This is a genomic window from Streptococcus cameli (genome assembly GCF_053207365.1).
This window is the reverse complement of sequence record NZ_JBRUIM010000001.1, coordinates 572,996-630,666: the sequence shown is the minus strand read 5'-3', so window position 1 is coordinate 630,666 and position 57,671 is coordinate 572,996. Positions and strand designations below refer to the sequence as shown.

Genomic DNA, 57,671 nt, shown 5'->3' with positions numbered 1-57,671 from the left:
TTGAATATAATTTCTACACCCAGCTTTTCCATCAGGTGATAAAAATATTCTGCTGTAAATCGTTTAAAAAAGGTGTCAGTCGTACGTTTTTTACGGACTCCATAAACAACTTCTGCACCATTTTGATAAGCAATTACCATATCATTCATGCAATTTATATCATCCTGTCCATCACAATCGATTGTAATAACAATATCAGCATGTTCTTTAGCTTCCATCATTCCAGCAAGAACACTGCTTTGATGTCCTCTGTTACGAGATTGTGCAATCCCAATAATATGAGTATGTTGAGAGTACTCTTCAATAAGATTCCATGTGTTATCATCGCTTCCATCGTCGACATACATAATTCGACTGTTTTCTGATACCAATCCCTGAGAAATCAATTCTTGTAATTTTGCTAAAAACATTGGATTCGTCTCAGGTAATACAGTTTCTTCATTGTAACATGGAATGACGATGTATAAAATTGGCATTTCCAATCTAATTTCCTCCTAATTTTTTGGATATTTTTTCTACTTGGAAGCTAAAAGAAAATGCCACTACCGGGATTAACATGTATATGTAAGGGTATACATATCTGGCCTTTGCTTCCCAAAGTACGTGAAACAAGAACCCTCCAAGTAGATATAATAGTGGAACAAGATACAGGAAATTTCTCTTTTCAAGCGGTTGAAGAAATTGTATCAAAGCATATATAAGGGTTAACAAATAAATCATTCCTAAGAATACACTCATATATTTATTATAAATATGATAGTACGAACCTTCCATATATAAATTTTTTAATGTATCCGTATGTACAAACTGTTCACGTGTATGTAACGGTCCTGCATATATTGATTGGAAAGTCGGTTCATTCCAAATAGCTGACAGTTTTTTTGAGAAGAAGTTTATCGCGTATTCTCTGTCTGTTGAGAGTATCCTCACCCTGTCTTTCAAATCCTTGGCAACAACTTGTTCAACCTTTTCATCATCATAATTATTCCAAACTCGAATTAAGGTTGTATAAGCATCAAAATATCCTGGTGTTGCTGCTTTATCATTTAGCCCCATGACTACCCAAGCTGTCTGAGGAGGGAAGGTAATATTTTCTTGAATCTTCTCTTCGTAATAATGTTGAATTTTTCTATTTACAAAAAGATATAAAAATATTAAGAGCACCGGAAAAATAACTTTTCTTAGTTTAAATTTTTGAATGATTGAAAGAAATTGTAAAATGAGCAGGAGAACAAAAAATATCAAGTAGTTACTACGAAAAATACAGGCAGCAATCATAAACAAAATTGACATCATTGCAAATAGCAAATTCTCTTTCTTTCTATACTTTATGTACGCATAAAAAGCAAGCAACAAGCATAGCAAGCCTGGAATATCTCCATATAACCACAAAATTAAAAACAATGATGGTAAAAACAGATAAGATAATAAAATTGTAAGATTGTTTATTGTTTTGTTTTGAAATAGTAAATTTGCTATTCTCCAAAGCAGGAAGTGCGAACAATTAACCATCAATAACTGTAAATAAAATAAATATTTAGGATTAGTCGTAAAAGAGGCATAAACCCTAAACAAACTTAATAATCCCATCTGTGTAGGGAAAGTGGACATATATTTTGTTGCATCTATTTTATCAAAAGAAGAAAAATCCCCAGCATTCATTTCTAATGCAGCTTTAAACAAATAGTGTGGATCTGCTCTCATCAATGAATCAACATTTAAGATTAAATATGTTCCCAATCCTAAATAAACTCCAGCTAAAATACTAAACAGCGCCACAGAAGAAATTCTCTCAATTCCTTTTGTAATCAGCAGCAGTACAAATAGCAGTGTAAGCAAAGCAGTATAGAATTCCCAGCCATTTTGAAAAAAAACGACATGTTCCGCATTGTTCATATGGATATATCCACGCTCTTTTAAATTAAAAAAAGTGAGCAATAAAATAACTATTGAACTTAATAGAAGAATCGTTTTAAATGAAAATGCTAAAAAAATAGTTTGAATTTTTTTCATATTTATTAAAATAAGCCAGCACATCTATTCAGAAGTGCCGACTTCTAACCTATTTAATCACTTCTTGTGTCTTAGCGTATTTCGCTTCAACAGCTTCTTTTTCAGCCTTCCACCAGTCTTGGTTGTCTGTGTACCACTTGATGGTATCTTCGATACCTGCTTCAAAGTTGGTAAATTCTGGTGTCCAGCCTAACTCATCACGGAGCTTGCTAGCATCAATAGCATAGCGCAAATCGTGACCAGCTCGGTCTGTGACATGGTCATAGGCGTCTTTTGGCTGACCCATTTTTTCCAAGATCAATTCCAAAACTTCCTTGTTGTTCTTCTCGCCATCAGCACCAATCAAGTAGGTTTCACCCATTTGTCCCTTGGTCAAGATCGCCCAAACACCGGTTGAGTGGTCGTTGGTATGGATCCAGTCACGGACGTTTTTCCCTTCACCATAGAGTTTTGGCTTGATCCCTGCCAAGATATTGGTGATTTGGCGTGGAATGAACTTCTCAATGTGCTGGTAAGGTCCATAGTTGTTTGAACAGTTGGAAATCGTAGCTTTAACGCCAAATGAGCGTACCCATGCTTTTACAATCAAGTCAGATGCTGCCTTGGTTGAAGAGTATGGTGAACTTGGATTATAGTTGGTTTCCGCAGTGAATTTTTCACCTGGTCCTTCGCCATGACCTGGTAAATCTTCCCGAAGGGGAAGGTCTCCATATACCTCATCCGTTGACACATGGTGGAAACGAATGTCGTATTTACGAGCCGCTTCTAAAAGCGTATAGGTCCCAATGAAGTTAGTATGGATAAAGGGACTTGGGTCATTAAGGGAGTTATCGTTGTGGCTTTCTGCTGCATAGTGAACGATGGCGTCAGCCTTGGCTGCCAACTTGTCCACTAATGCTGCATCAGCAATATCTCCCACAACCAATTCAACACGGTCCCCGAGAATCTCTTCTAGGTTCGCACGGTTACCAGCGTAGGTCAATTTGTCCAGAACGGTCACATGAACGTCTGGATGGTTGTTGTATACGTAATGCACAAAGTTCGAGCCGATAAAGCCAGCTCCACCTGTGACGATAATGTTTTTAAAGGTTGTCATGATTTCTCCGAAAAATTGTATTTCTTTGTTCGTTTCTTTATAATGTCAAAAACAGTAAAGATTGACTTTATAGCGAAAGGTTTAAGAGTCCGACTAAGTGGACTAATCACTGATAGCTCGCTTCTTTCCCTAATGCTGTTTTAAGATAAGCCATTTTGACAAAATCTTTGCCATTGTTATTGTCTGTACTGTAGCTGTCTTTGGAGGAGGCCTCGTAGATGTTCAGGTATTGTTCTAGATTAGGCAAATAATAACGAACACCTTCATCTTCTATTTCTTCTAAGTCTTCCAGTTCTACACCAGCAAAACTCGGCAGAGAATGCAGGCCGCCAAATTCAACCGAACAGCCGTCCTTTTGGAATTCATGCTCATGGCGGTCAACCAAGTGATAGCCCAACTTTTCCATGAGGACATTGATTTCCTCAAAACGGTAAATACGCTCGTCATCTGGGGCATCCCAACCGCGAGGGTCACTTGGCACATGAATATCCAAGTCACCTGCTTGCCAATCACGTTTCGTTCTAACTTCAAGGCCAACGGATCCCATTAACAAGGGGGTAATGCCAATGTTATTCAGTTCACGCGCAATAGTCAAAAAGGCTTGATACATTCTTATAAATCCTCTTTTTTCAAGGGTTTCACATCTTTAAGCAAGGGGTGGTTTTTATCTGCTTCTGACACTTCAGCTTCTGCGAGGTTCTCCCATTCAATACCAAGACTTGGATCTGCATAGTTGACAAAGGCATATTTTGGTTTTAATTCCAAGGCCCAGTAATCATTGACCAGATAGGTGTAGGCTGCTTTTTCAGACAGAACTTGGAAGCCGTTGGCAACGCCGCGTGGTACGAAAATCCCTTTTGATGCATCGATAATCGTTTGGTAGGTGTTCCCGAAAGTCTCTCCCTCACGAAGGTCCACCCATGAACCGATAACAACACCTTCATCAGCGATAGACACGTACTTATCCCAAGGCTCAGCGTGCAAGCCACGCAAGGTGTTTTTCTTGTTAAAGGAAATGTTGTTTTGCAACTTGCCTTCGGCAAAGAAACTTTCTGGAAAGCCTAATGGCACCATCTTTTCTTTTTGGAAGTTCTCTTTGAACCAGCCACGATTATCCCCACGGACTGGAATATCAAATTCCAAGAGGCCAGGGATGGCATCAATCTTGCGGCAGGCTAATTCTTTATCAAAAAATTGTTCTGACATTAGGCTTCTCCAATCAAACGGAGCAAGTATTGCCCGTATTCATTTTTCTTCAGGGGTTGTGCCAATTCATGGACTTGCTCAGCTGTGATGTAACCCATGCGGTAGGCAATTTCTTCCAAGTTGGCCACTTGGACGTTTTGCAAACGTTGAACGGTTTCAATGTATTGCGCCGCTTCCAGTAAGCTCTCATGTGTACCCGTATCCAACCAGGCAAAGCCACGTCCCATGAGCTCCACAGAGAGATCTCCGCGGTCAAGGTAGGCCTTGTTGACATCTGTAATCTCCAATTCCCCACGAGGACTTGGTTTGATGTTTTTGGCAATCTCCACTACATCATTGTCATAGAAATAGAGACCAGTAACCGCAAAATTGGATTTTGGCTCTTCCGGTTTTTCTTCGATCGAGATGGCGTTCATGTTCTTATCAAACTCAACCACACCAAAGCGTTCTGGATCTTTGACTTGGTAGCCAAAGACAGTTGCGCCTTTGTCTTTTGACGCTGCCCGTTGGAGCATCTTGGTCAAGCCATTGCCATGGTAGATATTGTCTCCCAAAATCAAGCAGACACTGTCCTCACCAATAAAGTCCGCTCCGATAATAAAGGCCTGTGCCAATCCGTCTGGACTTGGCTGAACAGCATAAGAGAGGGAAATGCCCAATTCAGAACCATCTCCCAACATGTCCTCAAAACGTGGGAGGTCTTGCGGTGTTGAGATAATCAAAATTTCTGTAATCCCAGCCAACATCAAGGTAGACAGCGGATAATAAATCATGGGCTTGTCATAGATGGGCATGAGTTGTTTTGAAGCAGCACGGGTCAATGGATACAAACGTGTTCCAGAGCCACCTGCTAAAATAATACCTTTCATAGTTAATACCTTCCAAAAAAATAATCACTTCATTATACCATACTTCAGGAAGACTGTCATTTACAAGAAAGTGATTTCATCCGTAAAAAAAGAGGACAACTCCTCTTTTTATAGATGACGAAATGGATTGGTGGAAACAGTTGATGCAAGAACGTCTATGTCCCAACCTTCTTCTGCTTTCCACTGGCTTAATTTCTTGGCAATTTCTTTCACGAATAGAACTTCAATATGGTGTCCTGGATCAATACCAAGCAGCCCCTGCGTCAGCATTTCTTGACCGGTATGGTAATAAATATCACCAGTAACCAAGACATCGGCTTCTTTGGCAAGAGCATCTTTGTAAAAACTATCCCCACTACCGCCACAGATGGCAACTTTTTGAATGTATTGGTCTTTTTGGTGGGCATAGGTCACCAATCGAACACTATCAAGCGAAAAAATCTCTTTGATTTTTAGTGCAAATTCTTCCAAGGTTTGTTCTTCAATTGTTCCTACCCGGCCAATCCCATAACCAGGTTGCGTTTCATGTAAAATTTCCCGGTTTGTAATCTCCAAGGCATCACAGAACCAATCGTTCAATCCACCTTCTACTACGTCGATATCCGTATGGGAGACATAGACAGCAATATCATGCTTAACCAATTGCAGGTAAATCTGTGTCTGCAAATCATCAGAAACGAGGTTTTTCAATGGTCGAAAAATCGGTGCATGCTTGACAATGATCAAATCCACCTGTTTTTCAATGGCTTCTTGGACCGTTGTCTCACGTATATCCAAGGCCACCATAACCCGTGAAATCTCCTTATTAAGAGTTCCAATTTGAAGACCAGACACATCCCCTTCCATAGACAATTCTGGCGGACAGAATGCTTGGTACCGTTGAATCAATTGACTAGCTAACATGGAGGACCTCCTTAATCATGTTGATTTTTTCTTGAAGAGCTGCCCGGTCATCCGCATGACTCGTAGGAATACTCTTGAGGGCAACTTCTAGTTTGAACAATTCTTTTTGCCATTTGGCCACAAAGACAGGCGACTGCTCCTTGATTAAGAAGGGGCCAAAACGTTTTTCTTTTTCTGACAAGAACATTTCCCCTGGCTCAACCACTAAGATTTCATAGTTTTTTTGGTTTTCAGTCAAAATGGCTTCATGCACAATGGCAAAGCCATTTTCTTGCAACCAAACCCGCAATTCATCTTCTCGGTTATTGGGTTGTAAAATCAAGCGTTGCACCCCAACACGATTTTCCACATCAGTAGCCAATATCGTAGCAATCAAGCGCCCTCCCATCCCACAAATGGTGATGGTATCAATCTGGTCCTCTTTTTGGATAGCCGCTAACCCGCTGGCTAAACGAACGGCCACCTGATCAGAAAAACCTTCTTGGGCCACATTTCGCAAGGCAGATTGATAAGGGCCATCAACCACTTCACCTGCAACAGCGAAATCTATCTGATTTTTTTTCAGTAAAAAAAGAGGGAGGTAAGCATGGTCACTCCCTATATCTGCCAACCGTGCACCTTTTGGTACAAAGTCTGCTACCGTTTCAAGACGGCGTGAAATTTTATATTCCATCATATCAATTCGTCTTTCCAAAGATTCATGGCGTCCATCAAATCTTGCGATACGGCCACGTTTCTTGTCTGTTGGGCTTCTCTTTCAGCTTGCTTGGCTTCTACTTGATTAGGGCTGGTGATACCTTCACGACGCCAATTTCGTAAAATAGCTTGGATATAGCGCCAATTGGTTTTATTGCTAAAGACCGCTTCTCGTAAGGCCATGCGAATCAGATCAATAGAAGTATTTTCCTGGATCGTTTTTTGTAGGTCTTCAATCTCAAAAGGCGAGAGAAATCTGCCCAATTCCCGCTCAAAATCCGCCACCAATTCTTTCAGTTGGTTGGTTGGCTTTTCAGGAACTGCTACTTCCTTTGGTTGCATGAGCTGGTCCAGCTTTTCAAAAGCTGGCATGGCGTCCCAAATCATTTCAATCTCACCAGCTAATTCAATCGTTTTAAACTCCAAAAGCCCTGCTTCTTGCAAACTTTCGATAGACCGATTGACCTCTGCTGTGCTTTTCCCAATAGCCTGTGAAATATGGCTCGGTGCAATGTCGTCCAATTTACTGGTATTTTGAAAATAGAAAAATTGCCAGACCAAAAAATCATCGGCTGATGCAAATAAATCCTTAAAATGATACAAGAAGGCACTTGGGAGTACCAAGTGACCTGATTGGTATTGTTGTGAAATCGTCATAATTCCTCTTACAAACTAGCTGATAGCGAAGAAAGTTCCACCATATTCCAGTCATATGGTGTCTCTTGGTATACAGCGTAGTTAATCCAATTGTTGATAAATTGTGCTGCGGGTAAATTCCAAGTGAGAGCTGGACGTGTCGTCGGATCATCCTGTTTGAAATAATTTTCAGGAACATGAGGATTCTTACCGGCATCCAAGTCTCGTTGGTACTCTCTTGCAAGTGTATCCCGATCATACTCAAGGTGACCAAAGCTATAGACTTCTCGCAGATCCTTACTGGCAATAATCGACAAGCCCACATCTTCACCACTAGAAATAATTTCAATGTCCGCTAAATCTACAATATCCGATGCACAAACTTCTGTATAACGCGAATGAGGTGCCGAAAAGGCATCGTCAAATCCACGCATCAAAAGGCTATCTGTCTTGACGACATCCTGCCAATAAACACCAGAGAGCTTGCGAGACATAGACGTTTTGTTTACACCATGACGGGCATACAAGCCTGCTTGAGCGCCCCAGCAAATGTGCAAGGTAGAATAAACATGTTCCTTAGACCATTCAAACACTTGGAGCAATTCTGGCCAGTAATCCACTTCCTCAAAAGGCAGATTCTCCACTGGCGCACCTGTCACAATCAAGCCATCAAAGAAACGCTCTTTGACTTGGTCGAAGGTCTTATAAAATTCTTCAAGATGGGCTTCATGGGTATTTTTCGACCGGTGACTGGCCATATGTAAAAACTCAACTTCCAGCTGAAGTGGGGTATTGGCTAGCAAACGCAGCAACTGGGTCTCTGTCACAATCTTTTGAGGCATGAGGTTCAGTATCAGGATATTTAGCGGGCGAATATCTTGGTGTTGGGCTCGATTATCGTCCATGACAAAGATATTCTCGGTCCGCAATACCTCAACAGCTGGCAAAGATTTTTCAATTTTTATTGGCATGCATTTCTCCTAATTCACGTATCTCTCCGTCCGCTTACAGGGAGGAAAATCTGTCAATAGTCCGTTTGAATTAACCTGGGAAGTTCATTAAAACTTTCATGTCGTAATCGCCAACAGCTTCACGGCCACCAAGACCATCCAATTCAATCAAGAAGGCGCAGCCTGCAACGACACCACCTAATTTTTCAATCATTTCAACGGTTGCTTTTACGGTTCCACCGGTTGCCAACAAGTCATCGACAATCAAGACACGTTGTCCTGGTTGAATGGCATCCGAATGCATGCACAGAGTATCGACACCATACTCCTTTTCATAATCCGCAGAAATCACTTCACGCGGTAATTTCCCTGGCTTGCGAACTGGAGCAAATCCAATTCCCAATTCAAATGCCACAGGACAACCGACAATAAAGCCACGCGCTTCTGGGCCAACAATCATATCAATCTCTTTGTCTTGAGCGTATTGCACAATCTCACGAATGGCATAACTATAAGCATTTCCATTGGCCATCAATGGGGAAATATCACGGAAGGTAATGCCTTCTTTTGGATAATTTTCGATCGATGCAATATAATCTTCTAACTTCATGTTTTCACTCTCTTTATTTTTTGTTTTACTTCTCATTATAGCATGTTTTGAAGAGAATGTACAAACTGGACCAATCAAAAAAGCACCATACGGTACTTTTTACAAATCATTATCTGGCATGGCGTTTGGATCAATCTTCATTACTTTTCGATACAAGAAATACATAACCAATGCGTGTTGAGAGATGAGGCAAAAGACCAACAGGATAAGAGAAGAGATTTCAATCGGAAACCAAGTCATGGTTTTCTAAATGATAGAGAAGCGGTCACATCTAATACAGCTATGTAAAAAATCTGTTTCTTGATGTATTTTCTCCGTTCAGGAGAAACACTGATTGGCATGTTCTATCTCCTCTTCCTTTCCATCGTTAATCTAGCAAATCTCTACTACTGGTTCAACCAATGATAAATTTCCTCTGGTGTGCCAAGCGCCATTAGCTCTTGGAATTTGACAATTTGTACCAGGTCTTGGTAAATCTGGCTCTCTGCAATCTCACGTTTCTTAGTGTCTTTGTTCACTGTCATGACCCCATCAGTGATGGTCACAAATTCCAACTCTTGGAAAATTTGAACCATCTTGACAACTAAAATATAGGGTATCCGAAGATAATCGGCCAGTTCTTTTAACTTATAACGCACATCAAATTCAGGAAACTGATAGATGGTCTTGTAAAACTTAGCAAATTGTTCTCTTGTGCCATATCCGGAAAGGTAGTACTCTTTTTCAATTTGATTTTTAAAATAGACAACAGAAAACGATTTGTTGGCAAACAAGGCTTTCAAATCCGCTGGATTTTCTGGAATTTTATCGAGGACAACAGCTTCTGCTTTTGTATCCAAATCTAGAATCGGCACACCGTTTGGCAAGGCAGCATTTTTAGACCGAATATCAAAGAGTTGAACTCCATCGACACGGGCATCTACTAGCATGAGTTGCAGGGTTGTCGCCCCGTTCCATTGGTTGACGGATAATTGAACCGCCAACTCTAAACCTTTGACCTGACTAAATTCTGTTGCTAGACTTCCCATGTTAAAAGCAACTACATCAATACTGGTATCAGCTTTCTTGATTCGTAGCTTCAAATGGGCATTGTTTTGTCCCATGGTTCGTGCTGACTCAACCACAAAATCCTTGAGATAAAAGCTTGGCTTACTATTGTCCATGCCAAAAGGAGCTATTTTCTGTAAGGATTTGACGGTATCAAGAGTTAAGGTTTGCAAGTCCAACTCTTCATCTAATACCAGAGGTGTCTTGCCAGCCATATCAATCGCATTGTCATGGATAAAAGCAGCAAGGACGCTAACCAAATCCTCCAGATGTTCAACAGGTAAAGTCATCCCCGCTGCTCCACTATGGCCACCAAAAGCAACAAACAAGTCTCTATGAGGATTAAGGGCTTCAAAAATATCAACAGCTTCAATGGATCGTGCTGATCCTTTTGCTAGACCATCTTGGATAGTCAAGACGATAACCGGTTGGTGCAATTCTTCCAACAAGCGGCTCGCCACAATACCCAAGACACCTGGATTCCACCCTTCTTTCGCTAAGACTTGAACAGGCAAATCCTTACGAATCATGGTTTTGGCTTCCTCATAGATGGCCTGTACAATCTCTTTTCGTTGAGTGTTTTTCTCGTCGACAAGCTGCGCAACTTCCCTGATTTCGTCCTCATCAAACCCGGTTAAGAGTTCAATGGCTGAATTGGGATCGTCCAAACGCCCCAAGGCGTTCAAGCGCGGTGCCATTTGAAATCCAATCGTCTCTTCGTCCAGCGTAGTAGCGTCAATCCCAGCTATGTGAAACAATTCTTGTAAGCCGACACGTTCTGTCTGTTTCATCAAGGAAAGACCATATTGGACCATGACCCGGTTTTCATCCGTCAGGGAAACCATATCGGCAATGGTTCCAATGGCTACCAAATCAAGTAGCTCTACTTGGACAGTTTCCAAAAGGGCACAAGCCAATTTAAAGGCAACGCCACATCCCGCTAAGTGTTGAAAAGGGTAATCGGCTTCTGGGTGTTCTGGGTGAACAATGGCATAGGCCTCCGGCAAGGTTTCGGGGAGAGAATGGTGGTCTGTCACCACTACATCCACTCCCATTTCTTGGGCATAGGAAATAGCTTCGTGTCCTGCCACTCCATTGTCAACCGTGACAATCAAGGACACCCCTTCTTGCTCAATAAAATATTTATAGACCGATTGGTTTGGGCCATAGCCATCTGTAAAGCGGTTTGGCAAATAGACCTGGCATTCGGCCCCCATTTCTTCTAATGTCTCTTTTAAAATGGAAGCAGAGGTCATCCCGTCAGCATCATAATCCCCATAAATCAAAATTTGTTCATAGTCTTCAATTGCCCGACGGATCCGCTCGACGGCCTTATCCATATCATGCAAGAGATAAGGATCATGTAGCTGGTCCAAACTGGGATTTAAAAAGGTTTCAAGGTCTTCTTTCGTTTGAACGCCACGCTCATAGAGCAATTGGGCCGCTAGAGTGTCTAATCCTTGTTTTTTAGCTATTTTTAGGTATTCTTGGTCTGATATAGTGGGCTTTATTTCCCAATCAAATTTTGAGGTAATCACATTTTTACTCCTTCAATTATCCTATCCATTATAACACGAAATCAGCCGTGGTGTTCAGTCAAAGGGTTTAGCGCATCGCTTTTTTACTGGAAACCATGCCTTGTCAAAGCTTCCAGCAAAATATAAAACAGCCTAGAAATTCTAGACTGCAAAATGTTATAACAAGGGATTAAAAATCGTAATCACAGCACCTGCCAAGCGTTTGTACCAAGGATAGGTCGCTTGAAAACTTGAGAGCGTCACCTGCATGGATTCCGCTATGGAATCATCAAAATCCTTGGCAATCGCCTCTAGAACAGGTTTATGGTTGTAGATATACAAGCCGCATTCGAAATTCAGGTAGAAACTTCTAAAGTCCAAATTAACGGTTCCAACAGAAGCTTTTTTATCATCGACTAACACGACTTTTGAATGGACAAATCCTGGCGTGTATTCATAGATTTCAATCCCAGCTTTTAGATAAGTTTCAAAATCCGTTCGAGCCGCCAAATAAGCAATCTGTTTGTCATAAATATGAGGAAGTAAAATCCGAACACGAACGCCACGCTTTGCCGCATAAACCAAGTTTTCCAAGGTCTCATCATCTAAGACCAAGTAAGGTGTCATAATGGAAATGGAATAACGAGCGGATTGGAACATATCTAGATAAACCCGCTTAGCCACCGCATCACCATCAAAGGGACTTTCTCCATAGCCAATAAAATAGGAGTCCGTTTCAATTTCGTCTTTTTCCAATGCTTTTAAATCACTAAGGTAGTGGGCATCCTCATTGCTATTTTTCTCATCATAGTTCCACATCTGTAAAAACATCATCAGAAAATTAGAAACAGCTTCCCCTTGAATCATAACAGCTGCATCTTTCCAATAACCAAACCGTTCAATCTTATTGATGTATTCATCGGCAATATTGACACCACCAGTATAGGCAACTTTCCCATCAATAATGGTAATTTTACGGTGATCTCGATTGTTTTGAACTGTGGATAAGGCTGGAATAATTTGTGAAAACACTTTGGCCTTAATACCGTATTCTTGTAGTGTCTTGTAATAATGATAAGGAAGGGTACTAAGAGAATTCATACCATCATACATAAAGCGCACTTCCACCCCCTGCGCAGCTTTTTCCTTCAAGACATCAAGGATTGAGTCCCACATATAGCCCAAGTCAACAATATAGTATTCCATAAAGATATACTGCTCTGCTTTTCTCAATTCCTCAAGAAGGCTTCTAAACCAAGCCTCTCCAGATGAAAAATAGTGAGCATCGCTATTGGTATGCAAAGGGTAGCCAATGTATTCACTCATATAATGAGCTAGTTTTAATTGATCTCGATCTTGTTCCGCCAGTCCATTCATTACTTTGGCAGGCGTATGACCATAATAACTTAATGCTTGCGCTTGTTTTTTAAAAGTTTTTCGGTACCGCCGTGTTTCAAAATTGGATTGGAGAATGAAATAGAAGAGAGCACCAAAAAAAGGTAGACCCACTACAAAAATAATCCAAGTTAATTTGAAACTGGTATTCATTGGGCGATTGATGATCCGAATCCCAACGATAATAGAGAAGATTTCCAAGACGATCAAAAAAGCAGGAAGAAGATTTGCAATAGATCCAACCACCCAAAAAATTGTAAAAATCGTAATCAAAAGCAGGAGCAAGACAATAATGGTTCGACTATATAAAATCCTAAAAACCTTTTTCATAATCCCTCACTAGTTTCTCAGTGTATTTGTAGTATTATACCAAAAAATGATGGGAAATAAAAGAAGAAACTACATCAGGAAATCCCCTCTGAGAGAGACACACAGATAAAAAAATAAAGTGCCTACACACTTTATTTTTTTATTTGATCGATGATTGAAATGACTTGGTATAAATCTGGTTCCGAAATCTGATAGGCGGCTTGCTCCCTTACGATTGGTTTGGCACAAAAGGCAATACCTACACCTGCCGCATGGATCATCGGCAAATCATTGGCCCCATCTCCCATCGCAATGGTCTGAGAGAGCTCCAAATGATTCTCAGCTGCCCATTTTTTTAATTGCTGAACTTTTACCTCTTTTGTCACAATCGTGCCAATAGCACGACCTGTTAAAAAGCCATCAACTACCTCCAAGCGATTGGCTTTGACATAATCAATTCCGATTTCTTGTGCTAAAGCGTCAACTGTTTCATGAAAGCCACCAGAGACTAACCCAACCTTATATCCCCGGTTATGGAGCTCATCAACTAACTCCTTAGCCCCCTTGTTGAAATGGATTTTTTCCAAAACTTTTTGAAAAATCGCCTCCGGCAAGCCTTTCAAAGTAGCCACACGTTCTGCCAAAGCTTCCTCGAAATCCAATTCACCTCGCATCGCTCGTTCCGTAATAGCGGCCACTTTCTCCCCGACACCAGCTTCTTCTCCTAAGAGATCAATGACCTCTTCTTGAACTAAGGTCGAGTCCACATCCATGACCAATAGACCTGTAATTTGTTTCATCTTCCACCATCCTAATCTGTCACTCTAACGATTTCAGTTTTTTTATCTTTTTTCTTCTTTAAAGCTGAAGGCAGTTTTATTTTATTGGACAAATCAATGCCAAATATTAGCTTAATAAACCACAGTAAAAATGCAAACACCAGTAATGGAATAATACAGGTCGTTACAATCAAGACTGCAATGGCATCAATCATATTGCTAAACTGAGCTTGCATCTCCTCCATTTTATCTGATAGAAATGCCTGCATAGAAGCCGTCATATTGGACCATGCGTTTTTTACTTCTCCTAACAATCCCTCTTTTGAGTTCACCTTTTTTTGAACAGCCTTATTTGACGACTCCAATTCTTTTATCGTCTGTTCAACAGTATTGGCATGAGTTCGCTCGATTTGCCGAGAAAGCGCAATACTAGACGGAATCGTTAAGAAGAAAAGGGCCGCAAAAACCAGTAATTTCAGCGCTAATTTTTTAATGGCTTCTTTTTTTAAAAAGACATTTGCTCCCAAACCCACCAGTGCTAGCGGAATTAACAGTTTAAAAGTCACCAATCCAGTTATACCAATCAGGTATTTTTGAATCCAGATGGCTGCAAAAACAATTAAGAAATACTTGGATAAGTCCGCTACTGTTTCAGAAAAAGCATCTCCTCCTGGTATCATCCCAACGCCAAAAGAAGTCGCTGCACTCGCAGCTGTTAATCCTGTCACAATTGTTTTCTTATCATCCAGATACTGGGCAGTATCCTGACCGATCTGTTTCACTAACGATGAATCTGCCACAACAAAGAAAGAAAATAAGGCTATCAGCAGAAACGAACCTAATAAAATCCATTCTCTGTATTCATCATAAACTTTTTTCATAGACTCTCTCCTAAAAATATGAAATAAAAGGTCTTCTGCAAACAGAAGACCTTCCTGATTAATAACGAATCGTTTCCCGGGTTTTTTCATAAGAATGAACAAAACGTTCTGTCACTCCAGGTTCAACCGTCTCTAAGGCAAATGAAATTTCTTCAAAAGCTGCCTCATAATCAAACTCTTTTTCAAAAATAGCTAGCGAACGATTAAAGGCCTTCTGAATACTTTCATCAAATGAACGGTAACGATTAGAGTATTGCAATAACTGTTCTGTCAATGTTGCATTTTGAACAATCTTATAGGCAACCTCTTCTAGTTCATGCATATCAAAAGTTGCACTTTCTAACAAGCGGTTTACAATTTCAATATTAATGCGATTGTAATCTAATTCTGATAACAAGGCTTCTACGTGGTCACTTGCTCTAAAGAAGGTATTGAGGAATTCATCAGGAATACCTGGCAAATTCCGTTTTTCCATATAGCGCTTTAAGGTATGGAGTTGATTGATGTATTGCGATGCTTTCTTACGTGCATTAGTTTCTGAGATTTCTTGTGACTTCAAGTATTCAGCTAAAACCAATTGCTCTTCTTCCATATCTTTTAACGTTGAATACGCATGTTCTAAGCGTTCTTTCAAAATAGAATAAGCAACTTGTGGCGTATCTAAATCCGCTAAACTTTCTGAAACAGTTTCATCTATTGAAGTAACACGATTTGTAAGTTGTTGAATACGAGATAATTTACTTTCAGCCAAGTGATAGGTTTTGTTCAAACGTTCTGCTTCTTGGCTTAAATTTTGTGTATTTCCAGCAATATGCGCCACAAACTTTGGTAAGGTATTACTAATCTTTACTGTTGCTTTGTGGGAATCAATTTCATTCGTAAAGACTTGATACAAATGATCAATTTCTTCTTGAATCTCTGCATTGGCTGCTGCTGCGGCGTCCAAATCAAAGGAAACAATCAAGGCTGTGTTTTCACGAATTGCAACACGAATATCTTGGAATTTCGATTCAATATTTTGTTCTGTAAAGAGATAGTTTTGTTCAACCAATTTGCGGTAACCAGATTCCAAATCTTCCAATTGATCTGGGAAAGACTGGTCAACTTTTTCAATCAATTCTGGAACACGGTCCATAATTTGATTAAGGGCAATCATATGCTCTTCAGTCTTGTCCAAGATTTCGGATGCCTCAATCGGGTCTCCTGAAGAATTGAGCATGACAAACTCTGAAAATTCAACTTCGATATTCTTGAGTTGCTTTTCCAATTCTGGAAGTGTGTCTCCAAATTTATCTGCATTTTCACGAACGGTATCCTGAAGATTATCAAACAAATCAAGTGCGTGTTTCACACGGCCTGAATTTTTTTCTTCTTGCGATTTTAATTCTTCTAAGCCATGGCGAATCGCTTGAATATCTTCTTCCACCAAATCAATCTGGCTTTCAATACTTTCGATCGCATTTTGTGCACTCACAAAACGAAATGTATTATTAAAAGCTTCTGCTTCAAAAATATGGTTCTCAATATCAGCAAATGAATTCAAAGATAAATCAACCCATTTTTGATTCCATTCACGGAAACTAACTTGACTCTGACCGATTAAATGAAGGTTTTTCACAGCCTCCACTTCTTCATTCACAGGAAGATTGAATAATTCTTCTTTTCGCTCTTCTAGAGCATCTAATCGATTGTCGTTTCGTTTGCGGACAATCAACCCCGCTATATAAATGATCACTAAAATAATCACGATTGCGACAATTAAAATAATTGTTCCTTTAGGCATGTAAGTCTCCTTGAATAATGTATTCTACTAGAAAATATCGTCTTATTATACCATAAACATTCAAAAAAGTACATATTTTGGTTAAAACTGTTTTATTGTTTTCAAAATCATTTCCCTTCGTCTCTATCCTATAAAAAAGGAAAAATAAGAAAATAAAAAAATGCGAAAGATTCATTTCGCATTTTCGATGTGATCTACACATCTAATGTTGAATAAACAGCGTTCTCTTCAATAAATTCGCGACGTGGCTCAACTTTATCCCCCATCAGCATATCAAAAATCTTGTCTGCTTCTGCGGCATCATCAACAGATACTCGTGCCATGAGACGATTTTCAGGATTCATTGTTGTTTCCCATAGTTGGTGATCATCCATTTCCCCCAACCCTTTGTAGCGCTGAATTGTTGGTTTTGAACGTCCTTCGCTGTATTTGGCAAGAGCTGCTTTCAATTCTTCTTCTTGGTTCACTCCTGGTTGGATATATTGTTTAATATCACTGCCGACTTTTACTCCGTAAATCGGTGGTTGAGCAATGTAGACATAGCCTGCCTCTACAATCGGACGCATGTAGCGATAGAATAGAGTTAAGAGAAGTGTGCGGATATGAGCTCCGTCAACATCGGCATCGGTCATGATAACCAATTTTTGGTAGCGTGCTTTTTCTACATCAAAGTCTGCACCAAAGCCTGTTCCCATAGCTGTAAAGAGACTGCGAATTTCTTCATTGGCCAAAATCTTATCCATGCTGGCTTTTTCAACGTTCAAAATCTTACCACGAATTGGCAAAATCGCTTGAAACTCACGATCACGACCTGATTTGGCTGATCCACCAGCTGAGTCTCCCTCAACGATAAAGAGTTCTGTTTGTTTTGGATCGTTGGACGAACAATCTGCTAATTTACCAGGCAAATTGGAAATCTCTAAGCCAGATTTCTTACGGGTTACCTCACGCGCACGCTTAGCCGCAATCCGAGCCTTGCTGGCTAAAATCCCTTTTTCCACAATGCGACGTGCCACTTGCGGATTTTCCAAAAGGAAATCAGAAAAGGCTTCTGAAAAGAGACGATTGGTAATTTTAACGACTTCACTGTTTCCGAGTTTGGTTTTTGTTTGTCCCTCAAACTGCGGATTCGGGTGTTTGACAGAGATAACAGCTGTCAATCCTTCACGGACATCTTCACCTGTTAAATTGTCTTCGTTTTCCTTAAGAATTTTATTTTTCTTTGCGTAATCATTGATAACACGGGTCAAAGCTGTGCGGAAGCCCTGCTCATGTGTTCCACCCTCATGGGTATGGATATTGTTGGCAAAACTCACCACATTTTCATGATAGGCAGTCGTATACTGCATGGCTACTTCAACCGTAATGTCATCCATCTCGCCATCTGTATAGATTGGCGTGTCGAAAATTGGATCCTTGTTTTCATTCAGGTATTCAACATACGAAGCGATACCTCCCTCGTAATGGTAAGCCTTTTCTTGCTCCTTGCCTTCGCGCTTATCAATGATAGACAATTTCAAACCACGATTTAAGAAAGCTAACTCTTGGATACGTTTGTTAAGCTTTTCAAAATCAAATTCGGTCGTCTCTGTAAAAATTTCAGGATCTGGCGTAAAATGAACGGTTGTACCAGTTTGATCTGTCTCACCAATGACTTCCAAATCCGCTACAACTTCACCACGACGGTACTCTTGGTAGTAAATTTGACCATTCTTATGAACACGGACATCCAATTGCGTCGACAACGCATTTACAACAGACGATCCAACACCATGCAGCCCCCCTGAAACCTTGTATCCGCCACCGCCAAATTTTCCTCCAGCATGAAGCACCGTAAAGACCGTCTCAACCGCAGGGCGTCCTGTCTTTTCTTGAATATCAACAGGGATTCCACGGCCATTGTCTACAACCGTAATGGAGTCATCTTTTTCAATGTAAACTTTAATATCTGAAGCAAAACCTGCTAGCGCCTCGTCAATGGAGTTGTCAACAATTTCCCATACCAAGTGGTGCAAGCCTTCTTTTGAAGTTGAACCAATATACATGCCAGGACGCAAACGAACCGCTTCAAGACCTTCTAAAACTTGAATCTGACTAGCATCATATTCTTGAGCTTTCTCTTGCATTTCTTTCATTTCTTCTGTCATTTTAGTTTCCCTATATTTCTATAAACGTAACATCACAATTACCCTTTATTATACCACATTTTTTCATGATTTTCTAGAAAAATGAAAAGGAGAAGAAATAATCCATTCTTCTCCTTGATAGCAATTATGTAAACAACTGATCATAAACCATTGTGGCTGCCAACTGCTGGCCATCACCACCTAAAATATCCACCAATTGATAGGAGAATGCTAGTGCTGTACCAGCTCCTCGGCTTGTAATAAGATTGTCGTCTACTACCACAATCTCTGTCTGATGATTGCCCGTGGCAATCTCTTTTTCTTTTCCTGGGAAGCAGGTATAGTTTTTTCCTTCCAACAACCCTGCCTTTTCTAAAACAATTGGCGCTGCGCATATGGCTGCTATTTTTTGATGAGAGAGAGAAGCTTTTTGAAGTGCTTTGATCACTCCATCATGGTCCCGTAGATGAGCGGACCCTGGCATCCCACCAGGCAAGACAATCAAGTCATACTCTGATAAATTACCATCAAACACCTTATCTGCCTTTACAGTAATCCCATGAGATCCTGTTACCTCCAAAGAAGATAACCCAATTGTCTCACAAGTTATTTCTGCTCGACGCAAGACATCAACTGGTGTCAAAGCTTCAATTTCTTCAAAGCCTTCTGCTAATAGTACTGCTACTTGTGCCATCATTTTACCTAACTTTCTACCCGTTTAATGGTTATTTTTTTATATGCTCGTGATTTATTGCGTCTTCTATCTTCTGTTAAATTGTGCTGGTAACTCATTGATAAGACTAAGCCAACACCAATTAGATTGGCAATCATAGAAGATCCCCCTTGCGAAATAAAGGGTAAGGGAATACCTGTCAGCGGTAAAACTCCTGTTGCTGCACCGATATTTTCAAACACGTGGAATAACAACATCATGATATAACCAGTTGAAATATAGGTATAAAAACGATTATTAGATACAACCGTTACCCGTAACATACGGTAAATCAACAAGGTGTACAATCCAATTAAGACTGTCCCTCCGATAAAGCCAAAATTTTCTGCAATAACGGTGAAAATCATATCACTTTCTCGAACAGGAATCAGCAAGTTCGTCGTATTAAATCCCAAACCGTACATGCCACCACTACCAATTGCAATCAGGCTCTGTGCCTGTTGATAGGTTGTTGTCTGTGCATATTTAAAGGGATCCAACCATGCCGTAATTCGGTTGATTTTATAGGTATCCATGCCCAAATTATGTAAAATAGCAGTACCATCTGGGGATAGAAATAGGATTAGAAAAGCCGCAATTCCCACGATACCAACAAGCGTCGTCGGCAGAAGAATTTTCCATGAAACCCCTGATAACAAGACCATTCCACAAAATATCGCAATAAAAACCAAGGCCGTTCCCAAATCGCTCTGCATTCCCAATAGAACAAGAACAGGTAGTGTAACCAAAAACAAGAGCGCAATAAGTTTAAAATCTTCTTTTAGATTTCGCTTTGGGTATCTTTTATGAAAGGCTACGATAACCCTAGACATCATGATGATGTAGGAAATCTTCATAAATTCAGACGGCTGAAACAGCGTAACGCCATTAATGGTCACCCAGTTTTGTGCACCTGTTGAAGCCACAAGAGCTGGACTATAAAAATAAAGCGGTAAGACCATTAACCCTAGCCCTAATACATATAAAAACGGAGTCGTCATCCATAAAAATTTGGTGCTAAAAAACATCACCAAGAAAGCCAAGGCAATGCCTAAAACCATCCACATTAATTGTTGCCGTAGCATCGTCACTAACTGCCCTGGATAGTCCTGACTTAAGGCAATATAAACAGCAACAACACCAATGACCAATAAAAAAAATACTGGCAAAATCACCGTATAATCAATCCGACTCGCAATCGAACCTTGGTTTTTCTTCATTCTATCATTCCTTCTATCTCTTCCAAATCATTACTTCATTATAACAGAAAGACGAATGTTTTTCATGGTAAAAACAACTCTTTTATGTCAGTTAGACAAACAAGCAAAATAAAAATCCTCCAGTGGAGGATTTTTGATTATTTGATACCGTATTTTTTGTTGAAACGATCCACACGACCATCTGCTTGAGTGAACTTTTGACGTCCAGTATAGAATGGGTGTGAGTCTGATGAAATTTCCACACGAATCAATGGGTATGTTTCACCTTCGAATTCTACAGTTTCGTTAGAATTTTTTGTAGAACCACTAAGGAACTTGTAACCAGTAGTTGTGTCCATGAAGACAACAGTGCGATATTCAGGATGAATGTCTTTTCTCATCTTTAAAAATTTCCTTTCTGCCATAGTCCCTTTAGCGAGACCATAGATATGTTTCTTATTTTATCAAATTTTCACAAGCAATGCAAGTGATTTTTCTTATTTGTATGTGTCTAAATTTTTGGGAAATCATCAAATCCCTTGATTTCATGCAGAAAAGGCTCTAAAAAAAGACTGGAATTTAATTTCTCAGTCTTGACTTTTCTTGCATTTTTGGTAAGATAGTCTTAATGACTGAGTAATCAAAGGCCTAATTTGTTTACTCGGTTTGGGGATATGTTACTGCATATCCCTTTTTTGTTTTTTTGATGAGTTAATTTTACTATAAAATCTAGATTTTGTCAATCTTTTTATAGTTTTTAGGCATGACAAAAAAAGGTCACTAAACAACCTATCTAGCAACTGTTATTTAAAAGGATGACGTCTTCTTTTCAAAATTATTTTGTACTTATCATCTAAGCTATGTACTTGATGCTCAGGCTCTAGTTTTTGGACTTCTCCTGCTGTCATTCCTTGAAACACATTTTTTTGATATGTCTTCTGCCAATCCCCAAAGAAAAGGTCTCTCAGTTCACCTTCAGATTCTGCGATAATAACCTGACTCATAGTATCTGCTCCTCTTACTGACCAGTACATGCCCTGGTGTTTCATTCGATAAGTAATCTTTCTATGCTGGCTCTCCATAATACCGATACTTCCAGCTGGTAGCCCACGTTTGTCTGAAGCAAGGGTATGTTTCCATCTGTTTCTCAATTTTCGTTTAAAATCCATGATAGTAGTCAGCTTCTGTTCATTCTCCTCAAGAGATTCCAGTGTATCAAATGCAACATTGACAATTGACCACTTATGCTCTCTCAACCCTTTGAAGAAATACTCTCTAATTTCTGATGGGTATGGCCGTGTTAAATCCTTAATGGCTTGATTCACATGATAGCTGTCCCAAAAATGTTCATGATGTCGGATTTTTAGTGCTTTGGCTATATCTTCAAATATCTTGTAACCATATCCTTTTCCGCAATCACTATTGGTCACCAGGGTAGTTGATCTATTGATGGCAAAATTTTGATACAAATAATCTAATACGGCATCTACTGCTTCTCGATAATTCGTAGCAATAAACTCTTTCTTGTTTTGCAATTCATAGCGGTTCTGCCCTACTTTTTTACGCCCTGTATGGACAACAAAATGACTTAAATCCATGTTGTAACGCTCAACGCTTGTATCTGTAGTTTTGACCATTACACCATCTCCTTCGATGTAAATAATATCCGCAACTGTTTTCTGTTCAAGAGGCTCAGCCCAGGCTGTGACCTCTTTTTTCATGTCGAAAAGTAGCGTTGACAATTTCAAAGCCTTTAGAACAGTATCTTTTGTGATTTCAATACCATACATCATCTTCACAACTTCTACTACCTTACGATATGGCAGAAAACCACCCAACCTAGTGACTTGATAAAGTAGCTCCTTGGAATAGCGCTCATAGGGTATCAATCCCAATTTCTCATCTAACGGAATAAGTTGCTTCCCATTTCTGTACCAACGACTCCTTGTGAAAGTCATTTCTCCAAAGGTAAATAAGACTGTTCGCTCATAGCTATCCTTTCGCTTATACCCTCTAGCTCTAAGAATTGGTGCTACATAGTCTTCGTATTCTCTCACAAACTTCTGAAATTGTTCCTGGACATTTAACTGGAATCTGTTACACAAATCTATCTCTTCTATCACATTCATATTCATACTTAATATGTTCGCAATAATTTTTCAATTTTTCAAGCTCTTTCAGACAAAAAAGAACCCCATCTCTCAGTTGAGAGACAGGATTCTTAAATCATAATGATACTTATTCTTGATACTGTTCAATCCACTCATCAAGAAAAGTAGATGCACCACTATATCCTGATGCTTCTGCGATTCTATCCAGCTTTTCCCGATTTTGAGGTTTCAACGTAAACTGATAAGGAAATTTGGTCTTCCCTGATGGACGACCAGCTTTTCGCCCTCGTTTCCTTTGGGGCTTAGGGTCTTTAATCTCTTCTTGAAGGACTTTGCTGATTTTCTCTTTTTTAGATTCAAATGCCATGCTATACCTCTTTTTTGATAGTGATTTTTATAATGATTAAAATAGTGATATAAATAATGATGAAAAATTAAGCTTTATCTGTGAGTTCCTGAAGCTCATTCAATGTGTCAATCAAGGCTGAAAAGAAAGTCTTGTGTTCTCTTTTCAATGTTGAGTCAAACATCATGTCTATAACCGTTTCCTCTTTGGAGGCACGGTTAAACAGTTCCTTTTGAGGAATTAGACCAACGACTGAGTAGTCAGTTTTCAAGGCTTCTAATAGTTCTTTTGATTTTGCCGTATTATGCTTAATCATATTTGGCAAGAAATAGAGTTGAGCCGTAATCAATGATTCCCGACTAGGGCGAACAATTTCCGTCTTACGGTATTGATCCAGACGAACTTCTAAATTCTCCTTAGCTTCAAAAGCAAAATCACTAGGGGTAATTGGGCTAAAAAGCGTGTGACTGACTGCGATGGCGTTTCTTGTTGCAATCCCAAAATCAGGACGACAATCCAAAATAACATAATCGTATTGGTCAAGATTCTTGGACTCAAGATTATCCTCTAGCCAATCATACAGATACATATTTTGATTAGGGTCAGTTTCAAGTTTTCGTTCTGACTCATCCAATTTCATTGACCCAGCAATCAGGTCAATATTAGGGGCAACTGACAAAATAGATACATTATCTGAACCTGCAAAAACATTGGCAACGGTTGACGTATCTTCATAGACATCATAAAAATGCGTTAAGTTGCATTGGTGGTCTAGGTCAATAAATAAGACCTTATAACCTTTACTAGCTAGATACTGACCATTGAGGAGGGCTAAGGTAGTTTTACCAACGCCCCCTTTAATGGCTACAAAACTTATGAGCTTCATAGGAATTTCCTCTTTCATTACTTATTTTTCTATATTCTTATTATAATATATATCACTATAAAAATCAACATTAAAATCATTATTTTAATCAATATTTTTATCACTATCTTTTTGTATCATATTTTTCACGATACCGTCTGAACGTCCTCTCATTGATGCCTGTCAAACTCGCCCCATCTCCCGTTTATGGGTATTCTCTCGAATAGTCTCCAGTTGTCGAGCTTCGTTTCTAATGGTTTGCACGTGTGCGGATAAGCCCTCATATTCAATCCTAGCCTCCCTAATCAAGCGAGAGAGAGTTATCTTATCAACACTCTTATCCATTCTTGCTTCAGCTAATAGAGTAGATAATTTATCCTCTGATACAAGACCTGTTTCTTGCCCCAGAAACATTGACTCAATCTTAGTTAAACGAGCTATTTTTTGGCTCAGTTTTTCCAGTTCTGCTTCTGTCTCTTCAAACTGTAACCTAAAGTTTTGAGCCACTTCTTCGAATTGTTTTCCTGACGTAATGCCATGAGCATTTAAAAAGTTAAACTCTCTGACCAGTTGTTCCATACGTGAGATATAAGCGTTCTTATTGATAACAATTTGGCCATTGTCATAACTTAATTGCTTGGCAATCGTTTCTCCACTCATGGCTCTGTTCATCTCTGCATGTTTGGCATTGGTAAAGTAAAACCAATCATGTTTTTTCAAAAAGAGTTCATAGTTCCCATCTTCTAATTTGTCAACGTAACGACTAGGGATATGGACTAGCCCCTCATTTCCTAAACCGTATTCTAACTCCAAATAAATCCCTTTTTCTGTCTCTGATGCCACTTGCCAAGCAGAGACAGGGATACGCATTTCAAAGTCTTCTACCTGCTCTTCTTTGTAGGACTGATAAGCTGAGACTATCTCCTTTGAGGTGAGCGTTGCTTGATTGTCCTTCAGGCGTTCTTGGATTGCCTCAAGAGAGTAATTTCCTCTCTTAGACAGGATGCGGTCACGTGTATAGCGTTCCTGGTATTTCCCCTCTAAGGGATCTAAGAGTTTGTATCTGACTTCCTTGCGTTCTAGGTTGACTTCAAGAGATAAGGCTTTGGCCTTTTCTTGAAAATCATCCCAGGAATGAGAGTGTTTCATGACAAAATCCAAACGTTGTTTAATTTCAATTTTAAAGACATTTTTCTTTCGATAAGCCACATAGTCCTTTCGACTATTGGAAAGAGTTTTATCAATGATAGTAGCTCCCATCAGCTCAGCATGCTTATCAGAGATATTTTCTAAACTCCTTTTAGTTCCCTTTTGCCAACGAAATTTTTTGAGGGTCACTGCATTAGTCGCATTAAAAATGATATGGTTGTGGAGATGGTTTTTATCAACGTGTGTCGCAATGACAAATTCATGTTGACCTCCTGTCAACTCTATGACTGTTCTACGTCCAATTTCATGGATTTCTTCTGGACTTAAATCGTCTTCAGGGGAGAACGATTGGATAATATGATGGGCTAAAACATCGCTGGTCTTTCCACTATTTCTAGTCGTGAGTTTGGCATTTAATCGTGTCAGTTCAAATTCATCGGTAGCCGTTGAGGCATCCGTGACTCCATAGGTGGAGACGAGTTGGCGCTGTCGTTTCCCATCAACCATTACCCAAGGAAATTCTCTATTGTCCTCGTCAAACCCAAGGCTTGTTTTCTGTTCATTCTGGATATAGCGAAGCGCACGTGCTACTCCTGTTAATGAGTTTTCATCTAAGGTTTTGGCCTCATCTTCAATGTATTTGACACCACGAGATAAGGACTGACTAGACTTAATTTGTAAGACCTTTGTAACGACCATTACTCCTCCTTTTTCACTTGTTCTTTGATAACGTGATTGACCATCTCTCGAATAGTCTTTAATTCAACTAAGCAAGCTGCCAAGTCCTCTGCACTGGTCACATCATTCTCATTCACTTGCTTGGCAATCTGATTGACATTGATACCAATTTTATTGATTTCATACCGTAAATCTTTCAGCACTTGAAAATCAATTACATTGACTTGACCTTGGAAAATCATATCCCTAGTAAATTGGGAAAAGCTTTTCCCTGTCTCCAACAATCTATCTTTTATGTATAGATTTTCTTCTTCATCCACAAAAAAACGTTTCAAAATTGGTCTGCTTCGATTCTCAATCTTAGACATTTTTTTCTCCTCTTTTTTCATCCAGGGACTTCGACCCTTTCCATCTGGCAAGCATAGCACTTGTGGCCACAAGTACAAAAAATCAAAAAGGTCAGAGAAAGTCAATCTCACGATTTCTTTCTCTTGCCTTTTATGAAATTTTGGGGAAATCCCCAATCCCCTTCTCTCACATTCTGCGAATGTGACCGTCCAGAATGGACGACAATTACTCCGCCACGAGGGAAAGGTCTGCGACCTCTGCACCCAGTATTTCTTCTCTTAATGCATCAAACTCTGTATCTATTAGAGCCTCTATTTCTTGATAGGCGACATGGTATTCCGCCAGCAATTCCTCAGAGAAATCCTTGGCTTCTTTGCCTGCTTTCTGTAACAGATAGAGGCATTCCTTTCTCCTTAATTCACTATGTTCTTTCACTTCGGTAGACTGCATGTCTACCAAGTTTGGAAAGAAAATATCCGTGAGTTTATCAAGTGTTTCTGCTTTCATCTTCTCGATCATGTGGTAATTCTCCTTTGGGGTTTCGATTGAATAATTGGGCTATAACTCCTTGACTGGAGTCGGTGGCTTTTTTGATAAGTCACCTGCCTCTTTGGTAGCTTTGTCTTGCACTGTTTGAGTGACTTTTTCTTTGGCTTGAGATAGCTTCGATTGAAATTTATTGGTGACAAGTTGCTTGCTTTTCACCTGTTCCAATTTCGCATCAATACGTTGAATGAGACTCTTAGCTTCTGTTTGAATAACCTTTAATTGAGCTGAAAGGTCTTCATAAGTTAGCTTGTCAGTTGACCAAGAATGTAGATAACCAAAACTATAATCACTCGTATCAATTCCAAAGTGATTAGCTACCACATAAGCCACAGATTCTGCTTGTAATTCTCGCTCACTGGCACTATATCCATCTTGTTTTCCGTGGAGGTCTGAGTGTGCCATTTCGTGAAATAGGGTCTTCATAATTTGGGCTTCGCTCATCTTTTTATCCGCAAGGACAATCTCCTTATTTTCAATATGGTAGTACCCATTCGCACCATTTTCGATTGGTTTGAATGATACTGAAACTTCATTGTCTCTAGACGTTGCGACTGTTGCAAGATACAAACTTTGGTAATCTGTCACTCCATTTTCCAAGTTGTAAATCGGTCTTGGTAAGTCTCTGCCTTCTGTTTGCGAAACATCAAAGACACTCCCTAGTTTGAAACGTGTAACGGTCATTTGATTGCCATGTTCATCTAGCTTAGGATTCCCCTTTTCATCTTTTAATTTGATGGTCATTGGCACCCAAACCTTGAGACTTTTTTGGCCTTTTTGGACTTGACGACCGAAGTCATTTTTCCATTTCTGGAATGAAGCAACTAGGCTCACATCAGGATTTTGTCTAAGCAATAAATAGATATTGGCAACGGAATAATCATGGAATTTAGCCATCGCTTTGAGGAATATTTTGTACTGGTCTGAGTTTCTATAAGCCATCATGCCATCTTTTAAATGCTTCGCCAGTGCTTTGGTATCTTTTGACTCCAGAAGTTCAGATAATAGCGGCTCAGTTTGTGCTTCTTCTTTTTTTGCGCCTGGTTTAGACTGAGGGTTGAGAGGGTCTGTTCCCATGGCACGTTCCTCCTCATTGGTAAAACCGTCACCATCTGAATCCAATGTTTTCTCATAAGCTACTTGTATATTTTCTTCCAAGATAACTGCCTCAGATAGACCTCTTTCCAGAATCTCTCGCAGCTCCTTTCCACCATCCTTTATGTACTCTTCATTGATGGAAAGCTGTTCAATCTGACCGTCACGTTCACGATACACACCGAGGATAATTTTTTCATCTGCATTTTTTAACTGCTTACTTAAACCACTTCGTAGTTTCATCAAACTGGCAGGAAATGTTTCGCCATTGACTGTTCTCAAAGCCAATACAATGTCATCATCTCCTGATTTAATAGCTTTGTTCATATCTAGAGAATGAAGCTTTGGCACATCGGATAAATCATCAAAGTAAAAGGAATCTGCTTCAATAATAGCTGGTAGTTCTGGTAGCACCTTTAATTTATCAAAAGCCGCACCTTTATTCGCCAACAGTATATCGTCAAAAGCTCCTTGACCTGACACAAAATCTGTCAAGGACTTAGTAGCTGATTGACCTTCTTTGTACGGAAAAACACCTGTCAAATGTATAAATTTATCCTTATCAAATGAAACTTGAAGATTAGCAACACTATCCATATCTTGATAGAGATAATGAATAGTACTGTCAGCCAACTCCGTCAAATACCATTGAGCAACCTCCTTCAGAGAAGCTGAGTAGCGGTTTAGTTTCACCATGTCTTTATCAGAAACTGAATGGTAGCCCCGCTTATTGATTGACTTTCGCTCTTCATTTATGCTAAAATGTAGTAAAGGCTGAGGCTGAGTTTGATTTGGTGACAAGTCATCCAAAGGTTGCGACAATGTCGCTTCAGGTAGAGGTGCTGCCTCCTGTTTATCAGGTAAATCCTCGATTGTACCCTCAGCAAAAGTCTCTTGAGTTCTCTCAAGAGACTTTTTTTCTTGCTCTGAATATTCAATAGATGAATTACCTACATCCATGTTCTTCCCTTCTTTCATCTCTTTTAGATAGTCATTCCAATCCATTTTCTTTTCTCCCTCTCTTAGTGGAGGTAAATCGGATTGGACGACAATGCCTTTTTCTTCCAGGCGCTCAATAAAGCCCCTTCCTGCCTTATCATTATCAACCGCAAGAGTAATAAAACCATGATTTTCTTCTTGTTGGAAAAAGGTGGTCAACCTGGCTAAATCCGCTAGCCCTTGCCCTACTGTTTTAGGGTCTAATTGCACGTTGTTTTTCCCACGTACCTCAGCTAATAGTTCCATGGCATAGCGAGAAATCGTCGCTTCTTTCAAGCCATCCATAGAAACCAGTCTCACGTCGCTCAATTGCCCCTTTTTAGCCTCGTAATAGCTCATAAGGTCTATTGGTGCCTCAGAGAAAATAAGGCGCTTAGGAGTGCCTATATCAAGGCTCATACCACTCATGCCATCTGAGTTGTATAAAATCTGTTTCAAGTACCCTCGTCCTTCATGACGCTCTTTATTAGGAGTGATACCTTGTAAGCTCGCTCCAATCACACGGTTAGACTTATCTAGGCTTTTAAATACAATGACCGACTCTAGGTACCCATCTGGAGCTTTTTTCTTAGCCTGAGCCAAGAGACCTGCTTGTTTGAATGTCGCAATCGTTTCATCAGACAGGCCACGTTCCTGTTTCAGATAGTCCCTAGCATCGACAAAGAGCTCTTCGTATCTGGCTAAGGTATAAACAAAAGGCTGTCTTACCTCTTCTTTCACGCTCGCTTCAGGAAAGGCTCCAGTTCTCAGATAGGCCATAGCCTCCTTAAAACTAACTTCTTTTATGACCTCAACCAACTTAATAACATCTCCCCCAAAGCCCCTGGAGTACCAATAAAAGGTGTTTTTTCGTGTGTCAATCTTGAAAGAGTCATGTTCTTTCCATTCATAAGTATGAGAGCTATTGCGTTTCATCTCCATACCCAGTGCTTCTGCCACTTCAAGTATAGACCGTGACCGTGCCTCTTCCTTGGTAAATAAATGTACTTCTTCTGCCATGTGTTCCTCCTATAAAGATAACCCCTTCAGCTCTTTAGACTGCGTTATTTCATGTCCTTTCTCCAAAGGAGTAAACGCCAGCAATTCCTGGTATCGGTTTTGAATACGTTCTAATTTGGAATAGTTATCTGATAGCTCTTCTGTATCAATTAAATACTTACTCACCACTTGGCCATCATAGCCCTTGTCTGGATCGATGCTTGATAATGGAATCACTGCAGCTTCTGTCAAACTCCCTCGATAATAAGCCCCTACTCGATGTTCCAGATAATAGCGTACAGCTCCCTCCTCTTCTTGAAGCGTATCTCGTAAATACGCTAAGGAATAGACGTCTCCTTGGGAATAGCCAAAAGCCAAATGTAAAACCAATTCCTTATTGTCTCTGGCCAACTCCTGATTGATGGTTTTCAAATACTTATCAGGAAGTCCATCACAATAGAATTTAAGACCGTAATCTGTTGGGTAGTCCCTCTCATACGTTTCAATGATATAGTCTGCATAGGATTGAAACTCTCGCTTAAAAGACTCAAACTGTTGGCCGTAGTTGTAAAAGGCACGATGGGTTTCAAAATCTGGTATCGCATCGATGACAACCTCTGTAATCAGATCCTTTTCGACAGCCACAAACGTATCGTAGCGGTCTCGATTCAGGACTTCCTCATAAAAAACGCTCTTTAAGGCTGGATAGGCCTCCATGAGATAGGATAAGGTTTGATAGTCCGATTCTTCAGGAGAGTGGTAATCCGTAATCAGGCCTTCACGTGCTACTTCCCAATCATCGATATAACTTGTTTCTGGTGTTCGCAACAATAACAGCTCTTCCTTCTCCAGATTGAATCCCAGCACCTCGTCTCCACTGGCCACTCGGTCTGTTTCTAGTTCCAGAATTTTTCTATCAAGAGATTCCAAGTTTTGCTTTATCTGAAAAAGCTCCTCTGCATCCCTCTTCAGTGTCTCGAAGTATTCTCGTGACACCTCGATAGGATATACCAGTTTGTCTTGTTCACGTTGCTCACGTGGGTAAGAAAACAGATAAGGGGCGACTTCCTTAAAGTCCTGATAATTCATTTCTCGAATACATTCTGTTACCAACATATTTCTAATTGTTCCATCATCTGTATGGTTGGAAATCCAATGCTCGGTTGCCATGTTACGAACAGCCGCAACCAGGGCATAATCTGGTATTTTTTCAAAAATGCCATCAAAAAAGCCGACCCCATAGGCCGACTCACGAACAACATCTTTCTTCATTTGTTTCCACTCTTTTTGATTCATAATCTTCCTTTCTTTTAAAATCTTACATTGGCCACTTCTTCCTCCGTTATTTCAATGATACGGCTAGGGAGTACATGGTCTTGGTATTCTTCAATATCACTCATATAGCGTTTGTATCGATACCAGGTACTATCTTCTGACCTCTCGGCCAATTCGTTATATCGCTTATGTTTTTCAAGACGGTATTTTTTATCATAAAAAACATTGTGCTTATTGATAAATACCAGGGCTTCATCTGGTGCAATCGTCGCTATTTCATGCTCTGTTAACAGCATCCGTTGTAATTTAGAATTCTGAACGCTATTCGAGCCATTACGCCCCCTATTTTCACTCGTATTTCTATCATTAATCGTAGAAGCTCCTGAACGCTTGGAAAGCCATTGAAGAGTGTCTGGGTCATTTGTACCTAAATATAAAATCGTTCCACAGTTGTTCAGAATCGTTTTCAGATTGTTTTTGCCATAAAGCTCCTCAACCTGGCTGAGAGACTGTATCATGATTTTGATAGAAATTTCTCTAGACCGAATAACAGAAATAATCGGTGGAAGATTTGGAATCTTCCCAACTTGTGCAAACTCATCTGCTTCTATCTGCAGATGTAAGGGATAGGCTATATCAGTTCTTTTCCCCAACAGAATATCATCAGCCGTCTTAAAAGTAACATCAAAGAAGGTACTAAAGAAAAGGGCAGTGATAAACTGATAGGCCGGGTTGACTTCAGGCATGGAAACAAAGACAGCCGTTTTCTTTGTATTCCAGGTTTCCATCTCCATATTATCTTCTTCTAGTAAGGCTCGAACGACATCGTGGTCAAAGACAGAATAGCGAGAGGCAATAATCGCAAAGACACTATTTCTAGTTTCCCCATTGAAGTTGTCATTAAACAATCGCCATTGCTTATAGGCATAATTACCTGGTATAGATTTTTCAAGTTCTTCAAACATCACCTCAACAGGACTTTCCACATCAGGGTCTGTTCGCTTCAGGTGGCGAATTAAATCCGTTATTTGAGGTAGGTTGGCCGTGTAGCCACTTAACTGACTATCAAAAAATAAATAACCAATCAAGGCACGTTGCAATAGCATCTCAGCTTGAATCCAGAAATCTTCACCAGTATGGTCACTTCGTTTTGTGGCTGTCACAAGAGCTTCAGCAACCCGATCAATATCCATTTCATCCTTCATGTACCGAAACACGTTAAAACGGTTAGAATTAAGGAAGGTAATGACATCAAATACCTTGACCTGGTAATTATCTCGCTCAAAGGATTGCCCCATTTCATGCACTAATAGCCCTTTAGTGTCTGTAAAGACATAGCTGGAACTTCTCTGCAAGGCATTTGGTTTCACAAAAGACCGTGTCTTCCAGTCCCCTGTCCCCCCAATAACGAGAACGTTCTTATTGATTTGCTTGTCAAAAGCAAGCCTCTTGTTATACAACCCCATCTGAGCATTCTGAGTGAAAATCATATTCTTATCTTCGTCCTGGTCTCGCAGAGTCATAAGATCTTTCTTGGTCGCAAATTTGGCTGAACCATGTTCTTCTCCATAACGGAACGTACCTGTAACTTGTGGTCTTAAATAAACCAAAATAGGGAGCAACATTCCCAACATTCCCATAAACATCGAATCATCTGTAAATTGAGTATCTAACCAGGGCTTCTTCATCCAGTTGGCCTGCATCCAAGCAAAACGGCTAAGCTCAAAAAAATCCTCCATGACATCGACCTCTGGAGAGGCGGCATAGAGTTTCTGAAGCCAATGAAAGAGATAAAAGAACACAACCGAAAATACCAGGTAAATGATGACATGACGTTGCTTTTTTACAGTAATTTGCTTCATATCGTCTTACCTCCCTTGGAAGAAATGACTGGAGAATTTAAAGTGGTAGTCTTCCCCTTGGCTTTTGACACTGTTTTGGAAGTTGATAAACGCTGCGCCTCTTTTTGATAATAAGCCAATTTTTCTTTGACTGTCATATTCTTAGGTGTCTTCAGCACCTTTTTCGTGAAATCACGTGGCTTATCCTGGATGTTTAGTAAAACATCAGACAAGGCTCTTTCTACTATGGCTTTGTTTTTGAAGTGATACATCAGAAGTGTCTTACCATCTTCTTGTTCCTTAAATGCAAAGCCTACTCCATACTTTTTCAGCTCATCCTTAAACGCAGCTAAATTGACATAGTTAGTCATAAACTCTTGTACATCTTTTTGGCCAGCAGTCGCAAGCATTTTCTTCCACGATGTTTCTTTAAAAGGAATATGATTCGATGCTCTCATGGAATGAATTTCATGTGCTTTCACCGTGGCCATATAAAAGGATTTCATGACCACTTCTCCTGCTAATAAACTCCCCCTAAATAATTGTTGGACAACAATTTCTTCATTCATTGCATTCTTCTTTCTTTAAAAATAAAAAAGTACCCTCTTTTCATAAGAGAGTACTATTGTAATTCAAGTTGTCGAATAGAGGATAGGAGATGGAGGTGCTCTTTTTTTCGTTTCATCAATTGTTCAATTTGTTCATCAATCAAGGAAACTTCTCTTTGAATCCTCTCTTCAAACTCCAACTGTAAGGCATAGGTTGATAAACTCTCTGCACCTCTTGGGATAACTGAATGAGATTTTTCAGATAGAGCAGAAGTAATAACAGGAGATTTTAAAACCTCCTCGTCTTGTTCAGACATTGAAACATCTACTTCTTGAACAGACTCTGAAGAAGATTTGACTCCCTCTTCATAAAATGTTTTAGAAGGTACTTGTAGTTCCTCTTTTGACTCTTGATAAGTATGAGAAAAAATAGAATCTTCTTCATTTTGTGAGGAAGAATTCGGTAAAGTGACTGATTCTAGAACAGCATCGACCTTATCGTCATTGACTTCTTCAGAATGTTGTTCTTGGGGAGAATCTTCTCGTGTCTCCTCCATAATCTCCTCAACTTTTTCACTCCTATTCATTTCTTCTTTAGATACCTTCGTTTTCCTTCTAAATAAACCAGGCATCCATGATAAGATTCCTGTTTTTTTAGACTGACCAAAATTTTCCAATAAAAGGTCAATAGTGGCTTCTAGAGGAAATATCAATAAGATTTTATCCAAAATCTCACCATCTTCTGTTAGGTGGTAAATGATCATTTCTTGGCGAGGGTCAAGAGGCTTTCTTCTTGCGTCCATCAACTCCAATTCTGACAATAAGTCATCACGACTGGTCACAGTCCAAGATTGGTGTGTTATGTTATTTTCAACTCTATACATGATCCATTCCTTCCTTGCTTTGGATAAGTCTTTCCAAATCATCCAGGCTCATATTGCGTTCTACACATAACGCCGAAATCAATTCAGCCTCTAGTATTTGAATTTCTTTGGCCAGTTCCAGGTCTTTGGCTTTCATAGATGACAGTTGAGCTACAACCTTTTCCTGCTCCTGTTTCTTCTTCCCTAAACGCTGCTTAATTTGTTTAATATTTGGCATATTTTACTCACTTTCTACAGCTGCTACAATATCACTGGTTGGACTAGATGTAATTTCTGTACCATCTGAAACAACAAGATTGTCTAAGGTACTAACCAGGTACTTTCCATCTTGCTCGATATAGGACAAACGAATATCAAGCGTTGATTGCTGGGTAATTGAGCCACCGTCTCGATTATCCTTTTCCTCAAGTAATAAACTAGAGAATGTGACTTTTACTAAAGCTGTTTTATCCTGCTCATTGATATAAATTTTAGACGATTCATATACCTGGTCAACTACATAACCCTTGTAGGCTTGTTGGATAGGTTTTTCTTCATCTGATACAGTAGCATTATACAAGCCCTCTGTCATGAATGGCTTGTATCGAGATTGATTTTCTCCCAAGTCTTTTTTAGTAAAATAAGCAATCAAGAATTGTTCAACAAGTCCTGAGTTAAAGGCTGAAGAATTGTCTTCAGGTTTTTGAGTTGATTTTTCTTTGGTAACTTGTGTCGCTTTATCTTTTTCCTGATTCATAGAATAGAGAACAGCAGATGTCGCATATCCTCCAGCAAATATAATCCCTGCAAGTAATAAACTTACAAGAAGTTTCATCCATTTTAAAAGTTTTTGATTATACATTGTTTTCCTTTCTTAATTAGGTGTCATAAAATAAACACCTGGTTGTGGGCGTAGTACTGTCCAACCTAAACCATGCCAACCACCTGCTCCATTCATATCAGACATTAAGATAGATCCATCTTCATTAACATACTCACAGAATCCTACATGGCCATACTGAGGATGTGCGTTGGCTACTCCAGGTAAAAATACAACAGCAGAGCCTACACGTGGCTCTGAAGTAATCGTATAGCCTCTAGCTCGACCAGAAGTAACCCATTCTCCTGCATTTCCTAAATATGGATAAATTGGTTTTCCAATCTCATACATTCGGTTATATACATACCAAGTACATTGACCAATCGCATAGGCGTTACCTGGATACCCTCGACCTTGTAAAATGGATTGGTCTTTTGGTAATCCATGAGGTAGCTTACCTGAATACTCAGCTGGTAATGTTGTGCCTGATGTACCGGTACTGCTACCTGTGAGTGTTCCACTTAAATAAGCTTCCCATTTTCTAGCTGCTTCCTGCCTTGCTTGTAATTTATTACCAGGGTTTCCTTCCCAATAGATTAAAAAATAATTGGTCAAGCCATTTACATCTAAATCTTTTCTGGTCAAAGTATTTTTTAAATAAGCCTGGTAAGCAGGGTTATCCCCTTGTAACATAAATTCCAGTTGCAATTCCATATCGTACCACTTTTTCCCTTTAGATTTTGCATAATTTCTTAATAAAGTAGCACGAATAGAACCATCCATAGTATCGGTAAACTGTCCCATACCAATTCCTCGATGAATAATATTGGGATAAGCTCCACCATAAATGGTTGGTCCACCTATGTTCAACCAGTTATCATCATCCCAAGATGTTGGTGTAGCTCCGACTGGAGGTGGTAAATAGTCTCCCTCTGCACGTTTTGGATTGATGTCATTTTCAATTTCCCAATTTCCTAAAGCGGCCGCAAGACCTGGTATCGTCATACCTGGTATATTCTTTTTGAAATAGTTGTAAATAAAAGCAACTCGCTGTGCTTTATCAGCCTCAATACCTAGCGATGATTGAATGGTTGTTTTTTGAAGATATTCTACAAACTTAAAATAATAACCTGGATTGACATAGACCCACTCATCAACTTCTTTTGGAAGTAAATTTGAAAAGCTGGACTTAGGTACGAAAGTCAGTTTTTTCTGATAAGAAATGGATTGCCCTGTCGATCGACTAGTTTTTCCAATCTCAGTGCCAGAATCTACCTTATCCTTGGATTTCACACGGATACCTGTTACATCATAAAACACAAACTTTGCTTCCTTTGTCGCAATAGTCACATTTCCCTCTTTAACTGTAACCGTTCCACTCATTGGTGCATATAATTTTTGATTTGCTTCAACTTTCAGAGTGGATTTGTTGGAGATGTCTTTCTTTGATACATAACCAAAGCGCTCAGATATTTTAACAGGTGTATCACTTTCTGGCGAATCTGACGGATAAAAAGGATGTTCTAACTCATTTAGAGTCGGAAATTTCCCTGTTTCAGAGATGGATTCCAATATTTCTTTATAAGTTTCTAGCTCCTCTTTTTTCAACTCAAATTCGCTATCTTTTTTCGTATAAAGATCTTTGATTGTCTTTAAGTCAGTATGATTACCATTTAGCCCCTGCCAAATATTTTTTAAAAATATTTCTCCTAATGTTGTATCAGATATAGTACCATCGACAGAAAACTTATATATATCTCGTAAATCATCATAGCGATATTGTATATAATGACTAGTATCTTCCCAATTTGTCCAATAATCTACAACATCGTTGGATTTTTCTCTGTCCTTCTTGGTGAAATAAAGATATGTTTGGTTAAGGTCATATTCGGATTGAACATCCACAAATGGACCAAAAAAGGAGGCAATAATCAACAATAAGACAAGTAAGGAAATAGCATATAAAGCAAATGGATTCTTTGAAACAGCCTGCAAAGCTGTTTGAGAACTTTTCTTGATGGTTTGGTAGGATTGACTGGCATGTTGTTGCCTTGAAAAGTGCTGCCTTTTTCGTTTTCTCTTTAAAGCCAACTGTTGGGATTGACTTTTGATAAAAGCAGAACTATTTTGTACAAATTTAGCGCCTTTTTGACCAAAGAAACGAGTTGTTTCTTTGCCATAATGAGTGGCACGTGCCATGCGATGGCGTGCAATTTGAGCGTCTTGGTATCGACTAATCGTTTCAATAGCAGGCGCAAAATCATCTGCTTCTGAAGCTAGATTTTGGGCTTGCCTAGCCATCTGTATTCTAGCAGTTTGTTTCAACTGGTTACTAACACCATATCCAGTATTTTTAAGAACATATCGTTGAGCTTGCTTGTGTTTTAAAAAGTTACTTTTCGCTTCATCCAGTTTTCTTTTTGCTTTTTGGACATCCTCTTTTGCTTTTTGAACAGCTTTTTTATCTTTGCCATCAAGCTCAGAAAGTTTCTGCTTGCTTAGAGAATATTCTTTGCTTGCATCTCTTAGATGTGCACGACTTTCGTATAGATTTTGCTTAGTTTCCTTCCTAGCAACCCTAGAAGATTGTTCTTTCAAATAAGATCGGCCAAGTTCGTTGCCAGCTTCTTTAACATAGCGATTTCCTTTAGGAATTTGTTTTGAATCCATAAGCCAATCCTCTAAGCATCTGTTTCAACCAGTTGAAATAGCTTGGTATCTCTTGGAATTGGATTTTCAAACGGAACGATTTTTCCTTCCGCAAAGATTAAACCAGTTCCTTTTGCTTTTGGGTTTTCAATATACCGTATCTGTTCATCTGTCAAATGAATAATCTGGCGTAAGCTATGAATATCTTGTTTCTTCATTTTCAACAAGATAAAGAACTCAGAGTTAGATAGCAACTTCCGTCCTTCTTCCATCGATGTCAGAGTCTCAGGATTTTGTGTAATACCTGTCGCAATCGCACCATACTTCCGAATACGTGACCAAAGCTCCGTAAAGAAAATAGCTGTTTCTTTGGTCTTAAAGGACAGCTGCAATTCATCCCAATAAATACGTGTTGTAAATTTACGTTGATTTTCAACAACATGATTCCAGATATAATCTTGTAGGACCATCAAGGCAAATGGCTTCATCTTTCCTGATAGTTTTTTGAGGTTAAAAATGATAAAGCGATTATTAACATTGATATTGGTTGGATAAGAGAAAATATCATTTGACCCCATTGTGTACTGCTCCACTTTAAGAGCTAGGTTTTTTGCCTCATCTTCTGGTTGTTGGCTTAAAATCCCATGCCAGTCTTTCAAGGTTGGCGACTCAAATTGGCGATAAGCCTCTTTGGTAACTCGGTCAATCAGACCGAATTGTTCATCAGATACAAAGTCCATAATGGATTCAAACATCCCCATCAATAGGTTAGATTTGTGTCCGATATAGTCCTGGTCTTCAACATTCAATTTATTGACGTTGGGCTTGTCTAACAAATTGAGATGGGTGTTTGAGCCTGGGAAAACATCAATAATTTGAGCTCCAAAGGCTCGACCAATATCCGAGTATTCATCTTCAGGGTCAACTAGGATAATTTTATCTTCCTTATACTTCAGCAAAGTAGGGATAATCTCGCCTATCTTCACAGTGGTAGATTTACCTGAGCCTGACGACCCTAAGACCACACCTGATCCTGTATTTAGGTCATTCTTTCTATCCAAGGTAATAATATTGTTAGAAAGCTGATTTTGGCCATAATACAAAGCTTTAGGACTAGATGATTGTAAATCAACGCTAGTAAATGGGACTTGTGTGGCGATATTAGAAGTTGTCATATCACGCATAAAGCCACGTCGAACATCTAAATACGTTAAACCGATTGGAAGAATCGTGTTCAGCCCTTCTTCCTGATAGTAGTAGGCCTCTTCTAATTCCACGTGTAACTTTCCACTCGCACTTTTTAGCTTATCGGTGTACTGTTTTAGTTGCTCTTTAGTATCTGCTTTAACATAGACAGCAATCAAGCCTGTGAAGATTTTTTGGTCATGTTCGGTAATCTCATCTCTCCATAGTTCGGTTGCTTCTCCAACGTCATCAGTATGAGATGAAATAAAGAGTTCACCATCAATTCCTTGGTTAGCCGCATATTGATACTTCTTTTTCTTCTCCTTACGGATTTGTGAAGCAACTGTATTGATTCTCTCAAGAGCAAAACTATCTTCATAGGGTTGACCTTGAATGGTGATGGCCACCTCAATTCCTAACGTAGTTAAAGAACGAATTAACTTATCTGTCAAAAAAGAGGGATAGGTTTTTGCATATAAGATTTTGGCATATTTTTCATTGATTCGGAACTGATTTTCTTCAAAAACAAAACGCCCAGGAGCAACGAAAGCCTTCGTAGTCAATCCTGACAAAGCAACGTCGTTATAGGTGTATGGAAACGTATAGTCTCCTTTAAGCAAATTCGAAAATACTCGCAATCTTCCAACTCCATCCAGTTCTTTCAATGAAACATCAACTGTCTGAAGTTGATTCGCAAGTGCTGTACCTGTATCTTGTAATTGAATCATAGCTTGATTTCTATCAATGGCTTTTTGGGAAATGGTAATATATTTATCAATTTCAAAATTATTTGATTCATCTGTAAAACGACTCTCAATCAATTGATTGTATTCAGCTCGGTAAGCATCATAGCCATCATTTTCGTACTCATACAAAATACTTTTTAAGGTATCTTCTTGGGTACGACGATTGATAATCAGCAGTTGATAGTTTGTTTGGCTATCAAGGAGATTCAGCCCTTCAGCATAAGCATCAATAATATCAATCTTATCATCTTGGCTTGCCGTAACATAAGAGACATCTCCTAATTGATAAGTTTTTGAATAATGGTCAGCTGTGATATGCATCAGACCATTTTCAAATAGACTTGTGTACATTAAAGTATTTTGAGCGGTTGGTTGTAGCCCCCGTTTTAATCGGTCTTTTCTAGCCTTATCAGAAGCTGTCAGTCTCTTTGACTTTTTTCGATTGAATAAATTCATCTCTTGAATATTCCCTTTCATTTTCTGTTCGATATGGTCTTTCCTTAACGGTTAAAAAAAAGAGAAAACGATCCATAAATTGCCGTTCTCTCTTTGCGCCATACAATAAGAAAGGAGGAAATAAAATCCCCCCTATTATATAGATAAATAATTCTGGTAGTTTATAATAGGTGATGACTAGAGATAATCCACCTAGCAACACGCATCCCACCATAAATACGGTTTGTCGCAAAGTCAATTTCCAAAAGAACGGAGGCTCATAGTCCTCAAATTCCTTTAGGAAAGTTGACCCAATTTTTTGTTTCATATTACGATACCCCTAATATTTGTTTGATATAGCGAGCGCTTCCCATTATAACTACCACATAGATAAATCCTTTTGTGATACTAGACAAAGCAGACATCGCACTTGGTAAAATCCCTGAATTTACCTTGACCAGTTCATCTGTAATCATGTAAGGGAAAAGCCGTATAATAATCAATAATACCAATCCTTGTAAAGCATAGGCCGCAAACAATTTGATGAAGTTAATCGCTACACTCCGTAATGTTTTATTGACAAATAAAGCAATAATAACAGGAGCTAATGCGTTTGCGATATATAGTTGATAATAACGCATCATCAGCATGACACGTGTTGCGATTAAACCAAAAAATTCTACAATAATGGCTATTAACTGGATGATATTCTTAAAAAACCAGCCTTTAATTTTACCAACTTCAATGGCCGTTTTGATTGCTTCTTCAGGAACAGATTTATTTCCAACTTTTGTTAAAAGATTTGCGATATACATAATGGCTTCGAATAAAACAGACGAATTTAGTATCAACAGGTAGGCAAAAGCATAATTAAAGAAAATACTCCCCAACATCTTTGGGGTGACTACTCCACCATCTAACTTAGTTTCTACTGATTGTTCTAGTATTTCTAAACCAAGAAAAAACAACAACAATATGTAACCAGTTGGTCTCATGGCTGCTGCGAGTGCTTCTGCCGCAGAATGCGCTTGAGGGGAGTATGCCTGCATTGTTTTGATCAATTCAGATGCATTCATAGTTTACCTTAACCCATTCCATTTAATCCTGCTATAACCATTGCCATAATTTTTGGTCCCCAAAGCATTGCAATAATACCAAACACAATCGCATAAACAGCCATATCCTGGCGGGAACCTTCATTATTCTTCTTGGCACTTCCTAAATCCAGTAAACCAAATCCTAATGATAGAATTCCTACCACTCGAATTCCTACTCCTAACATTGTAAAAAATTGAATTACTTCAGCTGGCATATATTTCTCCTTTTATATCCATCTTCATTAGCACTTCTTTCAGTGCTTGTGCTTCTTCTGCTTTAAGAGCAATCCCTTTGCTCATCCTGCCATTTGGACTCCACTTGCGAATGTCCAACATTGGCGGTTTTCCATTAAACGAAATCCAGTTGACTTCCTTTCTCCAGCCGTTACTATCTTCTGACAGCACAGCAATCGCTTTGACTTTTTCATAACGGAAAGCATCATCTTTTTCTTTCATCTGCGTCTCCTAACGAAATAAAAAAGCACTAGAATAAAAATCTAGTGCTGCTATAGATAAGACAAGTTGTGAGTAGCTCAGAAATGATATGCTTCTTGTCTTACCTCTACTTATTTTACCTTATTTTTTGCGTCTTTTCTTAAAAAGACCTGTTTTAGTGACAATGACAGTTCCTAAAATACCAAATCCAAGAATCGGTAGGCCGATAGATGCGACTTCTCCTGTACTTGGTAAGCTGCCTTTAGGTGCTTCCTTTGGTGTTTCCTTTGGTGTTTCTTTGGGTGTCTTATTAACACGTTTTTCTGTTGGAATATCTAATTGCTCGCCCTTCTGATCGATTACGATTTGACGAGCTGTGTTCTCAATATCAACCCCAGCTGCTACATCGTTTTTGACTGTAGCTGGTATGTCAAATTGATAAACCACTCCCAATTCAAATTTAGTTGTGTCCAAAATCTGAATTTGTTCAAAAACTTTTTTCACACTGGCTTTTGGTTTAATAGATACCTTTCCATCCTTATCGACATAATCGAACAAATCGGTCACATCTTTTCCAGTGGTTTTATTATAGGCCTTGATGTTTTTAACGTCGATGGTCACATAACGTTCATCATAATCATCTTCTACATAGGTATCTTGTAAAAGACTATCCTTGTTGTATGGAGTTGTATCCATCCAAACCTGGTAATGGAGAACTTGACCTGCCTTAACAATTGCCGTATTGATATTAGAGGTTTCATTATTGTCTCTCTTATCCAAATACGGGTCTTTGTTTGTGTCGGCATAACGATCTTTTAGCTCAGAATCATCATCTAACAGTACTGTACCTTTCACATCAAATCCTGACTTATCAAGAACAAATTTATGTGGTTGAGGAGTTGGGTTTTTACCAACCTTATTGACACGTTTCTGTGTTGGCTTGTCATATTGTTTACCTGATGTTGTCGTTACAAATTGAGCAGCTGTATTGAGAATATCCTCATCTGCTGGTACGTCATCTTTTACAGTTGCGAGGATTTCAAACTTGTAATACCGTCCAAATGGGAATTTAGCATTATCAATCTTGCCATCTTTGTCTTTCAGACTTTCCTTGGTCTGAATCGTGACTTTGCCATCTTTATTTTCAATATCAAATAGAGATAATACATCTTCTCCAGTTTGAGCATCAAAGCCTTTGATGTCCTTGACATTCAGTCTCAAGCGTTTTTCATCATAATCATCTACAATACCAACTACCGCAATTTCATCTTTTTCCGTAAATTGAGTAGTGTCCAGCCATACCTGGTAATAGCGTTTATCGCCACGTTGTACCGTTGATGTATTGGTATTAGCTGGCTCGTTATTATCTGGCTTATCCAAATAAGGGTCTTTATTGGTATCACTGTACTCATCAGTCATCTCATCATCATCATCTAATAGACTTGTACCTTTGATGTCAAATCCCCCTTCAGAAAGATTGAATTTTTCTGGTTGGAAGTTTGGTGGTGTTTCCACTGGTGGTGGCGTAGCATTATCTTTAAAGGTCATTTTAGATAGGCTAATCAGCGCATTAGAGGATGTCAGTACACCTGCAAGACTGCCCTTGGCATTTTTATTTTTATCTGATTGCTCATCGGACTGGCTAAATGTCCTTGTCGAAAATGGTTTTGAGCCATCTTCATTCTTGGAAGCAGTAATGGTATAGAGGTCAGTTGCTACATCATAGCTCATGTGAATATAGATTGGGGCAATCTTCTCATAACCTTCAGGAGCCTCAACTTCTTCGATTTTGTAGTCTCCATAAACCAATTCGACTTCTACATAGCCATCTTCATCACCCTTGATACCGGTCGTAAATTCAACTGCTTCTCCTTTGGTGTCATTGATAGGGGTCGCTTTAAAGGTCACATCATTGATACCACTAGACGATCCATCACCTGCACTTTGTGCAATCTTATGGATAGCAAGTTTGGCTTTAATGACTTGTTCTAGGGACTTGGTATTTGGGGTTACAATATTTTTCGTCACATCATCTTGTTTTGTGATTTCAAATTCATGTTTTTTCCCATCGATAGCATAACCTTCAGGAGCATTTGTCTCTTTCCAGTAATACTTCCCTAGTGATAAATTCCCAACAGCTACTTTGAGGCTTTCATCATCAACATTTAAGACAATATTGTCTTTATTATCAACAGAAACACCATTGATAACTGATGTTCTAGCCTTTTCTCCAGCAAGTAAAATTGCATTTGGGACATCAGACCATTTTACAGGTGTGTCCTTGGTATGTGGACTACTACCGCTAGAATCGTCATTATAGTAAAGCGTATATTCTGCGTTTTTCAATATAGCTTGACCTTGAGTATTTTTACCAGTGTCTTTATCAACTTTTTCAAGCGTGTTCTGACCTTTGATTTCATCGTTAGTGCCAGTGACTTCTAGCTCCAGCTTCCCATCTTGGCTCAAGGTTGCTTTTTGTGTTTTAAAGGTACGTACAAAACCAGCTGATGAGGATAATTCTTCTACCTCATATTCTCCCAGCTGCATCCCTTCTACCAAGGCTTCCCCATTAGCATTTGTCTTAATTTCATAGACCTTTTTGGATTCCAAATTAGTCAGACGGAAAACATTACCCTCTAGGCTGTAGCGACTATTCCACATGGCCAATTCAGATTCAGTCCCTTTTTTAAGAATCTTAATCTTACCTGTGATTTCATCATTTGTACCAGTTACTTTCAAGAGTTGCTCATCAATACCGTTGATTTTAGCTTTTGGAGTCGTAGCTGATAAGGTGACCGTCTGTTTCTTGAATGTTTTATAGAATCCCTTTGAAGCTGTGATTTCTTCAACATCATACGTTCCAAACGGTAATTTATCCAAGCGAGCATAACCTTTATCATCTGTTGTCATCTGATAAGTCTTACCTGTTTTCGTGTCTGTTAGCTTAAAGACATTGCCTTTCAAGCTATAATTAGAGTTCCAGCTAGTCGTTCCAGATTGGCTACCTGTTTTCACAATCTCAATCGAACCTGTTGAGTCTGTATTCACTTTGAATCCAGTATTACCAAATAATCCCGAAACTATGTCAAAGTGATTGCGAGCGCCATCTGTATAACTATAGCTGACAGCCGCACTATTCCAGTTCTTCAAAACAACGTAAGAGGTAGAAGATAACAAGGTTGTATCTGCAGTTGTTAGTTCGTCTGTTCTTGCGACCAAACCATAAGAGGATAAGGAGAGAGCAGTATCTGGAGAGAGTATATAAGCAATCGACCCTCTAGCGCCAACAACAGCATCCTGAGAGGAATCAATATCAGACATCTTCATGGCCATGATAATCTCTTCATTTGGAATCGGTTGTTTGGTATCTTGGCGAATCAGAACAGCATCATAAGTAATACTATCGATCCAGCCAATAGCCCTACCTGTTCCGCCACCGGCTCCTGTTGTACCAGGTGCTTCAGTTGTACCACCACTACCAACTGTGATACCAGCACCAGTTGGTGTTGCGACACCTACTGTAATCACACTAGACTGGTTTTTAATCGCCATGACAATATCTTTATTTGACCAGCCATCGTTCCCACGTACCATACTGGTATAGGTGATGACCAAATCAACAGGAATCTTCTTTCCAGTTGCCAACTCTGTTATACTACCAACATTGGTTACCGCAAGAGATTGACCTGGATTCAAAAAGGCACCAATATCATCATAAGTAAAGCCATCTTGTTTTAAGAAATAGCTAATATTTGAGCCAATGTGAGTCCCAATCGGACCTGTTGCAACGCCGTTTACACCTTTGACAGTAGTATTGGCATTCCATTGAATTTCATCTGCGACGAACTTTACTTTTGATAAATCCGAATCCGCAATCAAGGAATCCACCAATTCTTGAAACTCTTTGGTCTTCATATCTGAGACCTTGGATTTCACAACAGGTCTATTATTCAGCTTCCCAATTTGTGTTCCATGCTTGATTTCAGCTGCTTCTACTTGTATCACTTCAAATAAACCATGAGAAGTAAAGGAAGTAGCGTATCCTCCCACCATTAAAGCAGAAAGTACCGCACCTGAAAGCAATGCCTTGTGTAAGATTTTAGTCTTACCATTTTGTTGCATATTGTTCTCCTTTTTTTAAACACAAAAGACAAGCCGAGTAGACTTGTCTTTTTGACTGATTAGTAATTATAGGTGCGATTATTTGCATCATCCTCACCTTGATTCACGTTTTGTTGGCGTTGGGCTGGATCTTCTGGTTGATTCGCAGCTGGATAGTTTGGAGCAGGCGGTGTATAACTTCCTTGACCTCCTGTATAGCCACCTGAGGGCTGTTCTGCAGGTGCTTGGTAATAGCTACCACCTTGTCCTCCTGTTTCAGCTGGAGTAGTTTGGCCTGGGCTTGCTTGTGACTGTTGAGCTTGAGCAGTGGCCTGGGCCTCACGTTGTGCTATTGCAGCCTTAACCAAATCAATACGGTGTTGTAATTTTTCCTTTTGAGCTGCATCAAATACCTTATTCACCGCATCTTGAGCTGGCTGAACATTTTCAGATACTTGTTTATCTTCTAGCACCTTCACCAAGCGCTCCGCTTCTGCTAAATCCTTTGCACGTGCTTCTTTGACTTCAATCGCTGCTTTAACAGCATCAATCCGCTTTTGAAATTCAGCTTTTACCTCAGATTCTTCAACCTTATCAACTGCTTCCTGGGCTGGAGCGATATTGCCTTTTTCTTGATGGTCTTCAAGATACTGGACTGCCCTTTCAGCTTTTTCCACCAACTCTTTTTTTGCTTGTTTTTTGTTTGCCTCCTCCTGTTTCTTTGCTTTTTCTTTAGCAGCTTGTTCTTTTGCATTTTGGGCTACAATCGCTTGTTCTGCTTGGATTTTTTGGTAATAAACTGTACCACCAGTTCCCAAAACCGCCGCAGCAATCAAGCCAAGTGCCATAACACGCTGCTTCTTCGTAGTGTTGCGTAGTCTATCCTTCAATGTGTTTTTCATATTTTCTTCTCACTTTCTTTCACAATCTCATTATACCATATTTTGTTAGGGTGGACATTAGTTCTTCGGTTTTTTATAACCTTTTCCTGTTGTCTTTAGAACTGTTTTATTACCTTGTTTTTCACGTCTGGCAACCAAGACCCCATTATGCATAATCGTGCGAATGTGTGAGTAGATTTTCGGATAGTCTACAACGACATCCACTGCTTGTAATTCGCCAGCAATATAACCTTTTTCTGAAACTGTCCCAAACCTCGGTAACAATTTCATCTCTCGTCCATCATCCAGGCGGGCGGTTACTCCACCTTGACGACCTAAGTAACGCAGGTCTGAAATTGTAATTGTCATTTCAGAACCATTTGATTGTTTTATTTGATTCATTTCTTCTTCCTCCTTGCGAATCAAAGGCTGGATTTACAGCCATGCCGAAAGGCAACGTATTGCCTTTTCTGTATTTCATACGCACCGTTTGAAGTCTAGTAACGGCAAACTCCTTCAGCTTATGGCTAGGCCATGCTTTTACGTTTATGTGACTGCGACTAGATATGCCTTTCTAGCCATTACACTCCGCCCCCAGTTTCTTTTTTATCGCATAGTCACGCTGTATCAGGGCAGAGGGGGTATTCAGTTGTCAAAGAACAAGCAGTTTAATGACGTGCTAGGGTCAATGAATTTTTTATAAAAGGTAAAAATTCTCTGGGGATAACTCTAAAGTCAACCATAGGGCTTCACTTTCTGAAATGTGAATTAGTTTTCCACCTTCATCATTAAACCGCTTTAACGTAAAAATACCATCAGGAAGTTTTCCCAGAACAACCATATCTTCTGTCGTTTTAACTCTCCATAATTCAGTATCAGAACGAAAAGCGTCTTCTGCCCATTCACTAACTTTACTCTTTCTAGTCATTCATACCCCTCACGAGTACTGCTCCCTAGCAACTTTATGAGCAGCAATCCTTTCTTCCTGCCGTCTTTCTTCGGTTAGATTCCCCAACCGTTTCATCAAGTAAGCAAAGGGACTGGATAGAGCTTCTGGCATTTGTTCAATCATCCGAACAACCTCTTGACCAGACACATAACCATCTGCTAAAAATTTGCCTATCTGCATTTTCTGTTCATGCTTCAAATGATAGACCTTGGGTAATTCTCCTGGAACATGCCATACTCTATCATGATATGCCTCAGCAATCCCCTGGAGAGATTGATAGCGTTTCGTTGGTATAAACTCTTGAGATTTTTCTTGGGTAGAGCTTGCATCAGCATCAGCCTTTCTAGAACTATTATCTTTATTCTCAGTATCACTATACTCAGTATCATTAGAGTGTCGTTTTGACACTTCTTGAAGTGTCATTTTGACATTTCCTTGATTTTCCTGGAAGTGTCGTTTTGACACTTCCGCTTGTACCAAGGGTTTAGGGCTATTTTCTTCATCTTCAACATCTTCAAAATGAAACTCAACATTGCCAAGATACAATAGGTTAGGCTGATTCAATCCTTGGCGAACTTCTTCTAAAAGTCCAAACTCTTTTAGTTCTTTTTTAAGGCTAATAACTTTTTTATTACCATACCCCAAAATATCCTGTAACTCTTGAACGGTATAAATTAAAAATACATCTCCGTTTTTGTCAATCCAGTTATTCTTCAAAGATAATTCAAAACGGTCTTTCAAGATAGAGTATGTAAACTTGGCTTCCGTACTCATCTTTTTGTAGTAAGCAGACTCAAAGAATACTTTAGGAACACGATAGAAGCGCTCACTTGTTTGTACTTGTTGGGCAGATATTCGTTTCATGATTACGCTCCTAACTGTCTCAAGCCAAATTCTCCAGAGGAAGAAAACGTTACTAAACCAAATTTTTCTAACTCTTCGATAATCTCATGTGCTTTCTTTTTCGATACGTTTTGACTAGCCATAATCTCAGTTAATAATAATTGTCTAGACATTTTTTCTTTCTTAGTCATAAATAAAACTCCTTTAAAATTGGATAACAAAAAAGAGAGGAAACAGATTTTTTCTGCTTCCTCTCAAAGAGTATTTTTATATTTCCCAAAACTCTAGACACTTACTTCTTATTTTTTCACTTAAATAGCAGAAGCTCCTGATACAGCATCTGGGACAATTCGTTGCCCTAAAAATCCTTCTGTTGCACTGGATACGGCATCCATCTGTTCACTGCTACTTTCTTCCCTAATCATAGTAAAAGGGAGTTTCATTGTATCTTTTATCATATTCTAGCTTTCTCTTACGAAATGCGTCCTTCCAAACCTGGCGTGTAAATCAATTTATCATCTTTGGTGATAATAATAGCTTCAATTCCTTCTGTTTGGCAAACCGTTTGATAAATGGTAAGAAGGTCTGCTCCAAACAAACGAGTTGTCCATATTTCACCATCAACTGATTGCTCTGAAACAATGGTCAGGCTGGCCAAATCAGTGTCCACCGGATAACCAGTCTGACTATCAAAGATATGGTGGTAGGTTTTACCTTGGTATTCAAAGGTTCGCTCATAAATCCCTGAGGTTACAACCGACTCTTCTCCCACCGTCACAACAGCAGCGTTGTTTCCCCTGCTTTTTTTTGGATGTTGAATCCCAATCCGCCACTTCCCATCTGGATTGTGATCAGCAACGCCCATGGTCAACACATTTCCACCCAAATTGATAAGAGCTTTGTCAACTCCCATCCGTCTGAGGTGCTCCATGATTTTATCCGCGATAAAGCCTTTGGCCAGGGCTCCCAAGTCAATGGCCATGCCTTCTTTTTTGAGATAGACAGACTGTTCAACTTCATCCAATACAATATCTGTCGGATCAATCAGACTTAATTTCTCTTGAATCGTCTCATTGTCAGGAAGATTAGCCTCTTTAAAGCCAATTCTCCACGTCTGGACCAAGGGGCCAATGGTGATATTGAGGTGACTTCCCTCTGCACAACTGTGCTCTTTTCCAATCGCAATCAATTCATACAAATCCTCAGCAACTGGGACTGCTTGAATACCCGCATTGAGGTTGACTTCCATTAATTCAGAGGTCAAGTCATTAGCTGAAAACCGGTCTTTGTAAAGATAGAGTAAGTTCTCCACTTGATCTATAATCGGCTCTGGATCTGCATGCCAAATTTTGGTGGAAATATTGGTACCCATCAATCGGATAGTTCTAGTCATTTCTTGCATCTGCCACAACCTGCTTGATTTCTTGGTAAATTGCTTCGTTTTCTTCTAAGCTATAAGAGTTGGCACCACTGGCCAGAGGATGACCACCACCGTCGTGGCGTTTTGCGATTTCATTGATAACTGCCACCTTACTGCGTAGCCGAACTCGGTAGGAACCGTTTGGCTGTTCCACAAAAATAGCCCAGGATTGAACAGTGTCGATTTTACCAGGCGTCCCAACAATGGCAGCTGTTTCTGCATCAGTCACTTGAAAGGTCTCCAGCAAGTCTTGTGTTAAGGTAACACGGGCTGCGCCATTTTCATCGACTTCCAGATGGTCAAAAATATATCCTTGTAGTTTAGCAATTTTAAAGGAAAAACTATCCATTTGGCGTGAAATCGCTGCAAAATCAAAGTCAAATTCTCTAAGACTAGCCGCTAACTGCATGGTTTTACTGGTAGTGGCTGGGTAAAGAAAGCGCCCCGTATCTCCTACGATTCCAGCATACAATAAGCGAGCGCTGGTATTGGAAAGGTTCAATCCAGTCTCAAGAGCAAAGTCCGTAATGATTTCGCTGGCACTGGAGGCTGTCGCATCAACATGCAAGAGGTCTCCGTAAGGATCTTCATTTGGATGGTGGTCGATCTTAATCAGAAAATCTCCTGTTGAATAGCGATTGTCATCAATTCTGGGTGTGTTGGCCGTATCTGTTACTATGACCAGAGCCCCTTCATAATCAACCGTTTCGACTTGGTCCATCTCGGCCATCCAGGTCAACGTTGGCTCATCGACACCTGTTGCTAAAATACGTTTTTCTGGGAAATTCTCCTGCAACAAGGCTCGTAAGCCAGCTTGACTCCCAATGGCATCTGGATCCGGACGTTGGTGGCGATGGATAATAATGGTCTCATACTGCTTGATCTTTTCTAAAATCTCTTGAAAAATGGTCATGACCTCTCCTAAACTGAATGTTGTTTCTCTATTATAACACGAAATCCCTTGTCCAGTCTCTGACAAGGGATTTATCTGTCTAAATAGATTGGTGTTCTGCTGCCAGACCCCGTTGGACCGCTGGGCGCTCTGCAATGGTTTGGGTCCATTTTTGCAAATTGGGATAGCTGGTCACATCCAAAAATTCCCCCGCCCGTTCCCAGAGTTTGTCTTGGGCCAATTGGCCATACCAAGACCAGACGGCTATATCCGCAATCGTGTAGTCATCGCCTGCAATAAACGGCTTTGCTGCTAATTCTTTGTCTAACAAATCCAATTGCCGCTTAGCTTCCATGGCAAAACGGTTAATGGGGTACTCAATTTTTTCAGGTGCATAGTGGAAAAAGTGCCCAAAACCGCCCCCTAAAAAGGGCGCTGCTCCTGTCTGCCAGAAGAGCCAGTTGAGGACTTCTGTTTTTTCTTTGGGACTTGTCGGTAAAAACTGGCCAAATTTTTCCGCTAAGTAAAGCAAGATATTAGCAGATTCAAAGACACGAATCGGTTCATCTCCAGATTGGTCTAGCATGGCTGGGATTTTGGAATTAGGGTTAAGGGCTACGAAGTCCGATCCAAATTGCTGGCCTTCTCCTATCGCAATTTTGTACAAATCATAATCGGCTTCTTGAATGCCTAACTCCTTTAATTCTTCTAACAGAACGGTCACTTTTACGCCATTTGGCGTACCGAGAGAATAGAGTTGGAATGGTTTGTCCCCCACCGGCAGCGTCTGCTCAAATCGACTTCCTGCAGTTGGCTGGTTCAAATCTCCCCATGCTCCTCCGAGATTGGCTGGATTTTCCCATACGGTTGGTAATGTGTATTCTGACATAGCTCACTCTCCTTTTTACTTTCTTTCATCCTAACAAAAACAAGGGATTTTTTCAATTTTTGACTACCAAAAAACTCGAATGCCTTCCTGTTCTCAAAATCTGATTTTTGATAGACTATTTGTACTAAAGTATGCTAAAATAGAAGTATTATAGGACTGGAGGAAGTTATGGCTTTAGCAAAAATCGTCTACGCAAGTATGACTGGAAATACAGAAGAAATCGCAGATATCGTGGCGAGCAAATTGGAAGAATTAGGGCTTGAAGTCCACAATGATGAGTGTACAACTATCGAAACCGAAGAAATTTTAGACGCAGATATTATTGTTGTTGCCACCTATACCTATTCTTATGGTGGAGATGGCGAATTGCCAGACGAAATCGTTGATTTCTACACCGATTTAGCGGATCTGGATCTATCTGGCAAGGTCTACGGTGTCTGTGGATCAGGTGATACTTTCTACGATGATTTCTGCAAATCCATCGATGACTTTGACGTCATGTTGGCATCGCGTGGTGCTAAAAAAGGAGCAGAAAGCGTCAAGGTAGACTTGGCTGCAGAAGACGAAGACATCATCAACCTCGAAAAATTTGCAGAAGACCTTGTTGCGGCCTTGGGGTAAAAGTTAAGAAATATTAAAACACTTAGAGTGGTACTCAATAGTCCATTCTAAGTGTTTTTTAGTTAGTGTTATTCTATTTGAGAGAATTTTTAGACCAGGTATATAAAAAATCTTATAAATAATATGTTTAGTGTCTATCTATCTTCCCTGCCGGAATCGAACCAGCAACTAATTCTTAGGAGGAATTTGTTATATCCATTTAACTAAGGGAAGAAACAGTACCATACTACCTTAATTTGAAAAAAATTTCAAGTACTTGGTAGAATGGTTGAAGCATTATTTTTTGGGATGATCCCGGTATTTTTGCATTTTCTTTTTAAAAAGTTCTGCTGTCGAAGGTGCTGTGTAGGTAATGGCATTAGCACCAGCTGCAATAACCTCACGAATACTTTCGTCTGTCGGTCCACCTGTTGCAATAATCGGAATTTCAGGATAGGATTTTCTAATTTTTCGAACGACAGAAGCCGTTTCTGGACCACAACTAACGTTCAAAATATCAATTCCTGCTTCAATACGGGCTGCAATGTCCGATTTATCAGATACTACTGTGTAAACGATTGGAATATCAATCATTTTATTGATTTTCTGTATGGTTTTGACATTCGTCGGACCATTTACAACAACAGCAAGGGCGCCTTCTGATTCAGAAAATAAACTCATATTGGCCGAACGGGTCCCTCTCGTCAATCCGCCGCCTACTCCAGCTAAAACGGGAACATTGGATACCAGCATAATGCTTTTTAAAATGGCAGGGTGAGGAGTAAAAGGATAAACTGCTAAAACTGCATCTGCATCATGATTGGCAATAATGGCAACGTCTGTGGTAAACAAAATTGAACGAATTTTCCGTCCATAAATTTGAATACCAGAACACTCTCGGATCGCTTTTGGCACCATTACAATATCTTGCCGTAAACTGGAAGAGACTGACGGTATTTTTTTTTCTTCTATCATAAATTTTTCTCCACTTTCTGATTCCTATTGTACTACAAATCTCCTGAAAACAATGATTAAAAAAATTTTCTTTTTATTCTGGGACAATTCTGTAAAAAAATCCCTGTTTTGTAAGTAGTCTCAGTACACGACATCAAATGTCCACAATATACCTTTATTTTTTATTACTCTATTGCTATAATACAGATAGGTTAGCTACCGTTTTAGAAATGGAGGAAGATCATGGACTTATATACACCTGTTGTTGAAAAGCTAAAAGAGCTGGATATTGATTTTCAGATTGTGGAACATGAACCTGCCTTAACAACCGAACAGGCGGATCGTTTCATTGAAGGGATTGAGGGCGTTCGCACCAAAACGATGTTTTTGACTAACAAGAAAAAAACACAATTCTATCTATTGATTATGGACGACCAGAAGATGTTGGATATGGACGCATTCAAGGATATTGTAGCTGCTAATCGCATCCGTATGGCATCGAGTGACAGCCTTTATGATAAGATGCTTCTCCCAGCTGGTGTTGTTTCCCCTTTTGGGTTGCTCAATAACCAGGACCATGATATTGCTGTTTATATCGACAACGAGATTATGCCTGAAAAACGCATGAGTTTCCATCCAAATACTAACGAAAAAACAATCTTCTTGGACACCCCTGATTTGGTGAAATTTATAAAAACAATTGGTTATGACGTCCAAATCATTAACTTATAAATCTTGTACCTTTTAGCCCAAGAACTAGAAATGAAAAACTGCTCAAGACTTGATTTTGGGCAGTTTTTTCATACAGTAGCTGAACACAAAATAAAATCAAAAAAAAGGATCTCCTGTGAGAACCTTCCAATCCGAATCGAGCACAGCCTACGAGCTGGGTAAAACAAAACCCACTCGAAACGAATCAAGTGGGGCTGTATCCTATCGTAATTGAGTTCGAGCTAAAAGTTTGGCAAAAAAGAGTTTTCGCCTTGTGTGTCGCACACACTACGTTGAACTCCTATTTTTGCTCAACTTTTTTAAAGCTCTCACATCTTGATATTAACGACGGATTTCTTTGATACGTGCTGCTTTACCTTGAAGTGCACGCAAGTAGTACAATTTCGCACGACGTACTTTACCGTAACGAACAACCTCAATCTTGTCAACACGTGGAGTGTGGATTGGGAATGTACGTTCTACACCGATACCACCTGAAATTTTACGTACAGTATACATTTCTGAGATACCTTGACCTTTACGAGCGATAACAACGCCTTCAAAGATCTGGATACGTTCACGAGAACCTTCGACAACTTTCGCGTGTACGCGAACAGTGTCACCAGGACGGAATGATGGGATATCAGTACGAAGTTGACCTTCAGTCAAGCTTTGGATTAATGGATTCATGTTTTTCTCCTATCTTTGTCAATCATAGGTGCTTTTAAACCCAGCGGATAAACTGTATTTTTGTGCGTCCATTACACACAAAGAATATTATACTAGAATGGCTGGTATTTGTAAAGAAAAATCCCTACAAATCTTCTGCAATTTTATTGATTTTACGTAGGCGATGGTTAACACCACTCTTTGTAATAGGATTGCTCAAGCTATCTGCCAACTGTTGGATAGAATAGTCTGGATGTTGAATACGCAATTGGGCTACTTCTTGCAAATCAAGGGGCAATTGATCCAGGCCGATCGTCTCCATAATGGTCTCAATATTGTGAATGGTTTTCATGCTAGCAGTGACTGTTCGAGCAATATTTGCAGTTTCGGCATTGTTTGCTCGATTGAGGTCGTTTCTGGCTTCACGTAAAAGCTTCACATTCTCAAACTCGATCTTGGCTTCTTCTGCTCCCACCACCAATAGAAAATCCATAATGTCCTCGGCCCGTTGGAGATAAGTGACGACTCCTTTTGAACGTTCAATTACCTTAGCGTCCAACAAGAACACTTGCAAAAGGGAGGCCAAATCCTGAGCATGGTCACTGTAAACAGAAGAAATTTCCAATTGGTACTTACCTTTTTCAGGATCCTTAACAGAGCCACTCGCTAAAAAAGCTCCACGCAAATAGGCCTGACTCCAACGATCATTTTCCAAGATTGCTGTTGCAATGCCCGTCTCAATCCCAAAGAAATTATCTGCCAAATGCAAATCATCTAAAATCGCATTCACACCATCATCTAAAAACACGGTATAGACACGGTTTTTCCGCAAATTGGTCTTCAGATGATGGCGAATCTCTGCCTTTACTTGGTAAAAATGATCCAGCATTTCATACAAATGACGGGCGATTTTGGCATTTTCTGTCGAGATAGATAAGGTCAGGCCACTAGTCGTTAAGCCAAGACTGCCCGATAGTTTAATCATGGCAGCCAATTCACTTTTTTCTTTTAAGCCTCTGGTTAAAATCTCTTCTTTGACTTGAATGGTAAAACTCATGACCGCACCTGTATAATTTTCAGCAACTCTTCTACTACTAAGTCCCCATCATGAAAGGCTCCACCGTTTTCCAAGCGAAGAAAATTAGAGGAAATAATTCGTTTCGACTGAGACTGCAAGCCAGCAAAATCATGTTTAACCTGCAAGAGGTACTCATCAAATTCATGGTTTTCCATGTATCGTTGCGGAACAGGCTCAATATTGACTAAAACAGTGTCAATCGCATCTTTTCCAAGGTGTCGATTTAAAACTTGAACATGGTCTGCATCACTGAAAAACTCAGTTTCTCCCCGTTGGGTCATAATATTGCAGACATAGGTGACTTCGGCTTTGGTTTCACGCAGGGCTTGGCCAATTTCAGAAATCATTAAGTTGGGTAAAATAGAGGTAAATAAAGACCCTGGTCCTAGAACGATCATGTCGCTTTCCATGATACTAGTCACAACTTTGCGACTCGCAGTCGGCTCATCATCATTATAGGAATTGGTCACATAGACATGGTCAATCATGCCCTTGTATTTGGAAATCTTGCTTTCACCAACGACCTCATGACCGTCTTGAAAGACAGCATGAAGCGTGAGGGCATTTTCACTAGAGGGGTAAATTTTTCCTGTGGTATGGAAAAAGGTCGACAGGAGCTGCATGGCATTATAGGTAGACCCTTGCATTTCAGAGATTCCTGCAATGATAAGATTTCCTAAGGGATGGCCGGCAAGTGCCCCGTCTCGTTCTGCAAAACGATACTGAAAAATCCGTTCATAGAGCTTGGGCATATCTGACAAAGCCAAGAGGACATTTCGCAAATCACCGGGCGGCGTCATTTGCAATGCTTCTCGTAATTCGCCAGAGGAGCCACCATCATCCGCAACGGTCACGATTGCCGTAATCTCCACTTCCTTGTCTCGGAGGCTCTTTAAAATAACAGGAATCCCTGTTCCGCCACCGATGACTGTAATTTTAGGTTTTCTCATGAACGATTGACCGTTTCCTTTCGTCTATCCTTGTCACGATGGGTCCGATTGACAACCCAATTTTTCTCCAAATCATCTGCGAGTCGTTTGGCAAAGGCAACACTACGGTGTTGCCCACCTGTACAGCCCACAGCAATGGTCAAAAGCGACTTCCCTTCTTTGCGGTAGCCGGGAAGAATCGGGTCAATCAAGCCAATCAAATGGCTATAAAAGGCTTCGGATTCTTCGTGTTCCATGACATAATCAAACACAGGCTGATCCAGACCTGTTAAATTCCGCAATTCTACTTGATAGTAAGGATTTGGCAAAAAGCGCACATCAAAAACCAAGTCCGCATCAAGTGGCAAACCGTACTTGAAGCCAAAGGAAACAACCTCCACACGAAATCCAGGTTGGTCATCTTGACGTGCAAACTGATCTGTGATTTCTTTTCGGAGCATGCGAGGTGTTAGCTCGGTTGTATCAATGACATTTTGACTCATATTTTTCAAAGGAGCCAGCAACTCTCTTTCTAGCTGAATCCCGTCTAACACACGACCGTCTGCTGCTAGCGGATGGCTTCTGCGGGTCTCCTTGTAGCGGGCAACCAATTCATTATCCGTTGCGTCCAAGAAGAAAATCTTAAAGTCTAAATCATCTGCTCCCTCAATGTCGTCTAACACCTCTCTGATTTCAGAAAAGAAGGAACGGCTCCGCATATCGACTACCAAGGCGATCTTATCATTGTCTTGGCTATGTCGGATTAACTCGATAAATTTCGGCACCAAGGTTGGTGGCATATTGTCAATGGTAAAGTAACCCAAATCTTCAAAGGATTGAATGGCAACTGTTTTACCTGCTCCACTCATCCCTGTTACAATCACTAAGTGAATGGTCTCATTCGTCATAAAGCACCTCTTTCTATGCTTGTTTCTACACTTTCATTATACCACAAAAACCTGCCTAAGCAGGTTTTAGCTTTTCTTAATCAAGGGCTGCAATGACTTCGATTTCGACTT

General features: G+C 39.7%; 58 protein-coding genes (2 of these 58 running past the window's edge). 2 read left to right on the top strand and 56 right to left on the bottom strand.

Annotation, left to right across the window (positions count from 1 at the left end; all coding sequences use genetic code 11):
• The 50 genes from ACVR1I_RS03210 to yghU all read right to left on the bottom strand — a co-directional run.
• Positions 1–476, bottom strand: partial view of a glycosyltransferase family 2 protein gene (locus tag ACVR1I_RS03210; protein WP_447443003.1) — the 5' end (the start) only. 478 nt of this gene lie to the left of the window's left edge; 476 of the gene's 954 nt are visible here — the first part of the coding sequence; the start codon lies at positions 474–476; its stop codon lies off the left edge, out of view.
• A 7-nt stretch (positions 477–483) separates the two neighbouring features.
• Positions 484–2,013 (bottom strand): hypothetical protein, encoded by a 1,530-nt coding sequence (locus ACVR1I_RS03205; RefSeq protein WP_447442602.1) that lies wholly within the window; start codon positions 2,011–2,013, stop codon positions 484–486.
• A gap of 49 nt (positions 2,014–2,062) precedes the next feature.
• The gene (rfbB, locus tag ACVR1I_RS03200) at positions 2,063–3,109 is read right to left on the bottom strand and encodes a dTDP-glucose 4,6-dehydratase (RefSeq protein WP_447442601.1); all 1,047 of its coding nucleotides are present in this window, start codon (positions 3,107–3,109) and stop codon (positions 2,063–2,065) included.
• A gap of 106 nt (positions 3,110–3,215) precedes the next feature.
• Positions 3,216–3,719: a phosphoribosylanthranilate isomerase gene (locus ACVR1I_RS03195; RefSeq protein WP_447442600.1), complete on the bottom strand. Its 504-nt coding sequence runs from the start codon at positions 3,717–3,719 to the stop codon at positions 3,216–3,218.
• 2 nt (positions 3,720–3,721) lie between these two features.
• On the bottom strand, positions 3,722–4,315 hold the full coding sequence (locus ACVR1I_RS03190) for a dTDP-4-dehydrorhamnose 3,5-epimerase family protein (RefSeq protein ID WP_447442599.1): 594 nt from the start codon (positions 4,313–4,315) through the stop codon (positions 3,722–3,724).
• Positions 4,315–5,184, bottom strand: a complete 870-nt coding sequence (gene rfbA, locus ACVR1I_RS03185) for a glucose-1-phosphate thymidylyltransferase RfbA (protein ID WP_447442598.1) — start codon at positions 5,182–5,184, stop codon at positions 4,315–4,317. The genes ACVR1I_RS03190 and rfbA overlap by 1 nt, the downstream gene beginning before the upstream one ends.
• 108 nt (positions 5,185–5,292) lie before the next feature.
• Positions 5,293–6,087 (bottom strand): Nif3-like dinuclear metal center hexameric protein, encoded by a 795-nt coding sequence (locus ACVR1I_RS03180; RefSeq protein WP_447442597.1) that lies wholly within the window; start codon positions 6,085–6,087, stop codon positions 5,293–5,295.
• Positions 6,077–6,760, bottom strand: coding sequence for a tRNA (adenine(22)-N(1))-methyltransferase (locus ACVR1I_RS03175; RefSeq protein ID WP_447443002.1), 684 nt, complete (start codon positions 6,758–6,760; stop codon positions 6,077–6,079). The genes ACVR1I_RS03180 and ACVR1I_RS03175 overlap by 11 nt, the downstream gene beginning before the upstream one ends.
• Positions 6,760–7,440, bottom strand: coding sequence for a DnaD domain-containing protein (locus tag ACVR1I_RS03170; protein ID WP_447442596.1), 681 nt, complete (start codon positions 7,438–7,440; stop codon positions 6,760–6,762). The genes ACVR1I_RS03175 and ACVR1I_RS03170 overlap by 1 nt, the downstream gene beginning before the upstream one ends.
• A gap of 8 nt (positions 7,441–7,448) precedes the next feature.
• Entirely contained in the window at positions 7,449–8,390 is a 942-nt protein-coding gene (gene metA, locus ACVR1I_RS03165) for a homoserine O-acetyltransferase MetA (protein ID WP_447442595.1), read from the bottom strand.
• Between the two features lie 70 nt (positions 8,391–8,460).
• Positions 8,461–8,979: an adenine phosphoribosyltransferase gene (locus ACVR1I_RS03160; RefSeq protein ID WP_447442594.1), complete on the bottom strand. Its 519-nt coding sequence runs from the start codon at positions 8,977–8,979 to the stop codon at positions 8,461–8,463.
• A 99-nt stretch (positions 8,980–9,078) separates the two neighbouring features.
• Positions 9,079–9,219, bottom strand: a complete 141-nt coding sequence (locus tag ACVR1I_RS03155) for a hypothetical protein (protein ID WP_447442593.1) — start codon at positions 9,217–9,219, stop codon at positions 9,079–9,081.
• Positions 9,220–9,365: 146 nt separating this feature from the next.
• Positions 9,366–11,564, bottom strand: coding sequence for a single-stranded-DNA-specific exonuclease RecJ (gene recJ, locus ACVR1I_RS03150; RefSeq protein ID WP_447442592.1), 2,199 nt, complete (start codon positions 11,562–11,564; stop codon positions 9,366–9,368).
• A 156-nt stretch (positions 11,565–11,720) separates the two neighbouring features.
• Positions 11,721–13,268, bottom strand: a complete 1,548-nt coding sequence (cls, locus tag ACVR1I_RS03145; RefSeq protein WP_447442591.1) for a cardiolipin synthase — start codon at positions 13,266–13,268, stop codon at positions 11,721–11,723.
• Between the two features lie 131 nt (positions 13,269–13,399).
• Entirely contained in the window at positions 13,400–14,047 is a 648-nt protein-coding gene (gene serB / locus ACVR1I_RS03140; protein WP_447442590.1) for a phosphoserine phosphatase SerB, read from the bottom strand.
• A gap of 11 nt (positions 14,048–14,058) precedes the next feature.
• Positions 14,059–14,907 carry a hypothetical protein gene (locus tag ACVR1I_RS03135; protein ID WP_447442589.1) on the bottom strand — a complete coding sequence of 283 codons (849 nt, stop codon included), beginning with the start codon at positions 14,905–14,907 and terminating at the stop codon, positions 14,059–14,061.
• Positions 14,908–14,965: 58 nt separating this feature from the next.
• On the bottom strand, positions 14,966–16,690 hold the full coding sequence (gene ezrA, locus ACVR1I_RS03130; RefSeq protein WP_447442588.1) for a septation ring formation regulator EzrA: 1,725 nt from the start codon (positions 16,688–16,690) through the stop codon (positions 14,966–14,968).
• A gap of 194 nt (positions 16,691–16,884) precedes the next feature.
• A complete protein-coding gene (gyrB, locus tag ACVR1I_RS03125; RefSeq protein ID WP_447442587.1) occupies positions 16,885–18,837 on the bottom strand; it encodes a DNA topoisomerase (ATP-hydrolyzing) subunit B in 1,953 nt (650 codons plus the stop codon).
• A 124-nt stretch (positions 18,838–18,961) separates the two neighbouring features.
• Positions 18,962–19,510 carry a DJ-1 family glyoxalase III gene (locus tag ACVR1I_RS03120; protein ID WP_447443001.1) on the bottom strand — a complete coding sequence of 183 codons (549 nt, stop codon included), beginning with the start codon at positions 19,508–19,510 and terminating at the stop codon, positions 18,962–18,964.
• Between the two features lie 8 nt (positions 19,511–19,518).
• Complete coding sequence (locus ACVR1I_RS03115; protein ID WP_447442586.1) at positions 19,519–20,748, bottom strand: FtsW/RodA/SpoVE family cell cycle protein; 1,230 nt, start codon at positions 20,746–20,748, stop codon at positions 19,519–19,521.
• 137 nt (positions 20,749–20,885) lie between these two features.
• Entirely contained in the window at positions 20,886–21,128 is a 243-nt protein-coding gene (locus ACVR1I_RS03110) for a type B 50S ribosomal protein L31 (RefSeq protein ID WP_447443000.1), read from the bottom strand.
• A gap of 402 nt (positions 21,129–21,530) precedes the next feature.
• Positions 21,531–22,832 carry an ISLre2 family transposase gene (locus ACVR1I_RS03105; protein ID WP_447442585.1) on the bottom strand — a complete coding sequence of 434 codons (1,302 nt, stop codon included), beginning with the start codon at positions 22,830–22,832 and terminating at the stop codon, positions 21,531–21,533.
• A gap of 133 nt (positions 22,833–22,965) precedes the next feature.
• Complete coding sequence (locus ACVR1I_RS03100) at positions 22,966–23,205, bottom strand: hypothetical protein (RefSeq protein ID WP_447442584.1); 240 nt, start codon at positions 23,203–23,205, stop codon at positions 22,966–22,968.
• Between the two features lie 67 nt (positions 23,206–23,272).
• Positions 23,273–24,070, bottom strand: coding sequence for a ParA family protein (locus ACVR1I_RS03095; RefSeq protein ID WP_447442583.1), 798 nt, complete (start codon positions 24,068–24,070; stop codon positions 23,273–23,275).
• Between the two features lie 162 nt (positions 24,071–24,232).
• Positions 24,233–25,897, bottom strand: a complete 1,665-nt coding sequence (locus ACVR1I_RS03090; protein ID WP_447442582.1) for a relaxase/mobilization nuclease domain-containing protein — start codon at positions 25,895–25,897, stop codon at positions 24,233–24,235.
• Positions 25,897–26,244, bottom strand: a complete 348-nt coding sequence (locus tag ACVR1I_RS03085) for a plasmid mobilization protein (RefSeq protein WP_447442581.1) — start codon at positions 26,242–26,244, stop codon at positions 25,897–25,899. The genes ACVR1I_RS03090 and ACVR1I_RS03085 overlap by 1 nt, the downstream gene beginning before the upstream one ends.
• Positions 26,245–26,449: 205 nt before the next feature.
• The gene (locus tag ACVR1I_RS03080; RefSeq protein WP_447442580.1) at positions 26,450–26,743 is read right to left on the bottom strand and encodes a hypothetical protein; all 294 of its coding nucleotides are present in this window, start codon (positions 26,741–26,743) and stop codon (positions 26,450–26,452) included.
• 39 nt (positions 26,744–26,782) lie between these two features.
• Positions 26,783–29,863, bottom strand: a complete 3,081-nt coding sequence (locus tag ACVR1I_RS03075) for a PBECR4 domain-containing protein (RefSeq protein WP_447442579.1) — start codon at positions 29,861–29,863, stop codon at positions 26,783–26,785.
• 9 nt (positions 29,864–29,872) lie between these two features.
• A complete protein-coding gene (locus ACVR1I_RS03070) occupies positions 29,873–31,138 on the bottom strand; it encodes a hypothetical protein (RefSeq protein ID WP_447442578.1) in 1,266 nt (421 codons plus the stop codon).
• Between the two features lie 14 nt (positions 31,139–31,152).
• Positions 31,153–32,979 (bottom strand): VirD4-like conjugal transfer protein, CD1115 family, encoded by a 1,827-nt coding sequence (locus ACVR1I_RS03065; RefSeq protein ID WP_447442577.1) that lies wholly within the window; start codon positions 32,977–32,979, stop codon positions 31,153–31,155.
• Entirely contained in the window at positions 32,976–33,527 is a 552-nt protein-coding gene (locus ACVR1I_RS03060; RefSeq protein WP_447442576.1) for a DUF3801 domain-containing protein, read from the bottom strand. Before ACVR1I_RS03060 ends, ACVR1I_RS03065 begins: the two co-directional genes overlap by 4 nt.
• Before the next feature lie 53 nt (positions 33,528–33,580).
• Positions 33,581–34,390 (bottom strand): hypothetical protein, encoded by an 810-nt coding sequence (locus ACVR1I_RS03055; protein ID WP_447442575.1) that lies wholly within the window; start codon positions 34,388–34,390, stop codon positions 33,581–33,583.
• The gene (locus ACVR1I_RS03050) at positions 34,383–34,607 is read right to left on the bottom strand and encodes a hypothetical protein (RefSeq protein ID WP_447442574.1); all 225 of its coding nucleotides are present in this window, start codon (positions 34,605–34,607) and stop codon (positions 34,383–34,385) included. The genes ACVR1I_RS03055 and ACVR1I_RS03050 overlap by 8 nt, the downstream gene beginning before the upstream one ends.
• Positions 34,608–34,610: 3 nt before the next feature.
• Positions 34,611–35,204 (bottom strand): hypothetical protein, encoded by a 594-nt coding sequence (locus tag ACVR1I_RS03045; protein WP_447442573.1) that lies wholly within the window; start codon positions 35,202–35,204, stop codon positions 34,611–34,613.
• Positions 35,205–35,243: 39 nt separating this feature from the next.
• Positions 35,244–37,859, bottom strand: a complete 2,616-nt coding sequence (locus ACVR1I_RS03040) for a phage tail tip lysozyme (protein WP_447442572.1) — start codon at positions 37,857–37,859, stop codon at positions 35,244–35,246.
• A gap of 11 nt (positions 37,860–37,870) precedes the next feature.
• Complete coding sequence (locus tag ACVR1I_RS03035; RefSeq protein ID WP_447442571.1) at positions 37,871–40,225, bottom strand: VirB4-like conjugal transfer ATPase, CD1110 family; 2,355 nt, start codon at positions 40,223–40,225, stop codon at positions 37,871–37,873.
• On the bottom strand, positions 40,179–40,532 hold the full coding sequence (locus ACVR1I_RS03030; protein ID WP_447442570.1) for a PrgI family protein: 354 nt from the start codon (positions 40,530–40,532) through the stop codon (positions 40,179–40,181). The genes ACVR1I_RS03035 and ACVR1I_RS03030 overlap by 47 nt, the downstream gene beginning before the upstream one ends.
• Position 40,533: 1 nt before the next feature.
• Entirely contained in the window at positions 40,534–41,253 is a 720-nt protein-coding gene (locus ACVR1I_RS03025) for a hypothetical protein (RefSeq protein WP_447442569.1), read from the bottom strand.
• A gap of 35 nt (positions 41,254–41,288) precedes the next feature.
• The gene (locus ACVR1I_RS03020; RefSeq protein ID WP_447442568.1) at positions 41,289–41,516 is read right to left on the bottom strand and encodes a hypothetical protein; all 228 of its coding nucleotides are present in this window, start codon (positions 41,514–41,516) and stop codon (positions 41,289–41,291) included.
• Entirely contained in the window at positions 41,506–41,757 is a 252-nt protein-coding gene (locus ACVR1I_RS03015; protein WP_447442567.1) for a YdbC family protein, read from the bottom strand. The genes ACVR1I_RS03020 and ACVR1I_RS03015 overlap by 11 nt, the downstream gene beginning before the upstream one ends.
• Positions 41,758–41,877: 120 nt before the next feature.
• Positions 41,878–45,858: a SpaA isopeptide-forming pilin-related protein gene (locus ACVR1I_RS03010; protein ID WP_447442566.1), complete on the bottom strand. Its 3,981-nt coding sequence runs from the start codon at positions 45,856–45,858 to the stop codon at positions 41,878–41,880.
• Between the two features lie 59 nt (positions 45,859–45,917).
• A complete protein-coding gene (locus ACVR1I_RS03005; RefSeq protein ID WP_447442565.1) occupies positions 45,918–46,739 on the bottom strand; it encodes a hypothetical protein in 822 nt (273 codons plus the stop codon).
• A gap of 57 nt (positions 46,740–46,796) precedes the next feature.
• The gene (locus tag ACVR1I_RS03000; protein WP_447442564.1) at positions 46,797–47,120 is read right to left on the bottom strand and encodes a hypothetical protein; all 324 of its coding nucleotides are present in this window, start codon (positions 47,118–47,120) and stop codon (positions 46,797–46,799) included.
• Positions 47,121–47,415: 295 nt separating this feature from the next.
• The gene (locus ACVR1I_RS02995; RefSeq protein ID WP_447442563.1) at positions 47,416–47,646 is read right to left on the bottom strand and encodes a hypothetical protein; all 231 of its coding nucleotides are present in this window, start codon (positions 47,644–47,646) and stop codon (positions 47,416–47,418) included.
• 9 nt (positions 47,647–47,655) lie between these two features.
• Entirely contained in the window at positions 47,656–48,531 is an 876-nt protein-coding gene (locus tag ACVR1I_RS02990) for a replication initiator protein A (protein WP_447442562.1), read from the bottom strand.
• A gap of 2 nt (positions 48,532–48,533) precedes the next feature.
• Complete coding sequence (locus tag ACVR1I_RS02985; protein WP_447442561.1) at positions 48,534–48,701, bottom strand: hypothetical protein; 168 nt, start codon at positions 48,699–48,701, stop codon at positions 48,534–48,536.
• Positions 48,702–48,821: 120 nt separating this feature from the next.
• Positions 48,822–48,953 carry a hypothetical protein gene (locus ACVR1I_RS02980; protein WP_447442560.1) on the bottom strand — a complete coding sequence of 44 codons (132 nt, stop codon included), beginning with the start codon at positions 48,951–48,953 and terminating at the stop codon, positions 48,822–48,824.
• Between the two features lie 29 nt (positions 48,954–48,982).
• Positions 48,983–49,912 (bottom strand): FAD:protein FMN transferase, encoded by a 930-nt coding sequence (locus tag ACVR1I_RS02975; protein ID WP_447442559.1) that lies wholly within the window; start codon positions 49,910–49,912, stop codon positions 48,983–48,985.
• Complete coding sequence (locus ACVR1I_RS02970) at positions 49,896–50,843, bottom strand: DHH family phosphoesterase (RefSeq protein WP_447442558.1); 948 nt, start codon at positions 50,841–50,843, stop codon at positions 49,896–49,898. Before ACVR1I_RS02970 ends, ACVR1I_RS02975 begins: the two co-directional genes overlap by 17 nt.
• Positions 50,844–50,922: 79 nt before the next feature.
• The gene (gene yghU, locus ACVR1I_RS02965) at positions 50,923–51,711 is read right to left on the bottom strand and encodes a glutathione-dependent disulfide-bond oxidoreductase (RefSeq protein ID WP_447442557.1); all 789 of its coding nucleotides are present in this window, start codon (positions 51,709–51,711) and stop codon (positions 50,923–50,925) included.
• 168 nt (positions 51,712–51,879) lie between these two features.
• On the opposite strand from yghU, the gene ACVR1I_RS02960 reads away from it, so the two are divergent.
• The gene (locus tag ACVR1I_RS02960; protein WP_447442556.1) at positions 51,880–52,332 is read left to right on the top strand and encodes a flavodoxin; all 453 of its coding nucleotides are present in this window, start codon (positions 51,880–51,882) and stop codon (positions 52,330–52,332) included.
• A 276-nt stretch (positions 52,333–52,608) separates the two neighbouring features.
• Here ACVR1I_RS02960 and ACVR1I_RS02955 read toward each other — a convergent pair whose 3' ends face one another.
• A complete protein-coding gene (locus tag ACVR1I_RS02955) occupies positions 52,609–53,283 on the bottom strand; it encodes a beta/alpha barrel domain-containing protein (protein WP_447442999.1) in 675 nt (224 codons plus the stop codon).
• Between the two features lie 225 nt (positions 53,284–53,508).
• Between ACVR1I_RS02955 and ACVR1I_RS02950 the strand changes: the two genes are divergently transcribed.
• Positions 53,509–53,997: a prolyl-tRNA synthetase associated domain-containing protein gene (locus ACVR1I_RS02950; protein ID WP_447442555.1), complete on the top strand. Its 489-nt coding sequence runs from the start codon at positions 53,509–53,511 to the stop codon at positions 53,995–53,997.
• A gap of 321 nt (positions 53,998–54,318) precedes the next feature.
• Here ACVR1I_RS02950 and rplS read toward each other — a convergent pair whose 3' ends face one another.
• From rplS to ACVR1I_RS02925, 5 genes are all read right to left on the bottom strand, one after another.
• Positions 54,319–54,666 carry a 50S ribosomal protein L19 gene (gene rplS / locus ACVR1I_RS02945; RefSeq protein ID WP_253363841.1) on the bottom strand — a complete coding sequence of 116 codons (348 nt, stop codon included), beginning with the start codon at positions 54,664–54,666 and terminating at the stop codon, positions 54,319–54,321.
• 124 nt (positions 54,667–54,790) lie between these two features.
• On the bottom strand, positions 54,791–55,702 hold the full coding sequence (gene whiA, locus ACVR1I_RS02940; protein ID WP_447442554.1) for a DNA-binding protein WhiA: 912 nt from the start codon (positions 55,700–55,702) through the stop codon (positions 54,791–54,793).
• On the bottom strand, positions 55,699–56,673 hold the full coding sequence (locus ACVR1I_RS02935; RefSeq protein ID WP_447442553.1) for a YvcK family protein: 975 nt from the start codon (positions 56,671–56,673) through the stop codon (positions 55,699–55,701). Before ACVR1I_RS02935 ends, whiA begins: the two co-directional genes overlap by 4 nt.
• Complete coding sequence (gene rapZ, locus ACVR1I_RS02930) at positions 56,670–57,560, bottom strand: RNase adapter RapZ (RefSeq protein ID WP_447442552.1); 891 nt, start codon at positions 57,558–57,560, stop codon at positions 56,670–56,672. The genes ACVR1I_RS02935 and rapZ overlap by 4 nt, the downstream gene beginning before the upstream one ends.
• Positions 57,561–57,636: 76 nt before the next feature.
• Positions 57,637–57,671: the final stretch of a RidA family protein gene (locus ACVR1I_RS02925; protein ID WP_447442551.1), read on the bottom strand. The gene runs 343 nt beyond the window's last position; 35 of the gene's 378 nt are visible here — the last part of the coding sequence; its start codon lies beyond the right edge, outside the window; it ends in the stop codon at positions 57,637–57,639.

Coding starts and splice junctions, on each gene's coding strand:
- ACVR1I_RS03205 (WP_447442602.1), bottom strand. CDS start 2,013: ATGAAAAAAATTCAAACTATTTTTTTAGCATTTTCATTTAAAACGATT.
- rfbB (WP_447442601.1), bottom strand. CDS start 3,109: ATGACAACCTTTAAAAACATTATCGTCACAGGTGGAGCTGGCTTTATC.
- ACVR1I_RS03195 (WP_447442600.1), bottom strand. CDS start 3,719: ATGTATCAAGCCTTTTTGACTATTGCGCGTGAACTGAATAACATTGGC.
- ACVR1I_RS03190 (WP_447442599.1), bottom strand. CDS start 4,315: ATGTCAGAACAATTTTTTGATAAAGAATTAGCCTGCCGCAAGATTGAT.
- rfbA (WP_447442598.1), bottom strand. CDS start 5,184: ATGAAAGGTATTATTTTAGCAGGTGGCTCTGGAACACGTTTGTATCCA.
- ACVR1I_RS03180 (WP_447442597.1), bottom strand. CDS start 6,087: ATGTTAGCTAGTCAATTGATTCAACGGTACCAAGCATTCTGTCCGCCA.
- ACVR1I_RS03175 (WP_447443002.1), bottom strand. CDS start 6,760: ATGGAATATAAAATTTCACGCCGTCTTGAAACGGTAGCAGACTTTGTA.
- ACVR1I_RS03170 (WP_447442596.1), bottom strand. CDS start 7,440: ATGACGATTTCACAACAATACCAATCAGGTCACTTGGTACTCCCAAGT.
- metA (WP_447442595.1), bottom strand. CDS start 8,390: ATGCCAATAAAAATTGAAAAATCTTTGCCAGCTGTTGAGGTATTGCGG.
- ACVR1I_RS03160 (WP_447442594.1), bottom strand. CDS start 8,979: ATGAAGTTAGAAGATTATATTGCATCGATCGAAAATTATCCAAAAGAA.
- ACVR1I_RS03155 (WP_447442593.1), bottom strand. CDS start 9,219: ATGACTTGGTTTCCGATTGAAATCTCTTCTCTTATCCTGTTGGTCTTT.
- cls (WP_447442591.1), bottom strand. CDS start 13,268: ATGAAAAAGGTTTTTAGGATTTTATATAGTCGAACCATTATTGTCTTG.
- serB (WP_447442590.1), bottom strand. CDS start 14,047: ATGAAACAAATTACAGGTCTATTGGTCATGGATGTGGACTCGACCTTA.
- ACVR1I_RS03135 (WP_447442589.1), bottom strand. CDS start 14,907: ATGAAAAAAGTTTATGATGAATACAGAGAATGGATTTTATTAGGTTCG.
- ezrA (WP_447442588.1), bottom strand. CDS start 16,690: ATGCCTAAAGGAACAATTATTTTAATTGTCGCAATCGTGATTATTTTA.
- gyrB (WP_447442587.1), bottom strand. CDS start 18,837: ATGACAGAAGAAATGAAAGAAATGCAAGAGAAAGCTCAAGAATATGAT.
- ACVR1I_RS03120 (WP_447443001.1), bottom strand. CDS start 19,510: ATGGCACAAGTAGCAGTACTATTAGCAGAAGGCTTTGAAGAAATTGAA.
- ACVR1I_RS03115 (WP_447442586.1), bottom strand. CDS start 20,748: ATGAAGAAAAACCAAGGTTCGATTGCGAGTCGGATTGATTATACGGTG.
- ACVR1I_RS03110 (WP_447443000.1), bottom strand. CDS start 21,128: ATGAGAAAAGACATTCATCCTGAATATCGCACTGTTGTCTTCATGGAC.
- ACVR1I_RS03100 (WP_447442584.1), bottom strand. CDS start 23,205: ATGGCATTTGAATCTAAAAAAGAGAAAATCAGCAAAGTCCTTCAAGAA.
- ACVR1I_RS03095 (WP_447442583.1), bottom strand. CDS start 24,070: ATGAAGCTCATAAGTTTTGTAGCCATTAAAGGGGGCGTTGGTAAAACT.
- ACVR1I_RS03090 (WP_447442582.1), bottom strand. CDS start 25,897: ATGGTCGTTACAAAGGTCTTACAAATTAAGTCTAGTCAGTCCTTATCT.
- ACVR1I_RS03085 (WP_447442581.1), bottom strand. CDS start 26,244: ATGTCTAAGATTGAGAATCGAAGCAGACCAATTTTGAAACGTTTTTTT.
- ACVR1I_RS03080 (WP_447442580.1), bottom strand. CDS start 26,743: ATGATCGAGAAGATGAAAGCAGAAACACTTGATAAACTCACGGATATT.
- ACVR1I_RS03075 (WP_447442579.1), bottom strand. CDS start 29,863: ATGGCAGAAGAAGTACATTTATTTACCAAGGAAGAGGCACGGTCACGG.
- ACVR1I_RS03070 (WP_447442578.1), bottom strand. CDS start 31,138: ATGAATCAAAAAGAGTGGAAACAAATGAAGAAAGATGTTGTTCGTGAG.
- ACVR1I_RS03065 (WP_447442577.1), bottom strand. CDS start 32,979: ATGAAGCAAATTACTGTAAAAAAGCAACGTCATGTCATCATTTACCTG.
- ACVR1I_RS03060 (WP_447442576.1), bottom strand. CDS start 33,527: ATGAATGAAGAAATTGTTGTCCAACAATTATTTAGGGGGAGTTTATTA.
- ACVR1I_RS03055 (WP_447442575.1), bottom strand. CDS start 34,390: ATGTATAGAGTTGAAAATAACATAACACACCAATCTTGGACTGTGACC.
- ACVR1I_RS03050 (WP_447442574.1), bottom strand. CDS start 34,607: ATGCCAAATATTAAACAAATTAAGCAGCGTTTAGGGAAGAAGAAACAG.
- ACVR1I_RS03045 (WP_447442573.1), bottom strand. CDS start 35,204: ATGAAACTTCTTGTAAGTTTATTACTTGCAGGGATTATATTTGCTGGA.
- ACVR1I_RS03040 (WP_447442572.1), bottom strand. CDS start 37,859: ATGGATTCAAAACAAATTCCTAAAGGAAATCGCTATGTTAAAGAAGCT.
- ACVR1I_RS03035 (WP_447442571.1), bottom strand. CDS start 40,225: ATGAATTTATTCAATCGAAAAAAGTCAAAGAGACTGACAGCTTCTGAT.
- ACVR1I_RS03030 (WP_447442570.1), bottom strand. CDS start 40,532: ATGAAACAAAAAATTGGGTCAACTTTCCTAAAGGAATTTGAGGACTAT.
- ACVR1I_RS03025 (WP_447442569.1), bottom strand. CDS start 41,253: ATGCAGGCATACTCCCCTCAAGCGCATTCTGCGGCAGAAGCACTCGCA.
- ACVR1I_RS03020 (WP_447442568.1), bottom strand. CDS start 41,516: ATGCCAGCTGAAGTAATTCAATTTTTTACAATGTTAGGAGTAGGAATT.
- ACVR1I_RS03015 (WP_447442567.1), bottom strand. CDS start 41,757: ATGAAAGAAAAAGATGATGCTTTCCGTTATGAAAAAGTCAAAGCGATT.
- ACVR1I_RS03010 (WP_447442566.1), bottom strand. CDS start 45,858: ATGCAACAAAATGGTAAGACTAAAATCTTACACAAGGCATTGCTTTCA.
- ACVR1I_RS03005 (WP_447442565.1), bottom strand. CDS start 46,739: ATGAAAAACACATTGAAGGATAGACTACGCAACACTACGAAGAAGCAG.
- ACVR1I_RS03000 (WP_447442564.1), bottom strand. CDS start 47,120: ATGAATCAAATAAAACAATCAAATGGTTCTGAAATGACAATTACAATT.
- ACVR1I_RS02995 (WP_447442563.1), bottom strand. CDS start 47,646: ATGACTAGAAAGAGTAAAGTTAGTGAATGGGCAGAAGACGCTTTTCGT.
- ACVR1I_RS02990 (WP_447442562.1), bottom strand. CDS start 48,531: ATGAAACGAATATCTGCCCAACAAGTACAAACAAGTGAGCGCTTCTAT.
- ACVR1I_RS02985 (WP_447442561.1), bottom strand. CDS start 48,701: ATGACTAAGAAAGAAAAAATGTCTAGACAATTATTATTAACTGAGATT.
- ACVR1I_RS02980 (WP_447442560.1), bottom strand. CDS start 48,953: ATGAAACTCCCTTTTACTATGATTAGGGAAGAAAGTAGCAGTGAACAG.
- ACVR1I_RS02975 (WP_447442559.1), bottom strand. CDS start 49,912: ATGCAAGAAATGACTAGAACTATCCGATTGATGGGTACCAATATTTCC.
- ACVR1I_RS02970 (WP_447442558.1), bottom strand. CDS start 50,843: ATGACCATTTTTCAAGAGATTTTAGAAAAGATCAAGCAGTATGAGACC.
- yghU (WP_447442557.1), bottom strand. CDS start 51,711: ATGTCAGAATACACATTACCAACCGTATGGGAAAATCCAGCCAATCTC.
- ACVR1I_RS02960 (WP_447442556.1), top strand. CDS start 51,880: ATGGCTTTAGCAAAAATCGTCTACGCAAGTATGACTGGAAATACAGAA.
- ACVR1I_RS02950 (WP_447442555.1), top strand. CDS start 53,509: ATGGACTTATATACACCTGTTGTTGAAAAGCTAAAAGAGCTGGATATT.
- rplS (WP_253363841.1), bottom strand. CDS start 54,666: ATGAATCCATTAATCCAAAGCTTGACTGAAGGTCAACTTCGTACTGAT.
- whiA (WP_447442554.1), bottom strand. CDS start 55,702: ATGAGTTTTACCATTCAAGTCAAAGAAGAGATTTTAACCAGAGGCTTA.
- ACVR1I_RS02935 (WP_447442553.1), bottom strand. CDS start 56,673: ATGAGAAAACCTAAAATTACAGTCATCGGTGGCGGAACAGGGATTCCT.
- rapZ (WP_447442552.1), bottom strand. CDS start 57,560: ATGACGAATGAGACCATTCACTTAGTGATTGTAACAGGGATGAGTGGA.